Consider the following 40615-nt stretch of genomic DNA (forward strand, 5'->3'; position numbering starts at 1 on the left):
GCCTTCGCCCTGCCGTTCGACCTCGCACCCGACGACTACGTGCAGATCCTCGAGGACATCGCGGGGCGGTTGGGGCCGCTGCTGGGGTGGAGCCCGACGCCGTGAGCCCCGCCGCGCCGCGGGCATAACCTCAGCGATACGCACAACCTCAGCCGGCATCCGCCGAACCGAACGGAGGTTGTGCACATCGCCGACCCTGCGCACACCCGCCGGCGCCGCCCGCGCCACCTCGCGCGACGCCGGCACCGACCCTGCGCGCACCGGAGCGCCCCGCGTCATCGCTGCCGCGCCACCGCGCGCGCGAGGCGGGCCGCGGCTGTGCGCAGGTCGTCTTCGTCGGTGTCGCCGTAGGCCAGACGCAGGTGCCGGTCGGCGTCGGTTCCGGGACCGGAGGCGAAGAACGACCCGCGCTGGTACTCCACGCCCTCGGCGCTCGCGTCGGCCGCGAGCCGGTCGGCATCGATCGCCTCATCATTCAGCCGCGGCCAGAGGAACAGCCCGCCGTCGGGCACCGTGACGTCGAACACCCCCGGGGCCTCGGCCTCCAGAGCATCGGCGAGCGCCCGGGCGCGCGAGCGGTACAGCGACCGCGCCCGCTCGAGCACGCGGTCGAACAGCCCGGCGTCGCTCGTGAGCAGCTCGGCGATCACCGCCTGCACGAAGGTCGACGAGTGCGAGTCCTGGCGGCTGCGCAGGGCCACGGCATCCGGGACCAACCGCTCCGGCAGCACGACCCATCCCAGGCGCAGCCCCGGGCCGAGCGTCTTGGTGAAGGTGTTGACGTGGATGACGTGGTCGGAGTCGTGGAAGGGCGCGACCGACTCGGGCTCGCCGTGGAACCGCAGCTCGCGGTAGGGGTCGTCGGCGAAGACCACGAAGCCGAACCTCTCGGCCAGGGCCACGAGTTCGCGACGGCGCTCGGTCGGCAACGACGACTGCGACGGGTTGTGGAACTCCGGCACCGTGTACGCCGCGGCGGGGCGCGCTCCGTCGCGCAGCTGCGAGGCGAGCTCGTCGACGTCGAGCCCCTCGGCCCCGACGCGGATGGGCAGCACCCGCGCGTCGGCCAGCTCGAGGCCGCGCAGGAACAGCGGGAACACCGGGTTGTCGACGGCCACGAGGTCGCCGCGCTCGAGCACGGTCTGCACCGCGAGAGCGAGGCCGTGGAAGCCACCGTTGGTGATGAGCACCCGCTCGACGGCGACGCCCTCGCGCGCGGCGATCCACTCCCGCAGCGCCGGAATGCCCTCGGTGCGGGAGTACTGCAACGACGGCGCCCCGGGCGCGGCGAGCACGCGGGCCGTCGCCTCGGCGAGCTCGGCGGTCGGCAGCACCGACGGATCCGGGATGCCGCCGAGCAGCTCGATCGCATCGGGTCGACGGTCGCGCAGGGTCTGGTCGCCGAAGCCCTTCGGGACGGTGAACGCCTCGATGAGCGCGGGGCGGGACGGGACGAGGAGGGTCATGACGACTCCGAGGGTCGGGCCAGGGCGGCCAGGGGACGGGGTATGGCCTCGACGAGCGCCCGCGTGTACTGCTCGCGCGGGTGCGAGAGCACGTCGGCGACGCGGCCGGCCTCGACGACCCGGCCGTCCTTGAGCACCGAGACGGTGTCGGCGATCTGGCGGACCAGCGCGAGGTCGTGCGAGACGAAGAGGTAGGTGAGACCGCGCTCGCGCTGCAGTCGACGCAGCACCTCGAACACCCCGGCCTGCACGGTCACGTCGAGGGCCGAGGTCGGCTCGTCGAGCACGATGACGTCGGGCTCGAGCACCAGGGCACGGGCGATGGCCACGCGCTGGCGTTGTCCGCCCGACAGCGCGTCGGGGCGACGGCGAGCGAGCTCGGGCGGCAGGCCCACGGCATCCAGTGCCTCGGCCACCCTGGTCGAACGCTCCGCGCGCGTGCCGACGCGATAGCGATCGAGCGGTTCGCGCACGATGCGCGCGACGCTCCAGGTGGGGTCGAGCGAGGTGAAGGGGTTCTGGTACACCAGCTGCAGGTGGCGACGGATGCCGCGCAGCTCCTGCTCCGTGCGGCCCGTCACCGCCTGCCCGTCGACGAGGATCTCCCCGGCGTCGGGGCTCTCCAGCCCCAGGAGCAGGCGGACCGTCGTGGTCTTGCCGGAGCCGGACTCTCCGACGAGGGCATGGGTCGTTCCGGCCGGAACGCGGAACGAGACCCCCGACACCGCGGGGCGCGGCGTCCCGTCGACGACGAAGCTCTTCGACACGTCGCGGACGTGGATGCGGGCCGACGCGGTGTCGGTGGTCCACTCGTCGACCCCGCGGTCGACGACATCACCGCGGTAGCGGTCGGGGTTCAGCGCGGGCGCATCGGCCTGCAGCTGCACCGTGTACGGCGAGGTCGGCGCGGCGAAGACGGTGCGGGTCGAGCCGGCCTCCTGCACGCGGCCGTCTTTGAGTACGACGATCTCGTCGGTGCGCTCCGCGGCGATCGCCAGGTCGTGCGTGATGAGCAGCAGACCGATGCCGTCCTCGGTGCGCAGGTCATCGAGCAGGTCGAGGATGCGCTTCTGGATCGTCACGTCGAGCGCGCTGGTGGGCTCGTCGGCGACGAGCAGCTCGGGCCGCGGCAGCACGGCGAGCCCGATGAGCACGCGCTGCAGCATGCCGCCCGACAACTGGTGCGGGTACGAGTCGTACACCCGGGCGGGATCGGGCAGGCCGACGCGGGCGAACACGTCGAGGCTCGCCGCGCGCTGCGCGCGGGCGTCGGCGAGACCGGCCAGGGCGGCCGCCTCGCGCGCTTGCGACCCCACCGTGCGCACGGGGTTGAGCGCGTGGGCGGGGTCTTGCGGCACGAAGCCGATCCGGCGCCCGCGGTACGGCCGGAACCGCGCCTCGGAGAGATCGAGCAGGTCGTCGCCGGCGAACGCCACCCGTCCGCGCGCCCGGCCCGTGCCGCGCGGGAGGAGCCGGAGCACCGAGCGCGCGATGGTCGACTTGCCCGAGCCCGATTCCCCGATGAGGGCGAGGCTGCCGCCGCGCGGGATCGAGAACGACACGTCGTGCACCACGGGGGTGCGGCCGTACGAGACCGAGAGATCCTGCACGCGCAGCAGCGGCGGGGTCGCCACGACCGTCTCGGGGTGAAGCGCGAGGGTGGTGGTCATGACGTCCTCCGGAGCCAGCGGCTGATGCGGTTGATCGACAGCACGGTCGCCACGGTCACCAGGGCGGGCCAGACGACCAGCCACGGCGCCCGGGGGTAGTCCTTGCCGGCCGAGATGAGCAGACCCCAGTCGGATGCCGGGGGCGGATCGCCGTAGCCGAGGAAGGCGAGCCCCGCGATGACGAGGATCGACAGGCCGAACTGCAGCACCGCGAGCGGAACGAGCGAGCGCGAGGCGTTGGGCAGCACGTGCCGGAACAGCACGTGCAGGTTCGAGCCGCCCTGCAGACGCGCGGCCTCGACGAAGACCGAGGAGCGCACCCGCAGCACCTCCGCCCGCATGACGCGCGCGAACACCGCGACGGCCGACACCCCCGTGGCGATCGCGGCGTTGATGGTCTGGAAGCCGAGCGAGCTGACGATCACGACGGCGAGCAGAAACGCGGGGATCGCCAGCAGCACGTCGACGAAGCGCGCCAGCACGACGTCGGTCCACGACCCGAGGAAGCCGGCGAGCAGACCGATCAGTCCGCCGACGACCACCCCGATCGTCACGGCCACGAGGGCACTGGTCACCGACGACTGCGCGCCGAAGACGATGCGCGCGAACAGGTCGCGACCGAGATGGTCGGTGCCGAGCACGTGCGCGGCGCTGGGGCCCTGCAGCTTGTCGGCGGGGACACCCTGCGCGGGGTTCTGGGTCGTGAACAGCGTGGGCGCCAGCGACCAGGCGAGCACGACGGCCACGACGACGAACGACACGATCACGCCGATCGGAACGGAGAGACGGATGCCGCGCACCCGGGCGATCGTCGCCCGCGGCGCGAGGAGCGATGCGGCGGTCATACGATCCCCACCTCCTCGCGGAGCAGCGGCGCCGGGTCCTCGCGCGAAGCGCTGACGGCCGGGCGCCCGGACGGACCCACCGAGACGCGGGGATCGAGCAGGGGGTACGCGAGGTCGGCGACGAGGTTCACCACGACGAACACCACGGCCGCGAGCGACACCACCGCCTGCAGCACCGGCAGGTCCTGGCTGGCGACGGCCGACTCGACGAGGGTGCCGATGCCGACGCGGCCGAAGATCGCCTCGGTGATGAGGGCGCCGCCGAGCAGCTCGCCGACGATCAACGCCAGCACCGTCACCGTCGGCAACGCCGACGGCTTGGCGAGGTGGCGCAGGAACAGCGCCCCCGACCGCAGCCCCCGCGATCGCGCGACGGCGACGTACTCCTGGCGCGACTCGTGGTCGAGCGAGGCGATGAGCACCTCCGCCAATTGCGCCGACACGGGGATGCCGAGCGCCACCGCCGCGAAGAAGGTGCCCCACGGCGTCTCGGTGTCGATCATGCTGAACAGTCCGAGGCCGAACGCGAAGACGTGGATGAGCAGAAGGCCGATGACGAAGTTCGGCACCGACAGGAACAGCGACGGCAGCGAGCGGAGCACGCCCTGACCGAAGCGCGGGGGCAGGAACTGCGTCCCGTACGCGATGGCGACGGCCAGCACGATCGCGACGAGGAGCGCGGCCGCCGCGAGGCTCAGCGTGGAGCCCAGGGCGTCGAACACCAGGGTGCCGACGGGCAGGTTCGACCGCAGCGAGACGCCGAGATCACCCACCACGAATCGGCCGAGAGACGAGCCGAGCTGCACGTACCAGGGCTGATCGAGCCCGTAGTAGGCGACGATGCGCGCGATGTCGTCCTCGGTGAACCCGTTGTCGGGGTTTCTCAGCGTGCTCGTCACGGGGTCGCCGGGCAGGATGCTGATCACGACGAACGTGAACAGGTACGCCAGCACGACGACGACGATCGCCTGACCGGTGCGCCGCAGGGCGAAACGGCCGTAGATGCGCAGCATGTTCTCTTCCTCTCTGTCTGACGCCGCGGGGAGGGATGCCGTGCACCCGCCCCCGCGGCCGAGGTCAGTCGTTCAGCCAGGCGTCCAGGTAGTACGCGTAGGCGAGGCCGTTGTAGGTGACGCCGCTGACCTCGGGGGCCTGCACGTAGACGCGCTGCACGATCTGGGTGAGCGGGACGAAGTAGCCCTGATCGAGCACGTAGCCCTGCAGCTCGTCGGCCACCGCGGCACGGGCGTCGCGGTCGGTGGCCGTGGCGATGCGCGTGGCGAGGTCGTTGAGCGTGACATCCGAGGTGCCGACCTTGAACCAGTCCTCGTCTCCCTTCTTCTGCGAGGTGAGCACGCCGGCGACGGTTCCGACGTCGACGAAGCTGCGGGTGATCTCGGTCGCCGGCACGGCGGCGTTTCCGATGACCTTCTGGCCGTAGGTCGGCACGTCGTACGTCTCGAGGTTCACCTCGAAACCGAGGGTCGTCAGCTGCAGGTCGACCAGTTCGTCGACCGACTGCGAGGCCTGGAGGTAGGGGTTCGGGTACAGCGTGAAGGCGAGCTTCTGTCCGCCCTTCGTGCGCACGCCGTCGGCGCCCTTCACCCATCCGGCCGCGTCCAGCAGGGATGCCGCCTCGTCGGGGTCGTAGGCGAAGTCGGCGCTGCGATCGGTCGCCTCGGGAACCGTGCTCTGGATGAAGGACTCGGCTCCGAGCCAGTCCTCGGTGTAGACGGTCGAGAGGATCTCGTCGCGGTCAATGCCGTGCTGCACCGCCTGGCGCACGCGCACGTCGTCGAACGGCGCCACCGTGGTGTTCAGCGCGTAGCCGTTGACGAAGCCGAGGTAGCGCGGCGTCTCGACCGTCAGGCCCTCGCCCTTCAGCGCGTCGAGGTCCTGCGGGCTGGCGTTGTACGCGACCTGCGCCTGGCCCGACTCGACCGAGGCGGTGCGCAGCGAGGGCTCAGCCACCTGCTTGTACGTGATGGTTTCGAGGTAGGCCGGGCCGTCGTGTCCGATCGCCTCGGGGCCCCAGTCGTAGTCGTCGCGCTTCTTCAGCACGACGCTGTCGCCGTCGGCGACCTTCTCGACGGTGAAGGGGCCGCTGCCGATGTCGTTCGTGAGGTCGGCCTGCTGGTCGGCGGGGAGGGCGAGCGTCGTCGGCGACAGCAGGATCGAGCCGTGGTACGCCAGCGTCGGGATGAAGCTCAGCGTGGGCGCCGAGAACGACACCGTCACCGTGGTGGCATCCACGGCTTCCGCGCCCTGGTAGTTGGCCGAGGGGAACAGGCCGATGCGGTTGATGCCCTCGTCGGGGCGGCCCTTCGCCCAGATGTCGATGTTCGCCACGACCGCGGCGGCATCCAGCGGCGTGCCATCCGAGAAGGTCACGCCCTCTTTGAGGTGGAGGGTGAACTGGGTCTTGTCGGCGTTCTCGTCCCAGCTCTCGGCGATCCACGGGCTGAGCGTGCCCTCGGCGTCGACGTAGACGAGCTTGTCGGTCAGGTGACCCCAGATGTTGCCCTGATAGCTCGAGATCGAGCTGTTGTTGGGGATCCAGGTGGCACCGAGCGAGTCGATGAGGAACACCAGGTCGCCGCCGGGCTTCGGGGTGGCGTCGGCGGACGGGGCGGCGGTCGAGGCCGCGCCGCAGCCGCTGAGCAGGATGGCTCCGACGGTGAGGGCGGAGGCGACGCCGAGCAGGCGTCGACGTGGGCGGGTGCGAATGGTCATGAGAATCCTCGAGCTGTGGGGAACGGGTTACAGGGCTTTTCCGGGGTTCAACAGGCCGGCCGGGTCGAGCGCGTCCTTGATCGCGAGCTGCGCCGCCCGCACGCGGGCGGCGAGCTCTTCGGCGGCGAGCGCGCGCTTGACCGTGCCGATGCCGTGCTCGCCGCTCACGGTGCCGCCCACGGCGAGGGCGGCGCGCACCAGGTCGTCGGCGGCGTCGTGCACCGCCGCGGGGACGACCGCCGGGTCGGCGTCGGCGGGGATGGGCAGGGTGACGACCGGGTGCAGGTTGCCGTCGCCGGCGTGGGCGACGGCGCTGACGGTCACACCGTGGCGGGCTTCGATCTCGGGGAAGCCGGCGAAGATCTCGGCGATGCGCGACTTCGGCACGGCGACGTCGCCGCCGGCGAACCAGGAGCCGTCGTCGAAGCGTCGACCCGAGCGGCGCAGCTCCCAGAGCACCTCGGCATCGGCGGCGGCCTCGACCCGCACGCGGGCGCCGACGGCCTCGAGCGCCGCGGTCAGCTCGGCCGTCTGCTCGTCGATGCCGAACCCGTCGAGCTCGATGAGCAGCAGGGCCGCGCCGCGGGCGCGGAGCCCGGAGTCGTTCGCCGCGTCGATGCCCTCGAGGGTGGGCTGGTCGAGGAACTCGATGACGCTGGGGCGCACGCGCGAGGCCGTGATCGCCCCGATCGCCGCAGCCCCCGCAGCCGTGGAGTCGAAGAACGCCGTCACCGTGCGCCGCGCGACGGGGAGCGGACGGATGCGCACGGTGGCGCCGACGACGATGCCGAGCACACCCTCCGAGCCCACGAACAGCGAGACCAGATCGAGACCGGTGACGCCCTTGATCGAGCGGTGCCCGATCGAGACGAGGCTGCCGTCGGCGAGCACCACGTCGAGGGCCAGCACCGACTCGCGGGTGACGCCGTACTTCGCGCACCGCAGGCCCCCGGCGTTGGTGGCGATGTTGCCGCCGATGGTCGAGATGCGCCAGCTCGCGGGGTCGGGGGCGTAGAAGAGGCCGAGCGGGGCGAGGCGCTCGTTGAGGGCGGAGTTGAGCACACCCGGCTCCACGACGGCGACCTCGTCGGCGGGCGACACCTCGACGATCCGGGTGAGTCGGTCGGTCGAGATCACGAGCTGGTCGGCGCCCGCCGCGGCACCGCCCGACAGGCCGGTCCCCGCGCCGCGCGGCACGACGCTGACGCCGTGGCGGCCGGCGAGGCGCACGAGCTGCTGCACCTCGGCGACGGTGGCGGGGAACGCGACCGCCGGCCCGTCCTGCGCGGCGCTTCGGCGTCGCGGCGCGGTGCCGGCGTCGTGAGCGAATGCCGCCGTCTCGACCGACGGCGGTCGCACGTCGAGATCTGGCGCCTCGACGCGCAGGTCGTCGAGCAGAGTCGACAGACCCGTGAACGGGGCGATCGCGGTGGGCACGCTCATGGGCGGTCCTCTCTCGGTACGGACGGGAATCCAGCCGAACGTACGGGGAGACGGCGCCGCCCTCATCTCGGGTGACACGCTCCGTCGCGATGCGTCACCGTCTGACACGGTGTGTCGCGGGGCGACATAGTCGCCGCCCCGGCGCGCGCTCGCGCGCCGCGGACGGTAGGTTCCGCGCCTCACCGCCGTCCGCCCCGCCGCGAGGCGGAGCGGAGGGGGATCGAACCCGCGGCGCTCGTAACATGACGCCTCGCGGCGCTGTGTGACGCGCCCGATTGTGTCGACAGGGCCGCGGCGGCACAGTGGGCGTCTCGGCGGGACGGACCCGCCGCGGAGGGAATCCCCGATGTCGGACCGCATCCACCTCGCCGTCGCCCTGGACGGCGCCGGCTGGCACCCGGCCGCCTGGCGCGAGCCCACGGCGCGGCCCGCCGAGCTGACGTCGCCGGCGTACTGGCGCGCGCTCGCCCGCACGGCCGACGACGCGGGCCTGCTGCTCGCGACGATCGAAGACGCGCTCAGCCTCGGCGGCCGTTCCTTCGAGCCGGATGCCGAGACCCGGCGCGACCGCGTGCGGGGGCGCCTCGACGCGGTGCTGGTGGCGTCGTTCCTGGCACCGGTCACGCGCCGCATCGGCCTCGTGCCGACGGCGACCACCGCGCACCCCGAGCCGTTCCACCTCGCCACGGGGCTGCAGACCCTCGACCACGTCAGCCGGGGCCGCGGGGGCGTGCGTCTGGTCGCGGGTTCCACCGTGCAGGAGCGCGCGAACTTCGGGCGCCGCACCGACGGACCCACGGGGCTGCCGGCATCCGGTCGCGTCGAAGACGACCCGGCGCTGCTCGCGGCCTTCCGCGAGGCCGGCGAGGTGGCCGACGTCATCCGCCGCCTCGCCGACTCGTGGGAAGACGACGCGATCGTGCGCGACCTCGCGTCGGGGAAGTTCCTCGACCGGGACCGCGTTCACAACGTCGCGTTCGAGGGCGAGTTCTTTTCCATCACGGGCGCCTCGATCGTGCCGCGCTCCCCCCAGGGGCAACCTCTCGTCACCGCGCTTGCCCACCAGAGCGTGCCCTACCGCTTCGCCGCGGAGCACGCCGACCTCGTGTTCGTCACGCCCGCCGATGCGGCCGCGGTCGACGGCATCCGGAGCGAGCTGGCCGAGGCCGCCGACGCGGCGCGCGCGCTCGACGAGCCCCTGCGCGTCTTCGCCGACCTGCTCGTCCTCGTCGAAGAGACCCCCGCCGCGGCCGCCGCGGTCTGGAACCGCCTGCAGGAGCGCGCGCCGCTCACCACCGACGCCCGCGTGGTCGTGGGCACCGCCGACGACGTCGTGGACGAGATCCGCGCCCTCGCCGACGCCGGGGTCGACGGTGTGCGCCTGCGTCCCGCCCGCCTTCCGGCCGACCTCGAGGCCATCGCCGACCGGGTCATCCCGCGGGCGGCGAGCGCCGGCATCCTGCTCCCCGACGACGGCGCGCCCACTCTGCGCGAGCGCGTCGGACTCCCCCGTCTCGCCAGCCGCTACGCCCGTCAGGAGGTCGGCGCATGACCCGCCGCCGGATCCATCTCGCCGCCCACTTCCCCGGGGTGAACAACACGACCGTCTGGACCGACCCGGCCGCGGGCAGTCAGATCGACTTCTCGTCGTTCGAGCACTTCGCCCGCACCGCCGAGCGCGGCTTCTTCGACTACCTGTTCCTCGCCGAGGGGCTGCGACTGCGCGAGCACCGCGGACAGCTGCACGACCTCGACGTGGCGGGACGCCCGAACACCCTCGCGATCCTCACCGCCCTGGCCGCCGTCACCGAGCACATCGGCCTGGTCGGCACGCTCAACACGACGTTCAACGAGCCGTACGAGCTCGCCCGACAGCTCGGCACCCTCGACCTGCTCTCGGGCGGTCGCGCGGGGTGGAACGCCGTGACCAGTTCCGACGCGTTCCACGGGGCGAACTTCCGCCGCGGCGGCTACCTCGACCACGCCGACCGGTACGTGCGGGCCTCCGAGTTCGCCGAACTCTCGAAAGCATTGTGGTCGTCGTGGCGCGACGACGCGATCGTGGCGGATGCCGACACCGGAGCGTTCCTGCGCGATGACGCCATCGCGCGGGTACGGCACGAGACGCGGTTGTTCGACGTCGACGCGGTGTTCGACGTCCCCCGCTCCCCGCAGGGCCGGCCGGTGATCGTGCAGGCCGGCGACTCCCCCGACGGCCGCGACTTCGCCACCGCCCACGCCGACGTGATCTTCTCGCTGCACACCGCGTTCGACGACGCGCAGCAGTTCTACCGCGACGTGAAGGGGCGCCTCGCCGCCCACGGCCGCGACGAGGACTCGCTGAACATCCTGCCCGCGGCGACCTTCGTGCTCGGCGACACCGAGGCCGAGGCCCGCGAGCACTCGCGCGAGATCGCGCTCGCCCAGGTGCGGCCGCAGACCGCGATCACCTACCTCGAGCAGATCTGGAACCGCGACCTCAGCGGCTACGACGCCGACGGCCCCCTGCCCGACGTCGAACCCGACACGGGCGTCGAGACCGCGCAGGGCTTCGCCGGGCGCCACGCGGCGATCCGCGCCCGGGTGGGGCAGCTGCGCGCGCAGGCGACGGCCGAGAACCTCAGCATCCGCGAGCTCGTCATCCGCCTGACCGCGAACCACACCTTCGTCGGGACGCCCGAGCACGTGGCATCCGAGATCGATCGGTACGTGCAGGAGCGGGCGACCGACGGCTTCACGGTCGTCGGGCACGTCACCCCGCACGGCCTCGACGCCTTCACCGAGAAGGTCGTGCCCCTGCTGCAGGAGCGCGGGTCGTACCGCCGCTCGTACGACGAGGGCGCGACCCTGCACGACCTGCTGGGACTGCCGCCGGTGGTCGCGGGCGCTCCGGACACCCCCGGGCCGCACGACACCGCGACGGCCGCCGCGCGATGAGCGACCGGGCGGCGCGGCTCGTCATCGTCGGCGCGGGGCCCCGCGCCGTGATGCTCGTCGAGCGCCTGCTCGCCCGGCGCACGAAAGCCGCGACGCCGGCCCTGCACGTGACCCTCGTCGACCCGCATCCTCCCGGTGCCGGCCGCATCTGGCGGCGGGAGCAGTCGCCGCTGCTCAAGCTCAACTCGATGGCGCGCGACGTCACGGTGTTCACCGACGAGTCGTGCACGATCGCGGGGCCGGTGCGTTCGGGACCGTCGCTCATCGAGTGGGCCGAGCGCGTCCGCGCGGGCTCGCTGCCCGACGTCGAGATCGACGACCCCGATCTCGCGGCCGAGCTGCAGGCGCTCCGCGGCGACAGCTTCCCCACGCGCCGGCTGCAGAGCGTGTACCTCGACTGGTTCTGGCGGCGCACGGTCGCCATCGCGCCCCCGGGCGTCGAGGTGCGATGGCACCGCGGCGCCGTGCAGTGGGTCGACGACACGATCGACGGGTACGAGGTGGCGTTGGCCGACGGCATCCGTCTGCCCGCCGACATCGTCGTGTACGCCCTCGGTCACAACGGACGAGAGCCCGACGGCGAGACCCGCGACCTGCTCGCCGCGGCAACCCGCGCCGGACTGACCTACGTGCCGCCGTCGTTCACCGCCGACGCCGACCTCTCGGTGCTCGGCCCCGGCGACGACGTCATCGTGCGCGGAATGGGCCTGGCGGCGGTGGATGCCGTCGTGCTGCTGGCCGAGGGACGCGGCGGCCGCTTCGCGCGCACCGCCGACGGCCGGCTGCGGTACGAGCCGTCGGGGCGGGAGCCGCGGCTGCACCTCGGCTCCCGCCGCGGGGTGCCGTACCGCTCGAAGGTGTCATCCCAGGTACAGGGCGAACCGCCGACGCGCGAGGTGCTGACCCCGGCCGCGATCGCCGATCTTCTCGCCCGTCCGGGCACGATCGACTTCCTCGACGACGTATGGCCCCTCGTCGCGCGGGAGCTCGTGTGGGGGCACTACCGCGAGCTGTTCACCGGCCACCCCGAGCGGGTGACGACGACGTGGGCGGCCTTCCGCTCGACCCTGCGCGAGGTCGACGGCGATACGGCCGCCCTCCGCCGCGCGGTCGCCGCCGTCGTGCCCGACCCGCTCGACCGTTTCGACGTGACCGCACTCGACGTGCCGCTCGGCGACGAGGCGTTCGTCGACGCCGCCGACGTGCACCGGCGCGTGCGCCGCCACATCGCCGACGACCTGCAGCTGCGCACGACGCAGGAACGCAGCACCGCGCAGGCGCTGTTCCTCACGATCCTGCTGTCGTTCCTGGCCCTGGCCGACATCCCCACCGAGCGGTGGAGCGCGCGTTCGCGGGCCGTGGACCTGCCCGTGACCTGGCACACGTTCTTCAGCTACGTCGCCTCGGGCCCGCCCGCGCACCGCCTGGAAGAGATCGGCGCCCTCGCCGACGCCGGGGTCGTGCGCTTCCTCGGCCCCGAGGTCGCCGTGCGGATCGCGGACGGCCGCTTCGTGGCATCCTCTCCCCGCGTTCCCGGCGAGGTGCGGGCGGGGTCGCTCATCGACGCCTGGCTTCCCGGCAGCGGGGCCGCCGCGAGCGAGAATCCGGCGCTGCGCGAGCTGGCCACCCGCCACGGCCGCGAGGTGCAGGTCAGCGACGCGACGTTCACCGGGTCGCTCGGCCGCATCGACGTCGACGCCGACGGGCGGGTGATCGCCCGCGACGGCTCCGCCCACGCGACGCTGTTCGCCCTCGGCCCCTTCACCTCGGCCATGGAGGCCGGGGCGTTCACGCGGCCCCACTCGAACGCCCTGCCCCTGCGCCAGACCGACCGGGTCGCGGGAGCGGTGGCGGATGCCGTGGCGTCGGTGCGCGTGCCGCGGCGCGCGACGGCCCCCTCTCGTTGAGTGTCCACGACACGCCGCGCCCGGGGTGGGCAGCGCGGCGTGTCGTTGACGCTCAACGCTGGGGGTGCGGGTGCGGGTGCACATTCTCGTTGAGTGTCCAAGACACGCCGCGCGTGCGATGGGCCGCGCGGCGTGTTGTGGACACTCGACGCTGGGGGCGGGTACGAGGCGGGGCGAAGGCGGCGTCAGACGTGGAAGACCGCGTGCACGTCGCCGCCGAGCACCCCGCGACCGCCGAGGCCGTCGATCTCGAGCAGCGTCGCGATGCCGATGACCTCGCTGCCCACCGTCTGCAGCAGCTCGCGACCGGCGGCGAGCGTTCCGCCGGTGGCGAGCACGTCGTCGAGAAGCAGCACACGGGCACCCGCGGCGTTGTCGTCGTGCATCTCGATGGTCGCCGATCCGTACTCGAGGTCGTACTCGACCGCGGCGGCCGGTCGGGGGAGCTTCCCGGCCTTGCGGATCGGCATGAGCCCCACGTTCGCGACGATCGCCGCGGCGCCGGCGAGCAGGAAGCCGCGCGCCTCGACCCCCGCGACGGCGTCGAAGCGGCCGGCGAAGGGTTCGATCAACGCCTCGACGACGGTGCGCAGGGCCGCGGCATCCGTCAGCAGCGGCGTGATGTCGCGGAACACGATCCCCGGCTTCGGGTAGTCGGGGATGCTCGTGATGAGCGATTCAGCGCGGGCGAGAGCAGAGGCGTCGGGCACCGCGCCAGCCTAATCGCGGCGCTCCACCCCCGCCCTTCCCCGCCCGTTCCCTCGTTGAGTGTCCAGAACACGCCGTGCTCGCCCCGCCGCGAGCGGCGTGTTCTGGACACTCAACATCCGGCGCCCAGCGCTGAGCGTTCGCCGCCCCCTGTCGAGAGTCCAGGACACGCCGCGTGGGGACCCGGGAGTGCGGCGTGTTCCGGACACTCAACGCTGGGCACCGAGCGCCGGGCGCGGGCGCGGAGCGCGGGGCGCGCGCGCCGAACGCCGCCCGCACGACGCCACCCCCGCCGCCCGCATGACGCCCGCCGGCCGCCCCGCGCCGCACCCCCTATTGAGCGTCCAAGACACGCCGCGCACGGGCCCGGGAGTGCGGCGTGTTCCGGACACTCAACGAGCAAGGGGCGCCGGGACACCGTCGAGACACACGACTGCAAGCGCTTGCACTAACGTGGTCGCATGACTTTCACGCAGGAAGACGCGCGCTCCGACCTCGCCTCGGCGCCCGGCGCGGAGTGGTGGCGCACCGCCGTCATCTACCAGATCTACCCGCGCTCGTTCGCGGATGCGTCGGGCGACGGCCTGGGCGACCTGCCCGGCGTCACGGCGCACCTCGACGACCTGCACGACCTGGGGGTGGATGCCATCTGGCTCAGCCCCTTCCAGCGGTCACCGCAGAAGGATGCGGGCTACGACGTCGCCGACTACCGCGACGTCGACCCGATCTTCGGAACCCTCGCCGACTTCGACGCGATGCTCGCGGGTGCGCACGAGCGCGGCATCCGGGTCATCGTCGACCTCGTGCCCAACCACTCCAGCGATCAGCACGTGTGGTTCCAAGAGGCGCTGAAGGCCGCGCCGGGCAGCCCCGAGCGGGCGCGCTACATCTTCCGAGAGGGCAAGGGCGAGAACGGCGACCTGCCGCCGAACAACTGGGAGAGCGTCTTCGGCGGCGGCATGTGGAAGCGCGTGACCGAGGCCGACGGCACCCCGGGCCAGTGGTACCTGCACATCTTCGACGAGTCGCAGCCCGACTTCGACTGGACCAACGATGAGGTGCGCGCGGAGTTCCGCGACATCCTGCGCTTCTGGCTCGACCGCGGCGTCGACGGTTTCCGCGTCGACGTGGCGCACGGTCTCATCAAGGCCGAGGGTCTTCCCGACTTCACGCCCGACCCCGAGGGCGGCTCGATGGGCGGCGACGCCGCCGAGGTTCCGTACTGGGGCCAGCCGGGCGTGCACGACGTGTGGCGCGACTGGCACGAGGTGCTCGCCGAATACGACGGCGACCGCGCCCTCTGTGCCGAGGCGTGGCTGCCGACGGTGAAGCAGACGGCGCTGTGGGTGCGTCCCGACGAGATGCATCAGGCGTTCAACTTCCACTACCTCGAAACGACCTGGGATGCCGCGGCCCTGCGCGACGTGGTCACGGAGTCGATCGCGGAGTACACCGCCGTCGGCGCCCCGAGCACCTGGGTGCTCTCGAACCACGACGTCGTGCGCCACGCCTCGCGCTTGGCGCTGACGGCCGAGAACCCGCAGGGCGCCGGCATCGGCCCGAAGTCCCCCGGCAAGCCCGACCCGGTGAAGGGCCTGCGCCGCGCCCGCGCCGCCACCTCGCTCATGCTGGCCCTGCCGGGCTCGTCGTACCTGTACCAGGGCGAAGAGCTGGGCCTGCCCGAGGTCATCGACCTGCCCGACGACGCCCGACAGGACCCGACCTGGTTCCGCACGAATGGCGAGCGCTACGGACGCGACGGATGCCGCGTGCCGATCCCGTGGACCGCCGACGCCCCCGCGTACGGCTTCAACACCACCGGCGAGGCCTGGCTGCCGCAGCCCGCCGAGTGGGCCGAGCTCGCGCATGACGTGCAGGTCGACGACCCCTCCTCCACCCTCACGCTCTACCGCGCGCTGCTCGCCGAGCGCCGCGCGCGCGGCCTGGGTGCGGGCGACATCGAGTGGCTCGACGGCTACGGCGACGACGTCGTGGCGCTGCGCAACGGCACGCTCACCGTGATCGCCAACCTCGGTGACTCCCCGGTCGAGCTGCCCGCGGGCGAGGTGCTCATCGCGAGCGGTCCCCTCGACGGCGAGCGCCTGCCCACCGACACGACCGTGTGGATCGCGGCGGCCTGAGCCGCCCGCATCCGCACCGATCCGACGAGACAACGCGAGACCGTGGCCGGAATCGACGACGTCGCCCGCGCGGCGGGGGTGTCGACGGCCACGGTTTCGCGTGCGTTGAGCGGACGCGGCCCCGTCTCGACATCGACCCGCGACCGCGTGCTCGCCGCGGCCGAGCGACTGGGCTACGTCGTGTCGGCCGCGGCGTCGAGCCTCGCCACGGGACGGGCGCGGGCGGTCGGGGTGGTCGTGCCATTCCTCGACCGCTGGTTCTTCAGCACGGTGCTCGCCGGCATCTCCGACGCCCTCGTGCGCGAGGGCTACGACATCACGCTGTACAGCGTGAGCGCCGACCCGACCGAACGTCGCCGCGTGTTCGACGATCACCTGCGCCGCCGGCGCATCGACGCCGTGATCACGATCGCGATCGAGGTGGATGCCGAGGAGTCGGCGTCTCTCCGCGGCCTCGGCGTTCCGATCGTCGCCATCGCCGGCCCCCACCCGCAGCTGACCACCCTGACCGTCGACGACCTCGCGGTCGGGCGCCTGGCCACGACGCACCTGCTCGAGCTCGGGCATCGCCGGCTCGTGCACATCGGCGCGGACGTGACCACCGACGCCGCGTCGTCGGTGCCGGGACTGCGTCGGCGGGGTTTCGAATCCGCTCTCGCCGACGTGGGCCTGTCGGCACCGCGGGTCGAACCGGCCGACTTCACCATCGAGGGCGGGTCGGCGGCGGCGACGCGGGTATTGGCGACGGCGGAGCGACCGACCGCCGTGTTCGCGGCCTCGGACGAGATGGCGATCGGGGCGATCCTCGCGGCGCGCGAGCTCGGCCTGCGCGTGCCCGAGGACGTGTCGGTCATCGGCGTCGACGGTCACGAGCTGGGGCGCTGGTTCAGCCTGACCACGATCGATCAGTTCGCGCGCGGGCAGGGCGCGCGCGCCGCCGAAGCGGTGCTCGCCGCGCTCGAGGGAGCCGACCCCGCTCCGGGCCGCGGCACGTTGCCGTTCGAGCTCGTCGACCGCGGTTCGACGGCGCCACCTTCGTCGGCTCGGTCGGGGCACTGAGCCCCCGAGACCGGTCGGATCGCCGGAGCCACGTGCCGCCCCGGAGCTACGGGGCGAGGGCGGTCGCTTTCTGTGTGGCGTGGCCGCGCACGAGGCACCGGGGGACGTTCCCCGAGGTCTGCGGCACCCGCCGCGCCCGCGTGACGCACACCTCCTGCAGAAACGGGGCGTGCGGGGCGCCGCGGCCTGGAGAACGGCCGCTGCGCCGGAGCCCTGCCGCGCAGGTGGCCCGCGCGGCTTTCCGCCGCGCGGAACCCGCGCGGAACCCGCGCCCCGCGATCAGCGCGCGGAACCCGCCAGGCTGCCCGAGACCTCGCCTGCGGGGTCGGACACCAGGCACGACACGGCGCGGTCCCCTTCGGCCCAGGTCTCGCCCACGGGGGCGAAGTAGTCGACGTTGAGGGTCGAGTCGGCGAACGAGAGTCCGATGAAGCTCGCGAACTCCGCGTCGCAGACGGCTTCGGCCTGGGCGGTGATGGCGTCATCTCCCGGGAAGGGTCCGTCGGCGAGCGAGGACGCGGCGAACACCTCGTAGCTGTGCGGCGTCGCGCAGTCGACGAAGCTGTCGTCGCTGACGTACCCGCTCGGCAGGGCGTCGAGGCACTCCCCGACGGCGAGGACGTAGACGTCGTCGGGCGTCGGCTCGCCGGGGGCGATGGTGACTCCGCCGTCTTCCGACGTCGACGGCGGCACGAACGGGTCGGCGGAGGACTGGCTCTCGGCGAAGACGGCGAAGACGATCAGGGCGATCACGCCGAGGGTCGTCAGCACGGTGAGGACGGAGCCGGCGATGATGCCGGTGATGGCGAGGCCGCGTCCTTTCTCGCCGGTGCGCTTGATCTGCGCGAGGCCGACGGCTCCGGCGATGATGCCGCCGAGGGGAACGACGAAGCCGAGAACGATGGCGACGATCGAAACGACGTTGGTGCGGTTCGCGTAGTCGACGGGCGGCGGGATCGCTCCGGCCGGGTACCCGCCGGCCGTGTATCCGGCCGACGGCGCCGCGGCACCGGGATAGCCCGGGTACCCGGAGGCGGTGGCGAGCGCCGGGTCGGCGGAAGCGGGGTCGGCGGCGGCGGGGTCGCCCGCCACGTCGGACGGGGCGGGCACGGCACCGACGACGAGGCCCTGCTGCGCGAGGCGCACACCGACGGCGTGCGCCGCTTCGCTCACGACGTCACCCGACTTCGCCGCGCCGATCGCCCCGCCCTTGAAGAAGCCGCCGGCGGCGGAGTGCTCGAACGCGGCCGTCGCCCCGCCCTGCTCCGGCGCGAAGTGCACATCGAACCGCACGTGCATGTCCTGCCCGGCGAACGCCCCGGCGACGAGAGTGGTGCCGAGGCTCCCCCGCGACACGTCGAGCGAGCCCGACGCGGTGGGCTGCACGCGGAAGCCCTGCTCACCGAGGGCGGCGGCGACCGCGTCGCGCGCCGCGTCGACGGGAACGGAGAGATGGATCAGGGCAGACGACATAGAGAGCTCCCGGGTGAGTGGCGTCGCGATCAGGCTTACGGCACGCGTTCACACTAGCGACGACCCGCACCACGCGGATACGCCGCCGCCGAGCAGACCACGGGCCGAAAGCCCCGTGGCCCGCGCCACGTCAGCGGATGCGCCCCACGAGGTCGTCGCGCGTGAGGGTGTCGGCGTCGGCAAGCACCGACCGAGCGGCGTCACGCGCCTCTTCGACGTTCCACAGCAGAACGCCGACGACGCGGTCATCGTCGAGGTAGTACACGACTCCCCGTTCGGTGTCGATCCAGTCCTCGACGGTCTCGAGCTCGGCATCCAGGGTTCCGACCGCTTCGTACCGGATGCCGAAGACGGCCGAGTAATAGTAAGGCGTGTGCGTGTAGGACTCGGCGGCGCCCGCGAGGTTGCGACCCGCGGCCGTGCCCTGCGCGTTGGCATTGTCGACGTGCTCGACTCGGCGGCGCCCGAGAATGCGATCGGGGTAGCTGGCCACGTCGCCCGCGGCCCAGATGTCGTCGACCGACGACCGCAGCTGCGCGTCGACCACGACACCGTCGTCGACCGTGAGTCCGGCTCCTTCGGCGAGGTCGGTCGCGACGTCGATGCCCAGGCCGCTCACCACGGCGTCGGCGCGCACCTCGTCGCCGTTCTCGAGCGAGAGCCGTACGCCCGCGGCATCCGCCTCTCCGCCCTCGACCTTGGAGCCGGCGACGATCTCGACCCCCGCGTCGCGGAAGAGCTTCTCGAAGCGCTCCGCCAGCGCGGCAGGGAAAACCGCGTCGCCCAGCACGGCCCCGGTGTGGACGAGCACGGTGTCGACGCCGTTCTGTACGAGGGCCGCGGCCAACTCGGAGCCGATGTACCCGCCGCCGACGACGGCGATGCGGTCGACGTCCTGCGCCAGAGACCGCAGGCGCCGGTAGTCCTCGGCGGTGCGGAACGACAGCACCCGCTCGCCGTTCGAACGGTCCTCGACGGGGAGGGGTACGGGCTTTCCGCCGGTCGCGACGAGCAGCTTGCCGTACGCGAACGTCTCGCCGTCGGCATCCACTTCGTGCGCGTCGGGACGGATCGCCGTCGCGCGCGTGCGCAGACGGATGTCGGCGCCGGTGTCGTCGGCGGTGCCCAGCGGCACCTTGTCCCACGTGAACTCGTCGTCGGTCCACAGCTTCTTGCTCAGGGCCGGGCGCGTGTACGGCTCGTCGACGTCGTCGCTCAGGATGCCGATCGACCCGTCGCGGTCGATCTCGCGGATGCCGCGGGCGGCGGTGTCGGCGACCATTCCGCCGCCGACGATGAGGTAGTCGAAGTGTGTGGTGGTCATGCGATCAGCCTCGCCGTCGCACCCGGCCGGACCGGACGGCTTGCGGGGCCCCACGGCATCCGGTATCGCCGCCCCCGCGAACCCCTGTTGAGTGTCCAAGAAACGCCGTACCCGTCCCCGCACACGCGGCGTGTCTTGGACACTCAGCAGGGGGTAGCGCCGCATCCCCCGGAGACGAAGCTGCGTCGAGTGTCCAAGAAACGCCGTACCCGTCCCCGCACACGCGGCGTGTCTTGGACACTCAGCAGGGGGTAGCGCCGCATCCCCCGGAGACGAAGCTGCGTCGAGTGTCCAAGATACGCCGTACCCGTCCCCGCACACGCGGCGTGTCTTGGACACTCAGCAGGGGGTAGCGCCGCATCCCCCGGAGACGAAGCTGCGTCGAGTGTCCAAGACACGCCGTACCCGTCCCCGCACACGCGGCGTGTCTTGGACACTCAGCAGGGGGTAGCGCCGCATCCCCCGGAGACGAAGCTGCGTCGAGTGTCCAAGAAACGCCGCACCGGTCCCCGCACACACGGCGTGTCCTGGACACTCGACGGTTGGGGGGCGCCGGACCTGTGTCCGGCGCGGGGCACGGCGGGGCGGGGCACGGCGGGGCGGGGCACGGCATAGCGCCGGGCACAGCGGGGTCGGAGCACGGCACGTGCGGGAGCCCCACACGGACGCGCGGGCGCGAACTAGGCTCGATCCATGAGCGTCGACCTCGAAAGCCTGTACACCGACCTGCACGCGCACCCCGAGCTGTCGTTCCAAGAGACGCGCACCGCCGGCGTCATCGTGCGCCACCTCGCCGACCTCGGCCTCGAGGTCGAAGAGGGCGTGGGGCGCACGGGCGTGGTCACGACGATCCGCAACGGCGACGGCCCCGTCGTGTGGCTCCGCGCCGACATGGACGGTCTGCCCGTCGAGGAGCAGACCGGCCTCGCCTACGCCAGCACCGCGCGCGGCACCGACCCGGCCGGCAACGCCGTTCCCGTCATGCACGCGTGCGGGCACGACATGCACGTCACCGCGCTCATCGGCGCCCTCGAACGCCTCGTCGCCACGACCGACGAGTGGTCGGGCACCGTCGTCGCCGTGTTCCAGCCCGCCGAGGAGTACGGCGCGGGATCGCAGGCGATGATCGCCGACGGCGTGCTCGAGCGGTACCCGAAGCCCGACATCGTGCTCGGTCAGCACGTCACCCCCCTGCCCGCCGGCGTCATCGGCGTGCGCCCGGGCACCCAGATGGCGGCCTCGGACGGCCTCACCGTGGTGCTGCACGGTCGCGGCGGTCACGGCTCGCGCCCGCACTCCACGATCGACCCCGTCGTCATGGCCGCGGCCACCGTCATGCGTCTGCAGACCGTCGTCTCGCGCGAGGTCGACCCGCGCGACGTCGCCGTCGTCACCGTCGGCTCGATCCACGCGGGGCTGAAGAACAACATCATCCCCGCCGAGGCGAAGCTCGAACTCAGCCTGCGCTACCCCGACGACGCCGCCCGCGCACGCGTGATGAGCAAGGTCGAGCGCATCATCCGCGCCGAGGCCGAGGCATCCGGAGCCGAGCAGACCCCCACCATCTCGACCGATCACACCCTTCCCCCCACGATCAACGATCCGGATGCCACGGCCCGGCTCACCGGAGCATTCCGCCGCGCGTTCGGCGAGGCCGGCGTCGTCGACCCGGGCATGTTCACCGGCAGCGAGGACGTGTCGTGGTTCGCGCGCGAGTCGGGCGCTCCGCTGGTGTTCTGGTTCTGGGGCGGCGTCGACCCGCAGGCCTTCGCCGATGCCCTGGCCGGCGGCACCATCGAGCGCGACATCCCGACGAACCACTCGCCGTACTTCGCCCCCGTCATGCAGCCGACCATCGACCGGGGCGTCGAGAACCTGGTCGTGGCGGCGCGGGAGTTCCTGGGCTGAGTCCCGGCGCACAGCGGGGCGACAGCCCCCTCTGTCCGCCGGTGGCGCGCGTCAACGGCGCCCGTCCGGAGCGAGGGCGCCTGTCCTTCGCATAGGCGGCGAAAGGCAATTTTTCGTTCACGCGGTGGGCCACCACGCCCTCGGAATCGAAGAATGTCTGCACAGCCGCGACGACGGCGGGTGTCGCCGAGCGGCTGATGCGCTTCCCCCGGTGAGCCGCTTGCCCTGGTGTTCTCAATTTGTGAGCGATAACATCGTTCCGACCCAGCCCGCCAATGGAGGCGACATGCGAAAACTGCTGCACGGATCCGCGATCGCAGGATCGCTCCTCGTCCTGGCGGGCCTGCTCGCCTCGCCTCCCGCCGTGGCAGACGCATCGACGCCTCCCGCGGGGTTCGACGTCATCGCTCGTGATGTCCTGCCGCACACGGCACGCGTGACGATCGCGCTGGTCGCTCCCCCGGGTACGCACCCGAACTTCTCCCGCGACGACGCCGTGGCCTCGGCGAACGCTGCCGCCGAGTTCCTCGAACGCGAGACGGACGGCAAGCTCACGGTCGAGATCGAGCAGGTCACCGAGTGGATGCCGGCCCCGAACGACGCCCCGTGCTCGTGGGAGAGCGTCTGGCAGGACTTCGCCGCACAGCAGCTGGGGTGGGAGCGCGGCAACGGCCGTCACCTGACCGTGATGGTGCCCTCGGGCGATCCGTGCCCGGGATGGGCCAACGGGGAGCAGGGCTGGTCGGTGGATGCCGGTGGGCGCACGTTCCAGCCCGGCCCCGACGCATCGACCCTGGCGCACGAGTGGGGCCACAACATGTCTCAAGCCCACGCCTTCTCGACGGCGTGTGGGAGCAGCTGGGACTTCCGCGCCGAGAACGGTCGGACCCCCGAGGAGTGCGACCGCCAGGAGTACGGCAACCGACTCGACAACATGGGCGGCAGCTGGACCCTCACGCCGTTCTCGAGCCCCTCGCTGGATCGCCTCGGCATGCTGCCGACGCAGCTGGTCCCGCGTTGCGATGCCACCGCGGTCGCTACCGTCGCCTCGGCCGCGGCCGGGGCGCGTGAGCGCGGCGCCATCTCCTGGGAGAGCTCCGCAGAGCCCGGCGTGCGTTACTGGGTCGATTACCGCGACGGCGACGCCAGCGCCAAGTACGCCTCCCTCCACGTCAGCGGATGGGCATTCACACCCGGCTCGTCCGGGCTGCAGATCCTGCGCACCGATCCCGAGACCCCGTTCGGGGCCACCGTGCTCGAGCGCCCCGGCGACGCGAGCGACTGGGCGCAGCTCGTCCGGGCGGACGAGGCCGTGACCCTCACCGACGGCACGCGGGTCTCGTGGTCGCCCGTGGCGACGGGAACCGACCGCGCCCGCGTGACCGTCGAGCGCAGGTGCGCGCCGGTCACGACGCCGGCCCTCGAGGCCGACGCGGTCGCCTCGACGCGGAAGATCGCCGGGTCGGCGTACGTGACCGTCACCGTCACGAACAGATCCGCCGTCGCCGTCGACATGGAGATCGGCACGACGTTCGGGAAGAAGACCTTCACCTCGGTCGCCCCGGGCAAGAAGGTGGCGGCCACCATGAACACGCGTCAGCCGACCGCACCGGCGGGCGACGCGACCGTGACGCTGTCGACTCGCGCAGGCGACACGTCGTCAACGCGAACCCTCACCGCCGCGTACGCCTCTTGATAGCCGGATAACGACAGATTCCTTCCCGGGGCACCGGACGGACGATTCATCACCGGGCGGCGGCATGGACCTCCATCGTGTTCACGTGACACGAGACCCGTGATCCACAGTCGACTTCGAAAGCCACAGCAGCAACCACGCTCGAGTCCGCCAAGGTCCCAGTAGCGACAGAACGGCCCGTCGAAGGATGCCGGTGCGCGGGATGACGGTATCCAGCACCCGCGAGGGGACCCACAGCTGCCGCGATCGAGATCGAGATGCCGAGGAAGACGAACGGGAGGGACTCGATCACCACGCTCGCCGCGAGGGTGACACCGTCGGAGAGGACGCTCGGGAGCGAGCCGTCGCCGTCGATCGTCAGCCACCGGACGACGATCGCGGCGGCGATCAGCGCCGCCGCGATCAGGGGCATCCGACGCGCCCCGGGGCCGAGCGTCGGCGGCGAGGGCTCCGGTCGGGCGCGCGCGGGTGCGGCGGGAGAGCTGCGCGGGGTGGGCATGGGGCTCGGTCGTCCTATCCGAGGAGGCGTGCGGCGTTCGCGCCGGGTTCGGTCGTGACCGTCTGTCCCCGGCATCGCCGGGGACGCCACCGCCCGCGACCGCGGTGCGTCAGGAGCACCGGTGCGCCTCGATGGGCACCGTCGTCTCGCGCGACTGCCCGGCGCCGTCGACGCGGAGCGACATCGACCCCGCCGGGATCGTCACCACGCGCGTCGAGAACGCCGCCGTCGCGGTGCCGCCCGCGGCGAGCGCCGGGAAGGTCTTCGTCCCGTACGCGCTGGACGCCACCACCGACACGGGAGCGGATCCCGTGTTGGTCACTTTGAGCATCACGGTCACCTTGCCGGCCACGCAGCGAGACGAGACGGAGCTCTCCACGCGCGGTGCCGCAGCGCCGGCGATGCGCACGTCCACGGGTGCGGACGCGGAAGCCGAGAGCACGTCGAAGCCCTGGTACGCGGCGGTGAGGCGCACATCTCCCGCCGCCTCGGGGATGACGGCCTCGGCGACGAACGCCCCGTCGCGCGAGATCACGCGCGCGTCGACCGTCCGGTCGCCGAAGGCGAACCGCACCGTCCCGGCGACGGCGCCGCCGTCGGTCGCGGCCACGGCGGCCTCCACCTTGGCGCCCGGCTCGAGCACGGCACCGCCCGTGACGCCGACCAGGGATGTCGTGGTCGCCGTCCGCGTGGCGGCCATACCCTTGGCCGACTCCCACTGGTTGAGGGTGACGGGCATGACGCTGCCGTGACGCGACTTCGGCAGTGCGCCACTCACGGTGCGCCACGCCGGCGCCGCCAGCGACTCGGTGAACAGCGGCAGATACCCCTGCCCCGTGAAGTCGTCGACGAAGAGGTAGAAGCCCTCGTCCACGCCGGCCGGGAGCGAGGTGTCGCCCGCGTTCGCGCGGAAGATCGTCGGCCCCTCGGTGGTGCGGCCGGTTGCGCGGGCGGTCTTGGAGACGCACGTCGCGTCGGTCGTCCACGCGTAGTCGCCGGGGACCGACAGGGCGTGGAGCGACGAGGCGGACTCCTGCACGACGTCGTTGCAGCCGGTGATCTCCTTGGTGAACCGGTAGAAGGTGCCGTCGTCCTCGATCATCGTGGAGTCGATCCGGTCGCCGGCGTCCTGCCAGATCTTCGCATCCGAGAACGTGACGAAGTCCCGTGTGGTGGCGTACATGACCTTCGAGTAGGTGTAGTCGGGGGTGCCGACCTTGTCGTAGGGGCGCGTGGCATCCAGGAACACCCGGGACGACCAATACACGACGTACTCGCCGGCGTCCTCGTCGTAGAAGGCCTCGGGCGCCCACGTCATCGAGGCGAACGGCCCCGACACGGGCACGTGCCGCTGCGCCGACCAGTTCTTCAGGTCGGTCGACTCCCAGATCTCCAGGTGCCGACTGCCGTCGTCCAGCGACGACTCCCACGACGTGCCCCCGCCGATCGACAGATCGGTGGCGATGAGGAAGAAGCGGTCGCCCTCGGCGGAGCGGATGACGAACGGGTCGCGGAGCCCGCGCGTGCCCTGCGTCGAAGAGAGGACCGGCGTGCCGTTGTTCACGACGTCCCACGTCATCGCGCTGTTGCCCTGCGATGCGGCGAGCGAGATCTTCTCCCCCTCCAGGGTGTCGGCGGTGAAGTAGGCGAACATGTAGCGACTGTCGACGGCGGCACGCGGGGCCGGCTCGACGGTGACGGCGAAGCTGCGCGTGACGGCGGCGGACCCCGTCCCGACCGTAGCGGTCAGGGTCACGGGCGCGGGCTCCGCGCCCCACGCGGGCCGCGTCACGACGCCGGGGTCGGCGGCGCCGACCGCGCGGTCGGAGATCACGGCGGGGGCCGACGACGTCCACGCCACCGGCGCTCCCCGCTCGCCTCGGGTGGGCAGTGTCACGTTCCCGCGCACGACGGCGGGCACTCCGAGCGCGTCGCGGTCGGCCGCGACGTCGGCCGCTGTCAGCGCCGGCACCACCAGCGTGAACGTCCGCGGCGCCGTCGCCCCGACTCCACGGGCCTCGGCCATCGCACTCAACGTCACCGTGGCCGCGGGCTCCCCCACTGCCGGGCGCGTCACGACGCCGTCGGCGGAGACGACCGCGGGGTTCGACGACGACCAAGAGATCTCCCGGATGCCGAACAACCCGAGGTCGAGGTCGCCGGTCACCGCCGAGGTGTCGCCCAGATCGACGGCGGCCGTCGTGGTGTCGGCGACGGCACGGAGCGCCGCCTGGTGGGTGGTGGCGTCGCTCTCGGACAGCGAGACGACCTCACCGCTCGACAACGCGCGGTCGTAGACGTGGAACGCGCCGACCGTCCCCGCGAACAGCGCGTCGGGCCACGGTGCGCGTCCGATCGTGTTGAGGGTCTGCGAAATGTCGGCGGGGGTGAGCGTCGTCGTGACGACCCCCGACAGCTGACCGTCGGTATAGAAGGTGAGGGTGTCGGCGTCGGCGTCGATGACGGCGGTCAGGCTGTGCCACCGGTTCGCCTTCACCGGGTAGGCGGAGGCGTTCTTCTCGCCGGCGGCGGAACCCGTCGTGATGCCGGACCGCGGCGCGCGCACGTTCGCGAACCAGTATTGCTGGGTCGCGTCGTTGCCGATGTTCCACAGGAAGTGGTTCGAGGTGAGCATCGCGGCATCGGCCTTGACGTCGATCGACACCGTGGCCGAGGTGGCGGTCTTCAGAAGGTCGTCGGGCAGCTCGACCCAGTTGCCCGTGGAGGTCTTGGCGCCCCCGGTGAACTGCAGGGTCCCCGCCTCCGCCCGCTGCGACGCGGTGTAGTTGCGCACCGTCGCATCGAGCGGGTCGCCCGCGGCGTCGGAGCCGTCGGCCGTGTTGCGGGCCACGTCGCCGGAGGTCTCGTCGAACGTGTAGCGCGCGACGAGACCGTCGTCGCTCACGCCGGAGGGCGCCGCGGTCGCCGCCCCCGCACCGAGGACTCCGCTGACGGCGACCGCCGCGCACACCGCGACGGCGAGCGCTCGTCGCGTCGCGGAGGCGACGCCGGCGGTGCGTCTCTCATCGGTCGATCGACGCAGACCGTGGCGAGAAGGGGTGTGAGAGAGCATGGTGTCCTGACCGTCGGTCGACGTCGATGGGCGGTGCGGGGCGGGGCCGCGGGTCAGCGGCAGGTGGTCGCCGCGAACGGCGCCGTCACCGACGAGGTGGTGCCGCCCGCGCTGGCGGCGACGGTGACCTCCCCCGCGGCCAGCGGATTCGTCCGTGCGGTGAAGGTCACGATCGTGCTCTTGCCGGCGCCGAGCGAGGCGATCGTCTTCGAGCCGTGCGCCGAGTCCACCTGCAGCGCAACCGGTGCCGCGCCGCCGTTCGCGATGCGCGTGACGACGATCGCCTTGCCCGCGGCGCACCGCGTCTCGGCCGTGGCCGTCACCGTCAGCGCGGGAGCCTTGACGACGACGTCCGCGGTGACCGTCAGCGCGGTCGAGCTGAACAGACGGCGGTCGGCGGCGTTGTACGCGGTCGACCCGTTCGCCCCCACCCACTGGTTCAGGTTGGCCCCGACCGTGCGCACCGTTCCGGTGACCGGGTACGACCCGGATCGCGACGCGTCGACCCCGGAGAGGTTCCACGTCACGGGCTGCGACGCGGTGCCGCGACCGTAGGCGAGCGTCACCTGCGCCTCCCTCGGTAGCGCCGCCGTGATGGCCGCGCCGGTGGCGCCCTGCGTGACGGTGGCGTCGCCGAGATCCGAGGCGACGACGGCCGCGGCATCCGCCTTGCGGATCCCCTCGTACCGGCCGAAGGTCAGCGGGACGATCCCGCCGTGCTTGGTGCTCGGCGCCATCGAGAAGGTGTCGGACACGAGCGGCGTCCATCCGGCATCGAGGTTCGTCGTCTCCAGCGGGCGGTAGCCGGTGGAGGGGATGACGTCGACGTAGAGGTACCACGCGTCTTCGCCGTGGCGCTGGAAGACCGCGGGACCCTCGACGCCGCCCGCGTTTCCGCCGGAGTAGTTCGCGCCGATCCGCTCCTGCACGGTCGTCCACGCCGTCGACTGCTTCCACCAGTCGGCCGCCGTGGTCGACTCCATGTAGATGCCCCGGCCGAAGGCGTTGTCCTTCGTGACGCGGTAGGTCTTGCCATCGTTCTGGATGACGGTCGTGTCGATGGCGTCGCCACCGGTGTCGATCATCGTGCCGCCGTAGCGGTAGGTCTGCTGCGTGAAGTCGGTGGTCGCTCCCCAGAGGACGCGCGAGTACGACGATCCGGTGTGGGCAGCGTTGCCGTACACGGTCGACGACCAGTAGAGGACGAAGGCACCGCTTCCGTCGGCGTTGTACCCGTCGACCCACGTCGCCTCGGGCGCCCAGGCCATGCCGAGCTCGGCGACGTCGGCGCCGGTGGGCGACTGGGCGACGTCGAACTGGCGCAGGTCGCCCCAGGTGACGAGGTCCTTCGACTCCCAGACGTTCAGCTTCGTGGACCCCTGCGAGCTCCAGTAGCACCAGCTCGTGCACGAGCCCGATCCCCCGTCGCCGCCGAACACCCGCAGGTCGGTGGCGATGATGTAGTACGTCTGCGTCTCGGGGTTGTACGTCAGGTAGGGGTCGCGCACGCCCGTGGTGCCCAGCTGCGACGCGAGGATGGGCTTGCCGCCGTTCAGCGGGTCCCAGGCCTCGGGGTCGTCGCCTCGTGAGACGTCGAGGGAGATCTTCTCGGCGTAGCCGTTGGCGTCCTCGATGAAGTGCACCATGGCGTACCCGAACGCGTCGTCCGCGGCACGGGCGGGCTGGATCGTCGTGGCCACGGCGCGCGAGGCGGCCACCCCGCGGACCGTGGCGGTCGCCGTCAGCGTGGTCGTCCGCGCCGCAGAGCCGGCAGCGGGCAGGGTCGTCGTCAGGGTCTTCCCGTCGGCGGCGACCGTGGAACCGGCCTCGGTTGCGGCCCAGCTCACGCGGCCGCCGTAGGTCGGGAGGGTGGTCGTGGTCTCGTCGACGGTCACCGGGGCCACCGCATCCACCACGGCCTGCGCGGCCAGACGGTGGGCGTCGGCGTGGATGGTGGCATCCGTCGTCGACACCTGTGCGACCTCGGTGGCCGACAGGGCCCGGTCGTACACGCGGAAGGTGGACACCTCGCCCTTGTACATGGGGTCGGGGTACGGCGCGCGGCCGATCGCGTTGAGGGTCTGATCTGTGATGTCGGCGGGCGAGAGGGTGGTGGGGGTGGATGCCACCTGCACGCCGTCGACGAAGAAGGTGACGCGCCCCGCCGCACCGTCGATGACCGAGGTGAGGCTGTACCAGCGGTCGGCCGCCAGCGCGGCGCCGGAGCGGGCGTTGACCTCGCCGCCGCCGCCGTTGGTGGTGATGACGGTGCGGGGATTGTCGCGGACCGATGCGAAGTACGACCGCGTCGGGGAGTCGCTGCCGATGTTCCAGAGGAAGTGGAAGTTGTTCTTCATCGAGGCGTCGAGCTTGGTCTCGATGGTCACCGTCGCCGAACGCGAGCCGGCGAGGACGTCGTTCGGCAACCGGACCCAGCTGGCGGTCGGGCTGGTCTTGGCGCCGCCGGTGAAGACGAGCGACGATCCGCTCCACAGCGCGTCGGTGCCGTTCACGACGGTCACAGCGCCCAGAGCGGTCGGCGCGCTGTTGGGCACGCTCGATCCGGAGGTCTCGTCGAAGACGTATTCCGCGCGCAGACCCGCGGAGGGGATCCCGGTCTCCGCCGCGGCCGGTGCTGCCGCCAACGGGACGAGGCCCCCGGCGAGGAGGGCGATCCCGGTGACGAGACCGAGGATCGCGCCCCTCCGGTGTCGGGTCGAGGGTCGCGCGGACGCGGTGGGGGCGGTCGAGTGTGCGGTCATCACTCCAGCTCCTTTGCCAGGATGATCGGGGCCCCTGAGACGCAGGAACACTGTGGATGTTACCGCTCACTTCGCGTCGCGGCAAGGCCGGTCATACGCGACCCCGGCGACCGAGCGGCAATCACCGTCACGCCGCCTCCGAGCCCGAGAGAAGACGCCTCCGGTGGCGGGCGGGCGAGGCGTCCGCGTCGACAGTAAGGGAAATCGTGGTGGCCAGATCCCATTCGTGTGGCTATTGTGAGCGATAACACAGCACCTTGTGGTCAGTCACTTAATGGAGAGTGGTTATGCGCCTGCCTTTCGCGGCCCGTCCGACGACGCCCCCCGCACACCTCGAAACCCCGCCGACCCGCGCGCGACGCCGAATGGCCGCGGTCGCCGTGGGCTCCACAGCCGCCGCGGCTTTGTGCGTCAGCCTGCTCACGCCCGTCGCCGCCAGCGCCGCCGGCGCCGACGACGCGCTGATCGCCGACTTCACGTTCGACAGCGGAACGACCAGCTTCACCGGGGCGGGTGCCACCGCCACCACGCAGGGCACGGCCCGCCTGGTGCCGGGCGTCAGCGGCAACGCCGCGCAGCTGGGCAGCGGCTTCTGGCTGAACGTCGCCAAGACGAACGGCTCCCCCCTGCTCGCGGGTCTCGACGACGTCACGATCTCGTACGACAGCAAGCCCGCCGCGTCGGGGAACACCGGTTGGTCGGTGTTCGCCGCCCGCAGCGCCGCGACGCAGAACTACGCGCAAGAGCACTACCTCGGCTTCCTCGACCGCACCACGGGTTTCACCGTCGAGCGCTACGACAACGCGGGCTCGCGCAACTCGTCGGGCAACCTCGTCTCGACCGCCGCCACCACGGAGTGGAAGCACGTCGACCTCGTGCTCTCGGGCGGTACCGCGCGTCTGTTCGTCGACAAGAAGCTCGTGTTGACGAACACGGCCGGACCCGCTCTGTCGCAGATCCTCGGGACCTCGGGCGGCGTGCTGCAGGTGGGCAAGGCCAACTGGGGCGGCGGCGAATACTTCTCGGGTCTGCTCGACAACCTGCGCGTCTACAACCGCGCGCTCACGCCATCGGAGCTCGGACTGGCCACGGCCGTCAGCGACCCGGCCGCGGCGCTCAGCATTCCGGCTCGCATCACGGGCGACCTCCCCTCGTCGGTGCTCGGCAGTGCGGTGACGTGGTCGGCGTCCGGTGCGGGCGCCTCGCTCGTCGCCGCCGATGGCAAGGTCACCCGTCCCGCCTCCGGCCCGGTTGCGGTCGAGCTGACAGCGACGATCGCCGGCGTCTCCTCCCCTGTCACAGCCTCGGTGCAGATCCTCGACGCCGGCGGCGACATCGCCACCTACGTCAAGACGGTCACGACGACCAACGGCGCGAAAGACGACCCCCTCGCCTACAACGACGACCGCCGCGCCGACGCCCTGTTCGTCTCGGCCCGCCCGTCGGGCGCCTCGACCTGGGAGCCGCTGAACCGCTCGCAGGCCATCCTGTACGCCACCTGGAACGGCTCGCAGACCACGAACCCGAACGCCCAGGTCGGCTCGCCCACCCTCATCCGGTTCGCCGACGGCGCCCTCGGCGCGGTGGCGGCGCAGAACAACGCCACCGACTCGGTCTACGTCTGGGACGCCCCCGACGGCGCGACCTTCCGCAACCAGCGCACCGTCAAGATCGCCTCCGACGGATCGGTCGTGAAGAACCCGCGCATCGAGTTCGACGCCGCAAGCCAGAAGTACAAGGCGTACTGGACCGACGAGCTCACCGGTGAGGGCCGCGTCGCGCGACTCGACGCCCTCACCGCCACCGGCACCCCGACCGCGGCCACCAAGGCCGACGTGCGCACGCTCGGCGTGGCCGGCACGGGGCTGCCCGGCTTCACCACGCAGGCGCAGGCCAGCTCGTTCGCCCTCTCGAAGGCCGAGTTCGACGTCTTCTACAAGAACTACGTCGACCTGCAGAACACCGGCGTCCGCGCCCCCGCCGACGTGCAGGTCGAGAACGGGAAGAAGGTAAATGCCGCAGCCCTCCCCTCCACCGTCACCCTCGACTACAACGACGGCTCCACCAAGAACCTGCCCGTGACGTGGGACGTCGACGACCTGGCATCCATCGATTCGCGCACCCCCGGCACCTACGAGGTGACCGGCATGGTGCAGCAGACCGCCGAGCAGATGGTCAACGACGCTCGTGCCGATCCGCACCTCTTCTTCAACGAGGACGACGGCTTCTGGTACCTCACGGGCTCGCATTACTCGATCCCCTCGAACGCCCCGGACGACCAACTCATCGACGCCAACGCCTACCGCAAGATCGGCGTGAAGCGCGCGACCACCATCGCGGGCCTCAAGGACGCCCCCGAACAGATCGTCATCGATCCGGATGCCGGCACCCCCGGCAAGCAGGCCCAGTACCCCAACACCTTCTACGGCTGGGGTGGATACATCTGGGCCCAGGAGTTCCACAAGATCAACGGGCAGTGGTGGATCGTCGCCGGCATGAACCGCGGCTACGCCCCCACCAACGGCTGGTGCGACAACACCGTGCTCATCCCGTACACGGGCAGCGAAGAGTCGCTGCGCGCCGGCGGCCTGGTGAACCCGCAGAACTGGGGCGAACCGACGATCCTTGAGGGCGCCGCCTTCGACGTGTCCTACCTGGAGCGTCAGGAGAACGGCGTGACGCAGGGCTACTGGGTCATGCCGAACGCCGCCAAGCTGTTCATCGGCAAAGCGAAGATGGGCCCGAAGGGCACCGTCCCGCTCATCGACGGTGGACTGAACGAGGTCTACTCGATCAGCCAGCCGTGGGAGTACGGCAAGAATGCTCCGACTCCTTCCGACACCACCGAGGGTGGCGACCAGGGCATCGTGGAGGCGCCCTACATGATCGAGCACGGTGACTACATCTACCTCACCTACTCGGGCGGCACGGTCGACAAGTACTACGACATCGGCATGCTGCGCGCCGCCAAGACGGCCGACCTGAAGAACCCCGCGAGCTGGACCCTCGCGCCCTCCCCCGTGCTCACCACCAACGACACCTTCACCGGCCGCGTCGGCGGCGCGGCCCAGGCCGGCACCGGGCACAACTCGTTCGCGACCGACCCGGCCGGCAACCTGGTGCTGGCGTACCACGCTCGCCCGTACCCCGAGCCGCACACCGGCGGTGGCGCGGGCGGTCTGTTCGACCCCGACCGCAACAGCTGGTTCAAGGCGGTCAACGTGCGTGCCAACGGCATGCTCGACCTGTCGATGACGTCACAGCAGGAGGTCGCCCCGGCGAACCGCACCGTCACCGCCCGGGTGGTCGTGGCCGCGGCCCCGGCCGGCGTGCAGGCGAGCGTCGCGACGCGCTGTGTCGCGGGCAAGGTGACGCTCGTCACGACGGTCACCAACACCGGCACGACGCCCGCGTCCGGAACCATCGCCGGCACGTACGGATCGAGCACCTTCACCGCTCTGGGCGCGGGCAAGTCCGTGTCCAAGACGCAGTCCACCCGCAGTGCGTCCGTCGACGCGGGCACCGTCACGGTGACCGTGCAGGGCGTCTCGACCCCGGTGAGCGCGAGCTACCGCGCCACCAGCTGCCGATGAACGATCAGATCGACTCGACGAAGAGGAGAAACACCGTGACCCGAAAGACCACCGCGCCGGCACGAGGCGCATTCCGCAGACGCTGTGCGGGGGTGATCTCCGGCGCCCTGGGCTTCGCGCTCGTCATCAGTGGCGTCGGGGTCTCCGGCGCGGCCAGCGCCGCGGAGCCCGCATCGCTCGTGGCGTCGTACAACTTCTCGGAGACGAGCGGCACCGTGGTGCGCGACGCCTCGGGAGCCGGACGAGACGCTGCCGTCGTCGGCGGGGAGGCCTGGCGGGGCGGCTCGCTGCAGCTCACCGGGTCGAATCACGTGAAGCTGCCCGACAACCTGCTCGCCGGGCAGAGCGCCGCGACGATCATCATCGAGACGAACCCCGTCGCCCTGTCGGGCGCGAAGTTCCTCTGGAACATCGGCGGCTCGGGCGACAACGCCACGGGACAGTTCTTCATCCAGCCGGTCGCCCCGCGACTGGCGATCAGCCCGACGAACTGGCGCAACGAGCAGAGCGTCACCTCGACGACCCGGCTCGCCGAGAACCGCTGGCAGTCGGTGGCGGCGACCATCGCGAAGAACGCCGGTGGCACCACCTCCACGCTCACTCTCTACATCGACGGTGCCCTCGTCGCGCAGAAGACCGACTCGACAGCGGCGCTGAGCGACCTCACCACGCACACGATGAACTACATTGGGCGCAGTGCCTACGGCAACGACTCGCTCTACCAGGGCGGTGTCTCGTCGTTCCGCGTCTACAACGCGGCCCTGTCGGCCGGCGACATCGCCGCGGCGTCGGCGACGGATGCCACGGCCACCGCATCCGAGGTCGTCGCCGGAATCGACCTGGCCGGCGCCAACGCCCAGAGCCTGTCGGCCGTCGAAACCGACCTCGTGCTGCCGACGACCGGCGGCGTGACCTGGACCTCGTCGCCGTCGGGCATCGTCGCCGCCGACGGCAAGGTCACCCGGCCGTCCTCGTCGACCGCGGTCACCCTCACCGCCACGGCCACCGTGCGCGGCAAGGCCGCCACGCGCACCTTCGACGTCACCGTGCTACCCGCCCCGAGCGCCGCCGCCCAGGCGGCCAAAGCCGCCGCGACCCTCGTGCTGCCGTCGGTGCTCGAGAAGGGCTACGTGCTCCCGACGACCGCTCAGGGACTGCCCGTGGCGTGGTCGCACGTCTCGGGAGCGGGCTCTGTCGCGAACGGCAGCATCGCCACGGCCCCCGCCACCGGTCTCGCCGCCGCAACCCTCAAGGCCGTGGTCGGCACGGGCGCCGATGCGGCGACCACCGAGATTCCGGTGCGCATCGCCGAGACCGGCGCCTCGCGGCTGGCGACGTACACGACGTCGAAGAACACCCGCGGCGGCGACGATCCCGAGGTCACGCGCACCGCCCACCTCGCGCTGAGCGGCGACGGCACCGCGTACACGCCGCTCAACAGCGGCGCAGGCGTGGTGTTCCCCCAGGTCACCGGCATGACCGAGCAGACCAACGGAACCACCCGCTACCTCGGCTCGCCGTACATGTTCCGCCTCGAGGGCGACCAGGGCTACGGGCTCATCGCCCGCCGCACCGACGCCTCGGGCGCGGCCGACGCCGCCGGCGCTCTCGTGTTCACCTCTCCCGACCTCGTCACCTGGACGGAGCGCAGCTTCCTGCCCCTGCCCGGGCAGGGTGCGACCGGCGCCGTGTCGGCGGAGTGGGACGCACGCGTGAGCGCCTACCGCGTGGTGTGGACGGGCCCGGCGGGCTCCGCCCTGACCGGCACGACCACCGCGTTCCAGACGGTCACCGCACAGGGCGCCGGGCAGCAGCCCGCCGGCCGCACAGCGAGTATCGGCGTCCCCCACGCCGAGACCGCGAGCGTCATCCCCGTCACCGCGGCCGAAGCCCGGTCGGCATCCGACATGCTCGGACGCGTGCGGAACACGGGCGTTCAGGCCCCGAAGCCCACGAACCTGACCGCCGGCGACGCGCTGACCCTGCCCGAGAAGGTCACCGCCGACTACTCCGACGGCGGCACGCACGACTTCCGCGTCACGTGGGACACCTCGAAGGTCGACGCGACCACGCCCGGCACGTACACGGCCACCGGGACGCTGCAGCGCACCGACACGAACTTCCCGCTCGTGGCCAACCGCGCCGACCCGCACGTGCTGCGCTACACGCTGCCCGACGGCAAGAAGACCTGGCTCTACATCGCAACGGACGACGCCGGTCAAGACGAGTTCTTCATCCGCCAGGCCGACACGATCGCGGGGCTCTCGAGCGCCACCGACAACCGCATCCTCGGTTTCGGTCTCTCGGGCACCAGCGTCAACGCCCAGCTGTGGGCGCCCGAGTTGCACGTCGTCGACGGCGACCTGTACATCCTGTTCGCCGCCAACGCTCAGAGCAGCGACTGGTGGGCCGGCGTGCAGTCGTACACGATGCGGCTGAAGCCCGGCGGCAGCCCGCTCGTGCGCGCCGATTGGGAGGCGCCGCAGCGCGTCCTCGACCAGGCCGGTCAGCCTCTCACCACGTACGGTCAGGGCATCACCCTCGACATGACCCACGTCGAAGACAACGGCACCGACTACGTCATATGGTCGGAGCGCGTGGTCGCACCCTCGACGGGCCCGGCCGTGCTGAAGATCGCCAAGGTCACGCCGAAGGCATCCGGGTCGTGGCAGCTGGCCAGCGCGCGCTCGACGGTCGCCTTCCCCGACCGAGGCTGGTCGAACAACACCTCGCCGGTGACCGAAGGCCCGTTCGTCATCCAACGAGACGGCAAGATCATGATCACGTTCTCGGGTTCGAACATCGACTGGACGTATGCCGTGGGCCTGCTCACGGCGGAGTCGGGTGCCGACCTGCTCGACCCCGCCGTCTGGAACGTGCGCAACAGCTCCATCTGGAGCTACGAGGGCGCGTTCTCCAACAACTGGGGTCCGGGTCACAACTCGTACACCTATGACGACGATGGCAACCTGCTCAACGTCTTCCACGCGAAGGCGACGCAGAACGGCAGTCGCGACTCCGGCATCCGCATGGTCTACTTCCGCCAGGACGACAGCCCCATCCTCGACATGACGGATGCCGAATGGCTCGCCGACGCGAACCGCACGGTCACCACGACCGTCACGGTCGCGAGCCCCGTGAAGTCGTCGGTGCAGATCGTCGCCGGCAGTCGGTGCGTCGCGGGCAAGGCCACCCTGTTCGCGACGCTGACCAACACGGGAACCGCCACCGCCGATGCCCGCGTGACGTCGCCGTTCGGCACCGCCGAGGCGAACGGCATCGCGGCGGGGAAGTCGAAATCGGTCACCTTCGCCACCCGGTCGACGAGCCCAGCCGCGGGTTCCCTCACGGCGGCGGTGTCGACCGAGGTGAACGGAGCGCGGGTGCAGGACACGGTGACGGCCGACTACGCCGCGCGCAACTGCGGCTGAGACCCGTTCGGCACGAGGGTGCGTCCGCCCGTGGGCGGACGCACCCTCGTCGTCTGTTCCGACGTTCCGGCGCGCGGCGGAGTCCGGGCGTGCCCGATGTCACGGCACCGCCCGGGGCAGGGTGGGTGCCGACGTCGCGGCGCCCGGGGTCACGCGTACCGGTTGAGCCCCCTCACCGCGCTCGCGGCGCATCGAGGCCCTCCCGCCCATCTCGTGCTTGACACCTCACGACGCCCGTCCTAGCGTTTGATTACCGGGTGTTCCCGGTAACAAGACAGCCCTCGACCGCTCCGCGGTCTCCTGAAGACCGCGATGACGCGTGTCACGGCGCCCCCGACGTCGACGTCCCGGGCTCAGATACGCATCGCGTCGCCCGAAGAGCAAGGACGCCCGCAATGCGCACGCGCACACGTTCACCTCAGTGGAGAAAGGGCCTCGCCGTCACCGCCGCACTGGCTCTCTCGATAACCGGATTGGGCGCCACCGCGACGGCCGCCCACGCGGCCACCGGGCCGCAGCCCCTCATCCACTACTCGTTCGATGAGACCGGCGGTGCGAACGGCGCAACGGTCGCCGACTCGAGCGGCAACAACCACACCGCCACCGTCCGCCAGAACGGCGGCGACATCTCCGGCGGCAGCCTGTCGCTGCCGGGCGGCGCCCGCGGCACCGCGGCCTACCTCGACATCCCCGCCGCTGCGCTGGTCGGCAAGAAGGACCTCACCATCTCGACGTGGTTGACGCCACGTTCGGGCAATGGCAATCTCGCCGCGGCCTTCATCGGCACCCCCGTCGCCTCGGGCGCGTCGTTCTCGTCGGGCTACTGGCTGCTCAATCCCGCCAACCCCAACGGCTACGTCAAGTCGGTCGTCACCAACACGGTCGACGCGGGCGCCCCGTGGGGTACCGAGGTCGGCCCCGGCGCCACCAACGCCGCCTCCACGGGCGCGCGCACGCCGGCCGGCCTGAGCCTATACACCACCGTCATCAACGGCACCACCGGTCAGCTGAGCGTCTACGTCAACGGCGCGCGCATCTCGCAGAACGCGATCGGTCGCGACGTGGCGTCGTTCGGCTCGAGCCTCGTCGCCCACCTCGGTCGCTCGACCTACAACGACCCGGCCTGGAGCGGCCTCGTCGACGACTTCGCCGTCTACTCCTCCGCCCTCAGCGACAGCGACGTCCAAGCGCTCTACGGGGCGCAGGCGCTCGATCGCGCCGTGGCCGCGGTGGCCGTCCCCGCCACCGCCGTGTCGAACTTCACCGTTCCGACCACGAGCGCGGGCGCCACCGTCTCGTGGGCGTCGAACAACGCCGCCATCGCCGTCAGCGGCACCACCGCGACCGTGACGCGTCCGGCCGCCGGTTCGGGCGACGCCGCTGTCACCCTCACCGCCACTTTCACCGTCGGCGCTGAGACGCGCACGCAGACCTACAGCGTGACGGTCCCGCAGCAGATCGCCGACTCCGAGAAGGTCTCGCTCGACCTCGCTGCGATCTCGATCCGTAACCTCGACAACGTCCGCGGCAACCTCTCCGTGCCCACCACCGGCGCCGAGGGCTCGACCATCTCGTGGTCGATCGCCGCGGCCGGGGCGACGAACGCCGAACTGCGCGCGGGCGTCCGCGACAACTCCCGCACGGTCGAGGTCAAGCGCCCGGCCGCGGGCTCCCCCGCCATCGACGTGCAGCTCACCGCCGCCGCCACGAACGGCGGCGCGACGTCGAGCCGGAGCTTCACCGCCCGCATCCAGCCCATGCCGGGTGCGACGCAGCAGACCGAGGCGTACTTCTGGACCTTCTTCACCGGCGAGGGAGACGGCGCCGAGCGCGTCAGCATCGCCGCCTCGAAGGGCAACGACGCGCTGACCTGGAACACCCTGAACCAGGGCACGCCCGTCTTCACCTCGACCGTCGGCACCGAGGGTCTTCGCGACCCGTTCATCATCCGGGCACCCCACGGCGACAAGTTCTACATGATCGCCACCGACCTCAAGGTCGCGGGCCTGGCCGGCGGCTTCACCACCGCGCAGATCTCCGGCTCGAAGTACATCGAGGTGTGGGAGTCCGACGATCTGGTGACCTGGTCGGAGCAGCGTCACGTGAAGGTGTCGTCCGACTTCGCCGGCAACACCTGGGCGCCCGAGGCGTACTGGGACGAAGAGCTCGACACGTTCGTGGTCTTCTGGGCGTCGAACCTGTACCCGACCACGAACGTGGCCGACCGCACGGGCGTGACGTACAACCGCATGATGTATGCCACCACCGACGACTTCGTCACCTTCTCGGACGCCAAGGTCTGGAGCGACGTCCGTCGCGGCAACGGTCTCGGCCTGATCGACTCGACCGTGGCGAAGAAGGACGGCATCTACCACCGCTTCACCAAGGACGAGGCGAGCATGACGATCCGCCACGAGAAGTCCACCGACCTGCTCGCGACCATATCGGGAACCCTCCCGGGCACGTCGGGTGCGGCGAACCAGTGGACCCTCGTCGAGGAGCGCGTCGCGAGCGGCCTGCCCAACGGCGAGCCGGGCGGCACCTACTCCAGCGGTGAGGGCGCGAACATCTTCGCGGCCAACGAGGGTGACGTGAACAACCTCGACTGGTTCCTGTTCATCGACCAGCCGAACTACCACGGTGGACCCAACCACTACGTACCGTTCGGCACGAGCGACCTCGACCGCTCCGGCAGCTGGCAGTCGCTCGGCGGCAAGCTCCGTCAGGGCCTGCCGCAGAACGCCGACGGCGGCAAGCCGCGCCACGGCACCGTCATCCCCGTCACGCGCGCCGAATACCAGAAGGTGCTCGAGGCGTACGCGCCGAACATCGCGGTCAAGACCGTGGACGCCATCGACGTCGCCACCGACGCCGGCACCGCGCCCGTGCTGCCGCAGGCACGCTTGACCAAGGCCGACGGTTCAGTGCAGACGGTCGACGTGAAGTGGGACACGGTGGATGCCGGGAAGTACGGCGCCGCGGGCACCTTCACGGTGTCGGGTGTCGCACAGGACGACTCGCGCATGCCGGTCGAGGCCACCGTCACCGTCCGCTCCCTCGTGAAGGTGCAGTTCTCGGCCGAGGCGCGCTGCGTCGCCGGCAAGGTGCAGCTCGTCCTGAAGGCGGTCAACAACGGTGACACGGCGGCCACGCTGGCCATGTCGTCGACCTACGGTTCGAAGAACGCGACGGTCGCCGCGGGCGCCACCACGTCGGCCGTCTTCGCCACCCGCTCGGCGTCGGTTGCGACCGGCGAGGCACAGGTGACCGTGACTCAGGGGTCGGCGACCGGGACGGTCACGGCCGCCCACACCGCGAGGTCCTGCAGCTGACCCCCGCACCGTCCCCCTCGGGTGATGGTGCAGGCCCCGGTGGACTCCCCCTCCACCGGGGCCCCTGTCGTTCACGAGCCCGGGCCGCTCCGGCCCCGCAGACGCACGATGCTGGCGCAGGTGCGTCGTTTCTGTCCCGCGTTTGGGGCGCGATCTGCGCTTTGGGGCGAACAATGTCCGCCCCAAAGCGCGAATCCCGCCCCAAACCGAGACACCAACCGCTCATCCCGCTGCGCCAGAACGCCACCCGCGCATTCCGTCACCACACTGGTGCGGACTCGTGGCGCGGGGATAGACCCCCTCCCGATGACGAATGCGTCGCCGCATCGGCGGTGGCAGGCAACGCGTGACGAACACTGCGCAGCTCGACACAGCAGCGCTGATCAGCCCCGGTCGACATACAGAAGTGCCCCGGACTCTTCGGCAGCCCACCGCCACCTCGAGTCCGGGGCACGATCCGGGCGCCAGGGAACCGGCGCGCGACACACTCCCCGAGCGAACGGGACGCGTGCATCCAGCACCGTCCCCGGATCGCGGAGGATCCGGAGACGGCGGGTCTTACAGGCCCTGGGCCAGGCGGTAGTACGCCTGGTTCCAGCGCAGCTCGCTCTGGAA

22 protein-coding genes are annotated in these 40615 nt (G+C 71.7%); 10 read left to right on the plus strand and 12 right to left on the minus strand.

The window, feature by feature from the left end; translation table 11 throughout:
- Positions 1–275: 275 nt before the first annotated feature.
- From IFR11_RS14190 to IFR11_RS14215, 6 genes are all read right to left on the minus strand, one after another.
- A complete protein-coding gene (locus tag IFR11_RS14190) occupies positions 276–1466 on the minus strand; it encodes an aminotransferase-like domain-containing protein (RefSeq protein ID WP_191916572.1) in 1191 nt (396 codons plus the stop codon).
- On the minus strand, positions 1463–3136 hold the full coding sequence (locus IFR11_RS14195; RefSeq protein ID WP_191916573.1) for a dipeptide ABC transporter ATP-binding protein: 1674 nt from the start codon (positions 3134–3136) through the stop codon (positions 1463–1465). The genes IFR11_RS14190 and IFR11_RS14195 overlap by 4 nt, the downstream gene beginning before the upstream one ends.
- Positions 3133–3981 carry an ABC transporter permease gene (locus tag IFR11_RS14200; RefSeq protein ID WP_055832059.1) on the minus strand — a complete coding sequence of 283 codons (849 nt, stop codon included), beginning with the start codon at positions 3979–3981 and terminating at the stop codon, positions 3133–3135. Before IFR11_RS14200 ends, IFR11_RS14195 begins: the two co-directional genes overlap by 4 nt.
- Positions 3978–4994: an ABC transporter permease gene (locus IFR11_RS14205; RefSeq protein WP_055935420.1), complete on the minus strand. Its 1017-nt coding sequence runs from the start codon at positions 4992–4994 to the stop codon at positions 3978–3980. The genes IFR11_RS14200 and IFR11_RS14205 overlap by 4 nt, the downstream gene beginning before the upstream one ends.
- A 64-nt stretch (positions 4995–5058) precedes the next feature.
- Complete coding sequence (locus tag IFR11_RS14210; RefSeq protein ID WP_191916574.1) at positions 5059–6714, minus strand: ABC transporter substrate-binding protein; 1656 nt, start codon at positions 6712–6714, stop codon at positions 5059–5061.
- A gap of 27 nt (positions 6715–6741) precedes the next feature.
- Positions 6742–8157, minus strand: coding sequence for an FAD-binding oxidoreductase (locus tag IFR11_RS14215; protein ID WP_191916575.1), 1416 nt, complete (start codon positions 8155–8157; stop codon positions 6742–6744).
- 346 nt (positions 8158–8503) lie between these two features.
- Between IFR11_RS14215 and IFR11_RS14220 the strand changes: the two genes are divergently transcribed.
- The 3 genes from IFR11_RS14220 to IFR11_RS14230 are packed head-to-tail and all read left to right on the plus strand — an operon-like array spanning position 8504 to position 13001.
- On the plus strand, positions 8504–9709 hold the full coding sequence (locus IFR11_RS14220; RefSeq protein ID WP_055832066.1) for an LLM class flavin-dependent oxidoreductase: 1206 nt from the start codon (positions 8504–8506) through the stop codon (positions 9707–9709).
- The gene (locus IFR11_RS14225) at positions 9706–11094 is read left to right on the plus strand and encodes an NtaA/DmoA family FMN-dependent monooxygenase (protein WP_191916576.1); all 1389 of its coding nucleotides are present in this window, start codon (positions 9706–9708) and stop codon (positions 11092–11094) included. Before IFR11_RS14220 ends, IFR11_RS14225 begins: the two co-directional genes overlap by 4 nt.
- Positions 11091–13001, plus strand: coding sequence for an FAD/NAD(P)-binding protein (locus IFR11_RS14230; RefSeq protein WP_191916577.1), 1911 nt, complete (start codon positions 11091–11093; stop codon positions 12999–13001). Before IFR11_RS14225 ends, IFR11_RS14230 begins: the two co-directional genes overlap by 4 nt.
- A gap of 185 nt (positions 13002–13186) precedes the next feature.
- Here IFR11_RS14230 and IFR11_RS14235 read toward each other — a convergent pair whose 3' ends face one another.
- Positions 13187–13711 (minus strand): adenine phosphoribosyltransferase, encoded by a 525-nt coding sequence (locus IFR11_RS14235; protein ID WP_191916578.1) that lies wholly within the window; start codon positions 13709–13711, stop codon positions 13187–13189.
- Between the two features lie 459 nt (positions 13712–14170).
- On the opposite strand from IFR11_RS14235, the gene IFR11_RS14240 reads away from it, so the two are divergent.
- Both IFR11_RS14240 and IFR11_RS14245 read left to right on the plus strand, forming a co-directional pair.
- Positions 14171–15850 (plus strand): glycoside hydrolase family 13 protein, encoded by a 1680-nt coding sequence (locus IFR11_RS14240; RefSeq protein ID WP_191916579.1) that lies wholly within the window; start codon positions 14171–14173, stop codon positions 15848–15850.
- A gap of 42 nt (positions 15851–15892) precedes the next feature.
- Positions 15893–16909 carry a substrate-binding domain-containing protein gene (locus tag IFR11_RS14245; RefSeq protein ID WP_191916580.1) on the plus strand — a complete coding sequence of 339 codons (1017 nt, stop codon included), beginning with the start codon at positions 15893–15895 and terminating at the stop codon, positions 16907–16909.
- A 279-nt stretch (positions 16910–17188) separates the two neighbouring features.
- On the opposite strand, the gene IFR11_RS14250 is transcribed toward IFR11_RS14245, so the two are convergent.
- Together IFR11_RS14250 and IFR11_RS14255 are read right to left on the minus strand one after the other, a co-directional pair.
- On the minus strand, positions 17189–18382 hold the full coding sequence (locus IFR11_RS14250; protein WP_191916581.1) for a DUF4190 domain-containing protein: 1194 nt from the start codon (positions 18380–18382) through the stop codon (positions 17189–17191).
- Positions 18383–18512: 130 nt separating this feature from the next.
- Positions 18513–19706, minus strand: coding sequence for an NAD(P)/FAD-dependent oxidoreductase (locus IFR11_RS14255; RefSeq protein WP_191916582.1), 1194 nt, complete (start codon positions 19704–19706; stop codon positions 18513–18515).
- 693 nt (positions 19707–20399) lie between these two features.
- Between IFR11_RS14255 and IFR11_RS14260 the strand changes: the two genes are divergently transcribed.
- Positions 20400–21614: an amidohydrolase gene (locus tag IFR11_RS14260; RefSeq protein WP_191916583.1), complete on the plus strand. Its 1215-nt coding sequence runs from the start codon at positions 20400–20402 to the stop codon at positions 21612–21614.
- A 286-nt stretch (positions 21615–21900) separates the two neighbouring features.
- Entirely contained in the window at positions 21901–23310 is a 1410-nt protein-coding gene (locus IFR11_RS14265; RefSeq protein WP_191916584.1) for a hypothetical protein, read from the plus strand.
- Between the two features lie 49 nt (positions 23311–23359).
- Here the strand turns inward: IFR11_RS14265 and IFR11_RS14270 are convergent, their stop codons facing one another.
- The 3 genes from IFR11_RS14270 to IFR11_RS14280 all read right to left on the minus strand — a co-directional run bounded on the left by IFR11_RS14270 (position 23360) and on the right by IFR11_RS14280 (position 29644).
- Positions 23360–23809 carry a hypothetical protein gene (locus IFR11_RS14270; RefSeq protein ID WP_192012940.1) on the minus strand — a complete coding sequence of 150 codons (450 nt, stop codon included), beginning with the start codon at positions 23807–23809 and terminating at the stop codon, positions 23360–23362.
- A 109-nt stretch (positions 23810–23918) separates the two neighbouring features.
- Positions 23919–26882, minus strand: a complete 2964-nt coding sequence (locus tag IFR11_RS14275) for an immunoglobulin-like domain-containing protein (RefSeq protein ID WP_191916586.1) — start codon at positions 26880–26882, stop codon at positions 23919–23921.
- Positions 26883–26935: 53 nt separating this feature from the next.
- Positions 26936–29644, minus strand: coding sequence for a LamG-like jellyroll fold domain-containing protein (locus IFR11_RS14280; RefSeq protein WP_191916587.1), 2709 nt, complete (start codon positions 29642–29644; stop codon positions 26936–26938).
- A gap of 365 nt (positions 29645–30009) precedes the next feature.
- Between IFR11_RS14280 and IFR11_RS14285 the strand changes: the two genes are divergently transcribed.
- From IFR11_RS14285 to IFR11_RS14295, 3 genes are all read left to right on the plus strand, one after another.
- Positions 30010–33237 carry a LamG-like jellyroll fold domain-containing protein gene (locus tag IFR11_RS14285; RefSeq protein ID WP_197978635.1) on the plus strand — a complete coding sequence of 1076 codons (3228 nt, stop codon included), beginning with the start codon at positions 30010–30012 and terminating at the stop codon, positions 33235–33237.
- A 92-nt stretch (positions 33238–33329) separates the two neighbouring features.
- Positions 33330–36668 (plus strand): family 43 glycosylhydrolase, encoded by a 3339-nt coding sequence (locus tag IFR11_RS14290; protein WP_191916589.1) that lies wholly within the window; start codon positions 33330–33332, stop codon positions 36666–36668.
- Positions 36669–37063: 395 nt separating this feature from the next.
- Complete coding sequence (locus IFR11_RS14295) at positions 37064–40000, plus strand: immunoglobulin-like domain-containing protein (protein WP_191916590.1); 2937 nt, start codon at positions 37064–37066, stop codon at positions 39998–40000.
- Positions 40001–40615 lie beyond the last annotated feature (615 nt).

It is taken from the genome of Microbacterium sp. CFBP 8801 (genome assembly GCF_014839455.1).
Lineage (GTDB): Bacteria > Actinomycetota > Actinomycetes > Actinomycetales > Microbacteriaceae > Microbacterium.

What these genes read in the sequence shown, in the direction of transcription:
- IFR11_RS14225 (WP_191916576.1), top strand. Translation starts at nt 9,706, where the DNA reads ATGACCCGCCGCCGGATCCATCTCGCCGCCCACTTCCCCGGGGTGAAC.
- IFR11_RS14240 (WP_191916579.1), top strand. Translation starts at nt 14,171, where the DNA reads ATGACTTTCACGCAGGAAGACGCGCGCTCCGACCTCGCCTCGGCGCCC.
- IFR11_RS14275 (WP_191916586.1), bottom strand. Translation starts at nt 26,882, where the DNA reads ATGCTCTCTCACACCCCTTCTCGCCACGGTCTGCGTCGATCGACCGAT.
- IFR11_RS14210 (WP_191916574.1), bottom strand. Translation starts at nt 6,714, where the DNA reads ATGACCATTCGCACCCGCCCACGTCGACGCCTGCTCGGCGTCGCCTCC.
- IFR11_RS14280 (WP_191916587.1), bottom strand. Translation starts at nt 29,644, where the DNA reads ATGACCGCACACTCGACCGCCCCCACCGCGTCCGCGCGACCCTCGACC.
- IFR11_RS14265 (WP_191916584.1), top strand. Translation starts at nt 21,901, where the DNA reads ATGCGAAAACTGCTGCACGGATCCGCGATCGCAGGATCGCTCCTCGTC.
- IFR11_RS14250 (WP_191916581.1), bottom strand. Translation starts at nt 18,382, where the DNA reads ATGTCGTCTGCCCTGATCCATCTCTCCGTTCCCGTCGACGCGGCGCGC.
- IFR11_RS14285 (WP_197978635.1), top strand. Translation starts at nt 30,010, where the DNA reads ATGGCCGCGGTCGCCGTGGGCTCCACAGCCGCCGCGGCTTTGTGCGTC.
- IFR11_RS14260 (WP_191916583.1), top strand. Translation starts at nt 20,400, where the DNA reads ATGAGCGTCGACCTCGAAAGCCTGTACACCGACCTGCACGCGCACCCC.
- IFR11_RS14255 (WP_191916582.1), bottom strand. Translation starts at nt 19,706, where the DNA reads ATGACCACCACACACTTCGACTACCTCATCGTCGGCGGCGGAATGGTC.
- IFR11_RS14200 (WP_055832059.1), bottom strand. Translation starts at nt 3,981, where the DNA reads ATGACCGCCGCATCGCTCCTCGCGCCGCGGGCGACGATCGCCCGGGTG.
- IFR11_RS14220 (WP_055832066.1), top strand. Translation starts at nt 8,504, where the DNA reads ATGTCGGACCGCATCCACCTCGCCGTCGCCCTGGACGGCGCCGGCTGG.
- IFR11_RS14295 (WP_191916590.1), top strand. Translation starts at nt 37,064, where the DNA reads ATGCGCACGCGCACACGTTCACCTCAGTGGAGAAAGGGCCTCGCCGTC.
- IFR11_RS14195 (WP_191916573.1), bottom strand. Translation starts at nt 3,136, where the DNA reads ATGACCACCACCCTCGCGCTTCACCCCGAGACGGTCGTGGCGACCCCG.
- IFR11_RS14230 (WP_191916577.1), top strand. Translation starts at nt 11,091, where the DNA reads ATGAGCGACCGGGCGGCGCGGCTCGTCATCGTCGGCGCGGGGCCCCGC.
- IFR11_RS14215 (WP_191916575.1), bottom strand. Translation starts at nt 8,157, where the DNA reads ATGAGCGTGCCCACCGCGATCGCCCCGTTCACGGGTCTGTCGACTCTG.
- IFR11_RS14205 (WP_055935420.1), bottom strand. Translation starts at nt 4,994, where the DNA reads ATGCTGCGCATCTACGGCCGTTTCGCCCTGCGGCGCACCGGTCAGGCG.
- IFR11_RS14190 (WP_191916572.1), bottom strand. Translation starts at nt 1,466, where the DNA reads ATGACCCTCCTCGTCCCGTCCCGCCCCGCGCTCATCGAGGCGTTCACC.
- IFR11_RS14270 (WP_192012940.1), bottom strand. Translation starts at nt 23,809, where the DNA reads ATGCCCACCCCGCGCAGCTCTCCCGCCGCACCCGCGCGCGCCCGACCG.